Origin of the sequence: Rhizobium sp. BK379 (genome assembly GCF_014193955.1) — a bacterium.
Classification (GTDB): Bacteria; Pseudomonadota; Alphaproteobacteria; order Rhizobiales; family Rhizobiaceae; genus Rhizobium.
Window position 1 is genome coordinate 417,048 of sequence record NZ_JACIAD010000006.1, and the last position, 54,002, is coordinate 471,049.

Consider the following 54,002-nt stretch of genomic DNA (forward strand, 5'->3'; position numbering starts at 1 on the left):
CAGTACCGTTGCCAGCGAAACGAAGAGCGAGTTGATCATGTGCCGCCAGATGCCGGCGCCGAACGTATCGAGCAGCGCGTAGGCATCGAAGCTGACACCTGTCGTCGGCCATGGGGGCAGCGGCGGCAGGCTCGACTCCGTACCGTGTCGGAACGAGGCAAAGAGCGTGATGATGAAGGGCGCCAGGAAGAAGATCGAAATGGCGATCCCGGCGACATGATAGGCCGATTGCGACCTGAAGCGCTTGCGGGCGCGGCGTTCCCGTGAGGAGATCATCAGCGTTCCTCCCCGACACGCAGCAGCCAGAGCTGGACGATGGATATCGCAACCAGGATCGCCAGAAGAGCGATCGACAGGGCGGACCCGTAGCCCAGATTGAAGGATACGAAGGACTGGTTGAAGATGTAATAGACGACCGAGATCATCTTGTTCTGAGGTCCACCCGAGGTCATGATGTAGAACTGGTCGAAGGCAAGGATCGACCCGGTGACCGAGACGATCAGCGCTAGCGCAATCGTTTTGCGCATCAGCGGCAGGGTGAGATGCCGGAAGCGCTGCCAGCGCCCGGCGCCATCGATGCGGGCGGCCTCCGTCAGTTCGGACGGAATGGCCTGCAGCCCGGTCAGCAGGATGATCATCGTAAAACCTGCGATCTTCCAGACGACCATGACGATGATGGTCGCGAAGGCGGTATCGAAGCTTGCCATGATATTAGGGCTTCGCTCGACGAGGCCGAGTGCGCGAAGGGCAGGGCCGAAGAAGCCGCTATCGACATTGGCAAGCCAGACCCACAGAAGCGACGCCGTCGCCAGTCCCACCACGACGGGCAGGAAGATGATCGTCCGGTAGGTGCTGACGAAGCGGCGTTCCTTTTCGACGAAGATTGCCAGCGGGAAGGCGATCGCAAAGATCGCGATGGTCACGATGACGGTGTAGTAGGCGGTGAAATTCAGAGCTGCCATAAAGCGGCTGTCGTTCCACATGCGGGTATAGTTGGCAAAACCAATCCAGCGCGAGGCGCCCATCAGCGGCCAGTTGTGCAGGCTCATCCAGCCGGTGAACAGCACGGGCATGACGAAGAAGACGATGACGAGCGCCATGGCGGGCGCAATGTAGAGAAAGCCGCGCCATTGCGACCTTCGCCGTTTTCGGACAGCGCGCGTGCGCTGAGGACCGGAACCGGTCATCGAAACCTCCGCATTTTATAAGGTCTTCTAGCTTTGAATCGGCCGGGGAACTGCCACCGTCCCCCGGCCACGGCCGGGAGAGTTATTGGCCGCTGTCGATGATGGACTGCATCTCGGACTGGGCGTTCGAGAATGCGCCATCGACGTCGTCACCGAAGATTGCTGCGTTGGTGAAGGTCGCCCAAGGTCCGTTGGCGCTGTTGATCAGATCATTGAACTGCAGCGTGTAGGGTGTCTTGGCCACAGCGATTGCCTTCAGGCCCACCTGCATGCGGGGGTCGAGCCCGGCAAGCACCTGGTCGGCAATATCGCCGCGTGTCGGCAGGCTGCCGTATTTCGCCAGGACTTTCTGGCCGTCCATCGAATAGATGTATTCGAGGAATTCCTTGACCGCATCGATCTTCTTCGTGCCCTTGGTGATGACGAAATTGTCGCCGCCGGCAAAGGACGAAGTCTTGCCGTCGACGCTGGGGATCAATGTCACGCCGAAGTTGATATCCGGATACTTGGTGACCAGCGTACCGATGGCAAAGGCGCCGAGGCTCTGTTGGCCGATCTTGCCGTTGGTGAAGCTCAGGAAGCTCGTACCATTGTCGCTTGCTGCACTTGCCGGAACGAGATCCTTTTTCACCATATCGCGATAGAAGCCGACCGCCTTGCGCATCTGCGGAGTATCGAGCGTCGCGGTCTTGCTATCCTCCGAAAGGATATCGGCACCGGCACCCCAGACGAGTGGCGTGAACGTGAAGATCATGCAGCCGCCACAGCCACCGCCCGAGAAGTAGAAGCCATAGGTATCGTCGCCGAGCTTGCGGATCTTTTCAGCGTTCGCCTCGATTTCCTCCCAGGTCGCGGGCGCCTTTTCGGGGTCAAGACCGGCCTTCTTGTAGAGGTCCTTGTTCCAGGCGAAGACAGAGGTTTCGACTGAAAGCGGCAGGCCGTAGATCTTGTCCTGATAGGTGCCGAGCTTGACATGCGACGGCGACAGCGAATTGAAATAGGGCAGGCTCTTGGCCCAGTCCGTCAGGTCTTCGAGCTGACCTGCCGCGGCAAAGGCCGGTGTGTAGATCAGGTCCATCGACAGGGCATCAGGCGCCTGGCCGCCGGCGATTGCCGTTGCATATTTCTGCACCAGTTCGCCGAAGGGCACTTCGGTGGTGACGACCTTGTTTTCATGGCTCGCATTATAGGACTCGACGACCTTGTTGAAGGCATCGCCGATACCGGTGCGGACCCACATTTCGATCTTTTCGGCAGCCGAAGCTGTCGAAACCAGGCAGAGTGTGGCAAGGCTGGTTGCCACCAATAGACGCTTCATCATGGCTCTCCTCCCAATAAGGCGCGTCTCCTTCGCGCCGTTGCTATATTCCGAGGGTGTCTCCCCCGCATGACTGCCGCACGACGAGACGGCACGGCAGTTTCCTGATGCCAGGCTCCACCGGACGTCCCTCCGCAAGCGCCAGAACCGTCAATCCGGCCTGCCGCCCCAGTTCCTTCAATTCCATATCGACCGTCGTCAGCGGCGGGCGCGTCTGGCCGGCGACAATCTCCCAATTGTCGAAGCCGACCACCGAAACATCCTGCGGCACCCGAATACCGCGCTCGCGCAGCGCATCGATGACGCCGCGCGCAATCTGGTCGTTGCCGCAGAAGATGCCGTCGGGCTTTTCGCCGCTGCCGCTCCACAATCTTGCGACGGCTTCGTGGCCCCAGCTTTCCGACCAGGCTCCAAACAGAACCGGCCGCTCCTCTCCCGCAACCTTACGATAGGCATCGGCACGCTCACGTACCGAAAAGAAATTCTCCGGTCCGGTGACATGCACGATCCGCTTGCGCCCGAGCTTTGCCAGCCATTCGATGGCAAGCCGCGCGCCCTGCGCATCATCAGAACTGAACGTCACGGTTCCCGGCGCTCCCTCCGTGAAGGCGTAGACGACGGGCACGTTCAAATTCGACAGATCGATCGGCAGCCGTCTGTCCAGACGCTTTCCTGTGGCGATAATGCCGTCGACCTGTTTGTCGAGCATCGCCTCCACATGAATCTGACCGAGTGCCGGATCCTCCTCGATCGCGCACAGGAAAACCGAAACGCCGTGATCAACGAGAGCATCCGATATGCCGGCCATGACCGGCAGGGTAAAGCGACCATAGGTATCGTTGGTAAGAAGCCCGATCGTGAAGCTGCGCTTGCTGAGCAGCCCTCTCGCCAAAGCGTTCGGTCTGTATCCGATCTCTGCCGCTATGCGCTTGACCCGCTCGCGCGTTTCCAGTCCCATCCGGCCTGTATCGTTGAGCGCCTTCGATGCCGTCGAGATGCTGATTCCAGCTGCCGCCGCGACGTCATGAATGGTAATCCGGCCTCTTTTTTCTCCCGTTGTCTCCAGCAACCCCTCCCGTCGAGCTTGCGATGAGAAAAGCTTTTCTCAACAGAATTGTCAAGTGGGAAAAGGTTTGCGCAATTGCTTTGATCTTGAGCGGGCTGCAGAAGATGGACGTACGATGGCAGATGATGAGCCGGCTTTTGGTCGAAGCCTGGCGCTGCGGGCTTGTTAGTGTGCGAACGCAATCACTTAGAGATAGCCGACGTGGTCGCCGAACGGGACATCTTCATCCAGGTTGCCGCTGCCGATGCGCTCGCTCTCACCGGACAGACGTTCTTCGTCCGGATCAGGGGCCTCTACATGGAGGTGGGTGGAATGATGGTCCAGATGCCGGCCCGCTGCCGGATCATCATCCGCATCGATACGGTCTTCGTCGCTGTCAGCGGAATGACGCTCGTCTTTTTTTCCACTGCCGGCGGTGATCTTTGCCTGTCGCTCGGCGACCCAGGCATTGTCCGGTTCGGAGCCGATGGAGGTGCTGTGGTTTACGTGTGTGGCCGAGGAGGGTGCGGTGGGCGAGGTGGGCGCAATCTTTTCGACCATTGAAATTCCCTAGCTTATGGCCCGACTGGCAGGCTTGTCTATGATTTCTGTCGCCCAAGCGGGTGCGCATGGGGATCGATGCTGATCTGGTCGCGACCCCTCATCTTGGCCGCATAGAGCGCCAGGTCGGCCCTGCGATAGATATCATTGGCATAGTCTCCGCTCATGACACAGGCAATACCTGCGGAAAAACTGTAGCGGAAGCTGAGTTGGTCGGCCAGCGGACGGGACTGTCTGACGGCAACCAGCATGCGATTGACGATTTCTGCCGCTTCCTCGGGAGCCGTGTTCGGAAGAACCAGAACAAATTCCTCGCCGCCCACGCGGCCGAGAATATCGGTCTTGCGCACCATTTTCTGCAGCGTAGCGGCGAAATCCTTGAGAACGGCATCGCCTGCAGTATGGCCGAAACGATCATTGATATATTTGAAATTGTCGATGTCGAGAACTGCGAGGCAACCGACTTTCTCGGGCTGGTGGCCATAATTGCGCACCAGCTCCTCGAGTTTTGACATCACGAAACGTCTGCTCGGGATGCCTGTCAGCTCGTCGGTCTGGGCGGCCTTGATTGCGCTGTCGCGATCTTGCCGCAGCGTCCTCTGATCGGAGCGGATCGATGTTACGTCGCTCGCAATACAGAGCATCCAGCCATTGGCCTGCATGGTTTCGGTCATCCATAACCAACGGCCGTCATGAAGGTCGGTCTCAAAGGCGCGAAACCCGCTTTTCCCTCGGCGGGCAAGCGTCGACAACAGCCAGCTCTCAAAGTCGGTCGCGGCAATGATCGTTCCGCGGCGGGCGTGAAAGTTGCGCCGCATCAGCTCGGCCCATTGGGGCTGTTCCTCTTCTGCGACAAACCAGGCATCGCGAAACGCGCGATTGGCAAAACGCAGCCGGTCATCCTGGTCGTAGACCGCAACCATGACGCCCGCAACGTCCATCAGCTGCGCCATTTGCAACATTGCTTCCGTGTCAGCCAAGGTCATCATGCCCTCAGAACAGATCATCATCAGCTTGCACTATCCGCCCCGCGTGAAGAAACAGTTAGCCGGTCTGCATATGCGCAGACCGTTCTGACATCATCAACAGTTGCGGTGCAATTCCTGCCAGGCTGCAATTATTCCTCCAAGTGGAATAATACCTTCCGCATTCTGCAGATTAACGGATTCCGGTGAATGGCTATTGTTGGTCCCAGGCCAGCACGGGCTGTTGGCGAATTTGTCAAAACGGAGAACTGAGATGAACAGACTGATCCTTTCGCTGATGCTGGCAACTGTCAGCTTTGCTCCCCTTTCCCAAGCTGTCGCCGCTCCTGCCAAGCAGGCTGCGATCACCCAGCAGGTGCCGGTGACCGTGCACTATCGTTCGGCCAAGATCGATGGCGTCAACATGTTCTATCGTGAAGCCGGTCCGTCGGATGGTCCGATCGTCCTGCTTCTGCACGGCTTCCCGACATCCTCGCACATGTTCCGCAATCTCATTCCGCTGCTCGCGGATCGGTATCACGTCATCGCGCCGGACTATCCGGGCTTCGGTCAGAGCGATGCACCCGATCACACCAAGTTCGCTTACACTTTCGCCCATTACGCAGACATGGTCGATACGCTCATGAACCAGCTCGGCGCCAAGAAGTATGCCATGTATCTCATGGATTATGGCGCACCAGTCGGCTACCGCCTGGCTCTCAAGCATCCCGAACGGGTGAGCGGGCTGATCGTCCAGAACGGCAATGCCTATGAAGAAGGCCTGCGAGAGTTCTGGGATCCGATCAAGGCTTACTGGGCCGATGACTCCAAGGAAAAGCGCGAGGCCCTGTCCAATCTTGTGGTCCTCGAGACCACCAAGTTCCAGTACACGGACGGTGTCAAGGACCTCACCCGCATCAGCCCCGACAACTGGGTTCACGATCAGGCCCTGCTCGACCGTCCCGGCAACAAGGATATCCAGCTCGATCTCTTCCACGATTACGGCACGAATGTCCCGCTCTATCCGCAGTTTCAGGCCTTCTTCCGCGAACGCAAGCCGCCGACGCTGATCGTCTGGGGCAAGAACGACAAGATCTTCCCCGAAGACGGTGCACATCCTTACCTGCGTGATCTTCCGGACGCCGAAATGCACCTCCTCGATACCGGCCATTTTGCCCTCGAAGACAAGCTGGATGAAATGGCGCCGCTTATTCACGACTTCCTCGACCGCAAGGTCGCAAAGTAAAACTCGCTTATACGAGAGCCCGCGCATTCAGAGATGAATGCGCGGGCCTTTGCTAATTGAAGTGCCTGTTGGACCTCAGTTTTCCCACCGCAAAATCGATGAAGCTCCGTACTTTTGCCGAAGCATGCCGGCCTTCCGGATGAACGACGTGGATCGGCAGGGCTTCTTCCTCGTAATCGGACAGGATCGTGCGCAGTTCACCTGCCTCAAGCTGCGGTGCGATCTGATAGGACAGGACGCGCGTCAGGCCCCAGCCGGAGGCCGCCGCCGAGATGGCAGCTTCATTGGTGCTGCAGAAGAGGCGCGGATTGACCCGCACAGTCGACTTCTTCTGCACGCCGAAACGCCATTCTAGCGATGTCCATGCACTGGTCGATGCGATGATGCGATGGCGCGACAGATCGCTTGGGCTTATCGGGACACCGTGCTTTTCAAAATAGATGGGCGACCCGCATATGACACGCCTCACCTGGCCGACACGTGTTGCGGTGAGGCCCGAGTCCGGCAGATGGCCGATACGGATGGCCACATCGATGCCCTCATCCACCATGCTGACAACCCGGTCGACGAACAAGCCACGACCGATGACATCAGGGTAAAGATCGAGATATTCGGTCATCAGCGGCAGGACGAACATTGTCCCGAACATGGCCGAGGTCGTGACGGTGAGGGTGCCCGTCGGTTTGCCGTAGGTGCCGGCAGCGATGGCTTCCGCCTCCGAGAGATCGGCGAGAAGTCTTTGGCAGTCCGCAAAATACTGGGCACCGGCTTCCGTCAGCTTGACAGATCGGGTCGTGCGCGCCAGGAGGCGTGTCCCAATGACCTCTTCCAGGGTGGACACGATGCGTGTGACTGCCGGCGGGCTCATATGGAGTTGCCGTCCTGCATCTGCAAAGCTCTCAGCCTCCGCAACCTTCACGAAGACCCTCATTGCCTGCCATCGATCCATGCGCCCCACATTCTCGTGAAAATCTCGGTCCCGCACCAAGCTTTAAACGCTTTTATTCCGATCGCAATCTATCGGTCCCATAGCGCAAGCCGCTGAACGGCAATCTTTTATCTGGCGGGCGATGGGTCCAGTCTCCTGATGAGGGTGGGCAGTTCCGACGCGATGTCCGGAACGCCGAAAGCCATCAGTTGCCGACTCGCGACCATGCTTGCCTCGTCGTCACCGGCTTCGATCGCCAGTGCGCATTTCACGGCGATATCGACAAGCAGGTCGAAGCTGCCTCCGCGTTTTGCAGCATCGATCTCCGCGCCGCTCAACGCCAGATGTTTCGCCTCCGCCTCCAGCAATCGGACGGCGTGGGGATCATGTCTCGCGTTTGCGATGGCCAGTTCGATTTGTACGCGCATGATCGGGGTTATGAGATCTTTACTCACTTCATTCTCCATAGGCTGCGAATAGCGGTCGTCTCTTCGCTCGCGTTTCGAGCCTGTCGGCAAAGATGTCGGGTGACGCTTTGGCTGGTGGAGCGATCGCGAGCCGTTGGCCATTCGCAGACGGAACACCGTCGACGCATTGGTACACCTGGCCGCATTGGGCTTGAACAGGGGTTCTGTTGAAGACTTTCTTTCCAATAGCGAAACAATCGGACAAAGCCGCTCCGCTGAGGCTTTTTTGCAAAAGCGGACCCACACCAAAGAACAGTTCCTGACACGCGGAGGCTCTGCTAACCGTCTTAAAACGCCGACAGAGTGCTATAAACCGAGACAACTGCATTCAGCTTCGAGGAACGCCATGCCCCAACCCGTCCTGTTTTCTCCTTTCACCGTGCGCAGTCTTGAACTCGCCAACCGTATCGTGATCGCGCCCATGTGCCAGTACTCGGCCGTCGACGGCTGCATGACGGACTGGCATCTGATCCATCTCGGCCAGTTGGCGCTTTCCGGTGCCGCACTTCTGACCATTGAGGCAACCGCTGTCGTTCCCGAAGGACGCATCACCTTTGCCGATGTCGGCCTTTATGATGACGCCTCCGAAGCCGCGATGGCCCGTACGCTCGAAAGCATCAGGAAATGGTCGGATATGCCAATCGCCGTGCAGTTGGCGCATGCCGGCCGCAAAGCCTCGACCGAGGTTCCCTGGAGAGGCGGCGCTCAGTTCGCGCCGACCGATCCGAACGGATGGCAGACCGAGGCACCTTCCGCCGTTGCCTTCAACCCGAACTACGTGCCGCCAACTGCGCTCGATCGCGAAGGCATGAAGCGGGTCCGCGATGCCTTTGCCGCTGCCGCACGGCGGGCGGCGAAAATCGGCATTGATGCCGTTCAGATCCATGGCGCTCACGGCTATCTGCTGCACCAGTTCCTGTCGCCCTTGTCGAACCAGCGAACCGACGACTATGGCGGCTCGCTGGAAAACCGCGCCCGCTTTCCGCTGGAGGTTCTCGACGCCGTGAGGGATGCCTTTCCCTCCGATCGGCCGGTGACGATGCGCGTTTCTGCGACCGATTGGGTCCAAGGTGGTCTGGAGATTTCCGAGAGTGTGGAATTTGCCAGGATGCTCGAAGCAAGGGGCTGCAACGCCATCCACGTATCGAGCGGCGGCCTGCATCCCTCCCAGGCGATCCCGATCAGCCCGAGCTACCAGGTGCCGCTCGCACGAGCAATCAAAAGTGCCGTCAAAATGCCGGTCATCGCCGTCGGCCTGATCACAGAGCCGACGCAAGCCGAGGCAATCGTGGCGACCGGCGATGCGGACCTCATCGCACTTGCGCGAGCCATCCTCTACGATCCTCGCTGGCCCTGGCATGCAGCCGCCGAGCTCGGCGGGCAGGTCAAGGCAGCCAATCAATATCTCCGCTGCCAGCCGCCGCAGCTCAAAAGCCTGTTTGCGAAATAGGACCGAGCGCAAATATCCGCGCGCGGAAAACGCTGTCTGCGTGAGCGTTCAGGCGGCTGTTTGACACCATGATTATGATGTACCCTTCCGGCTGCGATAAATGGGCGGGAGGGGCTCATGACCGATACGGGCACAGTGATCGTCGGAGCAGGTCCCGCCGGTCTTGCCTGTGCGGCGGCGCTCAGAAAAAATGGCCGCTCCTCGTTAATTCTCGAGAGTGCAGACAATCTGGCTGCCTCGTGGCGAAGGCACTATGATCGGCTGCATCTGCATACCGCCAAGGCCCATTCAGGGCTGCCCGGAATGCCCATGCCGGGAGAGTTTCCAAGGTATCCCTCACGGCTGCAGGTGATCGACTATCTCGAAACCTATGCGCGCGCCAACGATGTCAGGATACGGTTTCGCAAATCGGTCACGCGTATCCGGCGGGAGCAAGGCTGGATCGTCGAGACGATCGATGGAGACGCCTTCGACGCCCGAACCGTGGTGATCGCGACCGGGCTTTCCAAAGCCCCGATAAGGCCGGTCTGGAAAGGCCAGGAGAGCTTCGCCGGGAAGATCCTGCATTCCTCGGAGTTCGCCAATGCAAAGGCACTTGGCGGGGGCCGGGTGCTCGTCGTCGGCTTTGGCAATTCAGCAGGCGAGATCGCGCTCGAATGCGCTGAGGAGGGTCTTGAGATCGGCATGTCCGTGCGCGGGCCGGTAAACATCGTCCCACTGGAAATGTTCGGAATTCCGACCGCGACAATCGCCATTGCGCAACGTTACTTTCCTTACCGCCTGGTCGATGCCGTCAACGCGCCGCTTCTGCGTCTGCGCTACCGCGACATGGAGAGATTGGGGCTGCAAAAATCCACGGATGGTCCTCTGACCAATATCGCCGAGAAAGATCGTACACCTTTGATCGATATTGGAACCATGGCAGAGATCAGGATCGGAAGGATCAGGATCTACCCGGGCATTAAAAGCTCGGATCGTCACCAAGTGCATTTCGCCGATGGCCGATCGGCGGATTTCGACACCATCGTCCTGGCGACTGGTTACCGTCCCTCGCTGGAAGCCGTATTGCCGGATTTCGTCGAGAGATTTGATGGCGCCGACAGGCCGAAAAGGGGAGACCTCCAGCCAAGGAGTGACGGTCTTTATTTCTGCGGGTTCAATCCGGCCTCAACGGGCCTTTTGCGTCAAATCGGCATCGAAGCTATCAGCATTGCCCGATCGATAGCGGAGCGATGAACGAAGCTCGGATCGAAATCCCATGAGCGCCAATGTCGGGAATGGCGGCTTCAGCAACGACGCCAAGAGCCAAGTCCCGTGGACATCGTGCGGAGATCCCGGATCAATCCGCCGGGACCGTTTTCGTTGGTGGGTTCGAGGCCGAGCTTCGTCAGCCAGCACCACATGCTGACCCGATGGAACAGCGTATAGAGCCAGAGCGCCCGCTCGATATCGGGATGATCGAGAGCACCGTAGCCCTCGAGGATGGGTTTCCGGCTGCGCGGATCTTCATGTGCCGAACAGAAGAGCGCCTTTGCAAGATCGAAGAGCTTGTCCGCTGCCCGCGCATTGCCGAAATCGACAAGCCCACTGAGCTGAAGTCCGCCTGGATCGGTGCGCAGGGCCAGCACATTGCCCTGATGAAAATCATCGTGGCAGAGGACGGCACCGCTGCTTTCCCGCAGGAGGTCGATGCTTCCTTCTGCCAGTTGCTGCAGACGACGCCCAAGATCGGCATCGCCGCCGAAGTCGCGGAACCGCCGGAACACATCCTCGAATGCTGATGTCATATAGTCGGCATTCGTCGGCATCGATTTGGCGATCCCGTGGCCGAGTACGTAGCCGTAGGCCGGCATCGGCATTGCATGGATATGTCTCAGCAATGCACCCATCTGGCGGTAGGCATTGTCGATATCCGGCTCCGCCACCCAGCCGCGCAGCGAGCGGCCGGGCAACAGCGGCAGCAAGGCATATCGCAGCGGCAAGAGGCTTCGCGACTCGTCGATCTCAAGCCACTTTGGCGCAAGCGGTGTCAGCTCCGTGAACCAGCCGGCCACAAGCTTCTCCTTGGCCGGTCCCCATTCAGGTTCGTCGGGATAAATTTTGAGCACCAGCGGTTCGCGGTCAGCGCCGGCGAAGTCGATCCTGTAGACCTCCGTGCTGCCGCCATGAAGGCGGGCAAAGCCGTCGGCGACAAGCCCAGGATCGAGATTTTGGACGATCCGCTGGATGGTTTCCCTATCGAGCTCCAAGGTCGTTCGTCTTTCCGGTGCCATCTGTAGTCCCTGGACGACGCGCGCAGCCATTTTCAAGATGCGAGGCCAGAAGTTGCGTACTGGAAAAAGCCACCCGGATGATCGGTCGGCGCGGAGTGGGCGCAGAATGCTGTGCCCAATACAGCTGGTCAATCTCGTTCCGTCGAAATATGCCTTGGCTTTGCGAGCTTCTGGAGGCCGGACGTCTCTTGATGAAGGTTTCGATGTCACTGTGGTGGACTGGCGATTATTGAGCCGAATACCCATATAGGCGTCAACGAAGCGCACCTGACGATTCCCGTCCAACTCGCGCATTGGAAAGGAAAGTTCTATGACAACAGAACGTGCAGTACTTGCTGGCGGCTGCTTCTGGGGAATGCAGGACCTTATTCGACGCCTTCCCGGCGTTATTTCAACGCGCGTCGGTTACACCGGTGGCGAAGTCCCCAATGCAACCTATCGCAATCACGGCAACCATGCCGAAGCGATCGAGATCATTTTCGATCCGCAAAAGACGAGCTATCGCGATATCCTGGAATTCTTCTTCCAGATCCATGATCCATCGACCCGCAATCGTCAGGGCAATGACATTGGCGCAAGCTATCGGTCCGCAATTTTCTATGCTGACGAGACCCAGCATCGCATTGCCGAGGACACGATCGCCGATGTGGATGCTTCGGGCCTCTGGCCCGGGAAGGTCGTGACGGAAGTCGTTCCCGTCAGCGATTTCTGGGAAGCCGAGCCGGAACACCAGGACTATCTCGAACGTATTCCGAATGGCTACACATGCCACTTCGCTCGTCCGGGCTGGAAATTGCCGAAGCGGCAGTCGAACGTCGCTTGAGCGTTGTCGACCGGGAAAATTGAACGGATTTGACGAGCGGCGGCCTTCCGGGCCGCCGTTTTGATTCACGAGATCATTTCAATCTGTCCGTATGGCCTCCGCATCATGATCAAACCCTTGTTTGATCATATCGCTTGGGTGCTGCCGCCATCGTGACATCCACCGCTTTCGGCGAGGGCGATGCGAGGAAATTGCACGCCCCGCTGGCGCTTTTTCCAGCGCCATTCCACGCTCCAGCGATCATGCATTTTGTCCGCCGACAATGCGGAAAACGTATGTTATCGTTTGCTTGAATAGAAGTGATTGTCGATGTTTTGAAGGCAGGAGCCGCGTATGACTCGCGACACGCCAATCGATAAACAGGGGCGGTCTGCAAGTATCACGACCGGCGATAGCCGCTCTTCTGAAATTCATGGCGAGCGGCGGGTCGTGACTGCGCTTTGCTATGATCTGGTCGGCTCTACAAATCTCTTCAATCTGATGGATCTCGAAGACTACCAGGATCTGCTGGCGGCCTTCCTGCAGGCGGCGCGCCAATCCATCACCGCGCATTCCGGCGTCATCCGGGTCGAAGCCGGGGACGGCGGAGTGGCGCTTTTCCCGATCGAACTCGGACCGAGAGATGCAGCATCGGCTGCGATCCGCGCCGGCCTTGGAATCGTTGAAGCGTGCCAGCGCCTTGCCCGCGATCTCAAACGCGACGACGTGCAAGTGCGTGTGGGGGTCGCCACTTCCGTTGCCCTCATCCGGGAAGCGCAGTTGCAGAACTGGATACACGAGCCCGTCACGGGTGCCGCACTCGCTCTTGCAACACGGCTCGAGGCCGCTGCCCAGCCAAACACCGTCCTGGTTTCGGACGAGACACGAAACCTCGCCGGTCGTTCCCACGCCTTCGTATCGGAGGGTACGCGCCTGTTGAAAGGCTTCTCGGAGCCCGAAAGCGTCTGGAGAGCGATCGGCCACAAACGGGAGGTCGACCGGTTTCACGCCTTCGGAAGGCTGGACGGTACTTTCATTGGCCGTGTCCACGAACTCGAACGGATCGGGCAAGCCTGGACCGCCGCCGCTGAAGGCAAGGGCAGGATCCTTGTCATCACCGGCGAGGCCGGTATCGGGAAGTCGCGGATGCTTCGGCAAGTCAGGCGAATGATCCATGCGGAGCCCGCAAGATCGCTGCTCTTCCAATGCCTGCCGGGAGGCGTTCGCTCGACGCTTCACCCGCTGCTTAACAGTTTCCCCCAGCGCCGATCCGAAACCGCTGACGGCGGACGCCTGACGGTCGATATGGTTGCCGCCCAATTCGCTCGACAGGGTATTCAGGATCCGGACGTCATCGACATTTTTTCTTATCTGCTCGGTGCCGATGGGCGCAATGAAGCTCTCGCAGGCAGTTCCCCCAAAGTGATACAACAGCGCGCACGACAGGCGCTGTCAAAGGCATTGAGCGTCATCTGCGAGGAAACGCCGCTGGTCATTGCCGTCGAGGACATTCACTGGATCGATCCGACTTCCGAGCATCTTCTTCACGAAGTGGCCCGGCTCGTGCCCACGCTGCCTGTGCTGCTGATCGTCACCTGCCGACCCGGTTCTGAGGCCGGCATGTTCGACGCGGACGCCGCGGAACATATTTCCCTCGGCCCGCTCGATCGCGATGAAACACGGCTGGCGATCGCGGCGCGCTGGCCGACGGATCGCCAGGATGCACTACCGCAACTGTTCGAAGTAACCGAGCGCATATCCGGCGGCGTGCCGCTTTTCATCGAGGAAATATGTCAATGGGCCTCTGAAATAACGTCCAAGGACGCCATGAGCGTGCCTCCAAACACATCCCGCAGCCATGTTTCCGCCTTCGAAGGAATATTGGACTTGCGGCTCGAACACCTGGGTCCGGCCAGAGACGTTGCCCGTGCCGGAGCCGTTGTGGGCGATCGTTTCACCATTCCGCTGCTTCGCGCATTGCTGCCGGACACGAGCAGGAAATCGCTCGTGCATGCGGCCGAAACGCTTTGCGAGACCGGATTCTTGACCCGCGTGCGTGCTCATGGCGATGTCGCATATGGCTTTCGCCATGCTCTGATCCAGGAGACCATCTATAACGGCCTGCTTAAAACGCAGCGTCAGCTTCTCCACCGGCGCCTGTTCACGGCAGCAAACAGTAATCGTCCGGTCGTAAATTGGCTGGATGCGGGCGCACTTGCCCAGCACGCAGAGTCCGCAGGCCTCCGGGAGCATGCGATTGCATTGTTCATAAAGGCCGGAAAGGAGCTCGCCAGACGTTCGGCGATGGTCGAAGCGCGCCACCATTTTGAACGCGCCCTGGCGCTGTGTGAGTCCATGCCCGGCGGTGCCGCCGATGGCTTGTACCTCTCGGTGCTGACCGAGCTCGGGCCGCTCCTGACGGCAACGGTCGGTCCCAACTCGGCACCGGCGCGGATCCTCTACGAAAAAGGCGTCGAGCTGGCACGACGCCAGGCCAAGGAGGATCAGCCCAAGTGGTTTCCGGTCTATTGGGGTTGGTGGCTGACCGGGCAGAACTTCATGGAGATGCGCAGCCGTGCCCGTGAAGTTCAGGTCATGCTGTCAGGAATTGCCGATCGCGAGATCGAACTCCAGGTCAATCATTCAATCTGGGCGATCGAGTTCAATGTCGGCAGGCAGGAGGACGCCCAGAAAGCGATAAGGGCGGGGCTTGCGCTTTACGACGATGAGGCGGCCAAGGCGAGCCGCAACGTGTTCGGCGGTCATGACGCGAAGGTCTGTGGTCTTGGACAGTTGGCGCTATCCCTCTGGCTGACCGGCCAGACCGAGGCTTCAAGCAAGGCGCTTGCCGATATGGTCGCCTTTGCGGACAGCATCGCCCATATGCCGAGCAAGGCGCACTCGCTGGATACCGAGGCAGTATCGGCATTCTACCGCAACGACCATGCTCGTCTGATCGAGATTTCCAGCAGGATGGGTGATTTCGCGAAGAAACACGAACTGCAATCCTTATCTGCCCTCGCAATGCTCTTTCGCGGATGGGCGACTGCGCATGTTGAAAATCTGTCCCGCGGTCATGAGATGTTCCGCACGGGTTTGGCGCTCCTGAAGGAGCTTGGGGCCGTCGCGGATCTGCCGATCTATCTCTATATGCATGCGACCATGCTCGGCCATGCGCGCAAGTATCAAGCTGCGATCGATGTCGCCACCGACGCGATCCGTGAGGCGAGGGCGACAGGCCATGGTTACTGGCTAGCCGAACTCCACCGGCGTCGCGCGCTGCTGCTGTCGAGCGCCAAGGCTGAAAAGACGGCGCTCCTGTCCGATCTGAGAATCGCCGTTGCCATCGCGGAAGAGCAGGGCGCGGTTGCCTTGCTGCACCGGACGCAACGGTCCTTGAAGGAGCTCGGCCTTGCTGGCGAGTTCTGACATTTGCCCCGCAGGCGTCAGCGAGATGCTCTCGGCATTCTATGCCGGGATCAGAGATGGAAGCATGTCTCCTACATCTGCAGGATCGGACCCCGAAGATGCAGAGGCTTATTTCCGCTCCCTGCTGCCTCTCTGTCGTCGCGCCCGGATCACACGCATCGCCGACCTGACCGGCCTCGACCGGATCGGGCTTCCAGTCATCCAGGCCATACGACCCGCGGCATTGTCCGAAGTCACCTCGCTCGGCCGCGGATTGTCCAAGGCGCCTGCTGCCATCGGTGCAATCATGGAGTCGCTTGAGCGCTATTACGCCGAGGCAATCCCTGCTTCTCGTGTCTTCGTGTCGACTGCAGAAAGACTGCAGGTTGGCGCCGGATTCTTCGATGGTTTCAGTCCCGCTGCTTCTCGGGAAAATTGGCGCGAGCGCGAGATTGACTGGATCATGGGCGTCGATATTGCGACCGGCGCTCTCACCCCCGTGCCGTTTGAGCTTGTGCATACGATCTACACCGATCCACCACCTCGGCGTGACGGCGTCTTTTTGCGCACCACGACCGGCCTTGCATGCCACCGGTCAGACCTTGCCGCCTTGCTGCATGGGCTACTGGAATGCATAGAGCGGGATGCGATGGCGCGTGCTTTCGAAACCCACGGCCTTATGGACCGGATGAGGCTGTCGTTGTCGGGACTGGGAGCAGCGGCTCAAGATCTTCTGTCACGCCTCGCCGAGCACGGAATATCGGCTGCCTTCTGGTATGCGCCATCGCCAGCAGGGATTCCGGTCGTCTGGTGCCAGACGATTGAAGCTGGCGAAGGCGAGCCCACGCTCGCGCTGCCGACGGAAGGTTATTGTGCCGGTCTTGATATTCATCAGGCGGCGTTCGGCGCGCTGCTTGAAGCGCTGGCGGCCCGTGCCGGCGCGATATCCGGTGCGCGTGACGATCAGACGCGGAGACATTATCTGAGGCCGAGCAAGGCAATGCTTGCCGACGCGCGCGATCTCATCCTAGGCAAAAACGCTCAATCGACCGACTTTCCCGGTGTTTTGCCGCCGGCTTTCGACCTCGTTGATCTTCTGGAGCGGGTCATCGCTGCTGGACTGGGGCCGGTTCTTGCCGTTCCGGTTGCTTTGCTGAACGATCCGAACATTCGTTGCGTGCGCACGATCCTTGCTGGCATGCGCCCTTTTTCCGTCGAGCGGTGAGGATCCGGAATGGATCAGAGCAAGGAAGGCCCAACACTCGTTTTTCTCGGTCCGACCCTGCGTTTGCCGGAAGCGCAGCACCTTCTCGACGCGATATACCTGCAGCCCGTTTCGCAGGGAGACATCATCCTTGCCGCCCACGCATTTCGTCCGAAAGCGATGGTCTTGATCGATGGTTTCTTCGAAGACAGACCCGCCGTGCGCCATAAGGAAATTCTCTGGGCGCTGTCGCAAGGCATCGTGGTGATCGGCGCGGCAAGCATGGGCGCGCTCCGGGCTGCAGAACTGCACCCGTTCGGAATGATCGGTGTCGGCCTCATCTATCGCTGGTACAGGCGGTGGCCGCTGACGGCGGAAGATGCCGTCGCAGTCCAATGCGGGCCTGCCGAACTCGGCTTCACGCCTCTCACGGAGGCCATGGTCGACCTTCAGCGCAGTTTTAAGGCGCTCTTTCGTCATGGCCTGATCTCCAAAGCCGAGATGGATGCCGGTACCGCTGCGGCCCAACGGCTTAATTTTCGGGAGCGCTCCCTCAGAAAGGTGGTGATTGCAGCGCAATGGCTGCCGGAGAAGGCAGCCTTGCTTCGCAGCCATCTCATTATGCAGAAGAAAGCCGATGCCAGACTGGCACTGCAACTCGCTCCCGCGCTCTTGAAGTTAAAACAGGAAAAGTTGCCCTGTACGATAACCAATACTTTCCTTCGCGATCTGGAAGCCGGATCTATTGACATCAAGTTAATTAGAAATTACTAATTTAATAAATTGCCATACAACTCATCTCACCGAGGAGTTGAGCTATGGAATTATATCCCGACATATCACTTGAAAAGTCCGCGCAGGCTCTTGGAACGCGATGCTGGATATTTCCCCAGCCGCCTTTTATCCTTGGCTATGAGCAACCGGACCGGGTCTTGCTGTCCATATTGCCCGATGAGATTGGCGATGGTCCAAGCGACATCTTGATGTATGTCGCCGATCCGCTCTTCGACAAGGAGCCCTACGGGTTCAGCGGTCTTCCCCCTTATGGCGGCCCTCGACGGCGCTCTGTCCGATCCGGCCCTGATGGTCATTTTGACAGCCTTGATCCGAGATCACGCGATTATCTCGGCGTTCATGCTTATGCATGCGTGCATTTCGTTCTGGACGTCTGGCGCAATTATCTCGCCCGGCCGATGCATTGGTTCTTCTCCGATTACTATTCAAGGCTCGAAATCATTCCCTTTGTCCGGTGGAACAATGCGCATGCGGGCTTCGGCTTCATCGAGCTCGGCTGCTCAGAGGCAGGTGGCGAAGAATCGCCCTATGCGTTGAATTTCGACACGATCGCTCACGAGATCGGCCATCTGGTCACGCTCTCGCAGATGGGGCTTCCAGATAGCCTTTCCCGCGACGCGGATTTCTTTCCGTTCTCCGAGGCCATCTCAGACAGCATATCGTTGATTTCTTTTCTGCATTTCGAATCCGCCATCGACCGGCTGCTGCGCCGGACGAAAGGAAATCTCCTGCTTTACAACGAGCTCAATCGCTTCGCCGAAACAAGCCCGGAGACGCAAATTCGCCTTGCGACCAACTTCCGGCGCATGTCGCAAGTCACGACCGAGGCCCATGATCGCTCGCTGCCTTTCCTCGGTGCGATCTTCGATACGATCGTCGAACTCTATCACCGTGAGCTGGTGGCCAGCGGCTGTGCCGATCATCGTCTGCTCTCTGTCAATCTTCGCGATCTGACGCAGGACGAGTTTGACTGGTTCCGGCAAACGACAGCGGAGGCTTTTCGCGACAAACCGCTTTTCTTCAAGCTCGCCTTGATCAAGGCGAGAGATTCAGTGGGAGGGGCAATCGGTGCTGCACTTCATAAGCTGGATCCGGGCGCGATGCGTCTTGGGGATGCCGCGCTGGCTATTGTCTCGGCTGCGGATATACGGGCCGCCGCGCAACTGGAGGAAAACTTTGTATGGCGTGAAATCATCGGCTCGAGGTGAGCCAGAACAGGAGGGGAAAATGAGCTGCTGTTCTGAAAATCCGTTCGTCGGAACAGGCAATCTGCCATTCAATCCAAGCGAGGTTCGTCTCTATGGACGAAACGAATATTGTCCGCCCGACGAAGCCCAGCAGCGATCCGAAGCTGCCCAGGCAAAACCTATCCGGGATGGTGGCGTTGAAGCTGGCAAGGACAAGATCAAGCTCAGGGTGGACAACTGCCACATTCTGATCGATCCCGGGAAGGTCGACATAGTCAGCATCGGCGTGATCTATGGCTATGCCTATGAGGGACACTGCTACAAACTCCCGAAACCGCGGATCATGTATCTCCCGGTCAAGGCCACGGAAATAGAGGGAGATGACTGCGGATGCGATTGCGGCTACTCGAACGCACTCGGCTATTCCGTCTGGTCGCTGGACAAACTCGAACGCGTGATTGCGCTCGATGTGCGCTCCGACGATATCAAGACGCTGATCCTTGACGAGAACCTTCCCGGTAACCGCTCGCCGCTCGCCTATGCGCAGACGCAATCGCTGGCGCCGCAGCGGCTTCGCGATTGAGAACCGGCAAGCGTCCGGATCAAGGCCTGCCTGCTCTCCGTTCGACGCCAGGACGGAGAGCAGGCGTCATCTGCTCGTCCCGGTCCGACACGACGCGACGGTCTGTCTTCGCGAGAGGCGTCCCGCATGCCCTGCAGGTGCTTCGGCATTGATGGTTCCTGCCGGCAAAGTTACTGGACTTTGCGGCATCGGAAGTTTAGTACGTGCCTCCGCTAACCGGTCGCAGCCCACCCGGTTCAACAAAACAAGGGATCCTAAAATGAAAGTACTTGTCGTCTGCTCAGGCGGACTCGACTCCATTTCGCTTGCATACAAGATCGCGGCGAGCCACCAGCTGATCGGGCTGATTTCCTTCAACTACGGTCAGCGGCATGTCAAAGAGCTGGAATTCGCGGCTCTCTGCGCACAGAAGCTCGACGTTCCGCACGACATCATAGACGTCTCGAACGTGGGCAAGCACCTGACCGGCTCCGCCCTCACGGACGATATTGAGGTGCCAGACGGCCACTATGCTGAGGAGACGATGAAGGCAACGGTCGTGCCGAACCGGAACGCCATCATGCTGGCGATTGCATTCGGGCTGGCCGCAGCACGTCGGGCAGACGCCGTGGCGATCGCGGTCCATGGCGGAGACCATTTCATCTACCCCGACTGCCGGCCGGGTTTCATTTCGTCGTTCGAGGTCATGCAACAGCATGCGCTCGAGGGCTATGCAAACGTCAGATTGCTCGCTCCCTATGTGAACGCTACGAAGGCCGACATTGTCATCGATGGCGCCAGGCACCGAACGCCATTTGCGGAGACCTGGTCTTGCTATAGGGGCGGTCGCCTGCATTGCGGAAGATGCGGCACTTGCGTCGAGCGTCGCGAAGCTTTCCATCTCGCCGATGTCGAGGATCCGACCGTCTATGACGATCCGGATTTCTGGATTGCTGCGACGGGTGGGTACAGAGCAGAAGAGGCGAAGTGATGTACCGGATCACCAAGGAGTTCCATTTTTCCGCCTCGCATCAGCTGTCCCATCTTCCCGACGACCATCAGTGCGCGCGTCTCCACGGGCACAATTATATCGTCGAGGTCGAGCTTGCCGCCTCCGAATTGAACGAGGACGGCTTTGTCCGCGACTATCACGAGCTTGCGCCTCTCAAACGGTACATCGACGAAGGCTTCGATCATCGACATCTCAACGATGCGCTGGGCCATGATCGGGTAACGTCAGAATGGCTCGCCAAGCATTTTTACGACTGGTGCAAGGAAAGGCTGCCGGAAACCTCGGCGGTCAGGGTAAGCGAGACGCCGAAGACATGGGCGGAATATCGCCCATGACAGTCAGGGAGCAAAAGATCCGCATCAGCGAAATATTCGGACCGACGATCCAGGGGGAAGGGCCGCTCATAGGCCTTCCGACTGTCTTCGTCAGAACGGGCGGATGCGACTATCGCTGCGAATGGTGCGATACCCTCCATGCCATCGACAGCGCATTCCGCGACGAGTGGACGCCGATGTCGGTCGACGACATCTGGTCGAAAGTGGAAGCGCTCTCTCAGGGCTGTCCGCTGACGATTTCCCTGTCTGGCGGAAACCCGGCAATTCAGCCACTTGGGCCGCTGATAACCAGGGGAAAGCGCGACGGTTATCAATTCGCTTTGGAAACACAGGGCTCGATCGCCCAGGTCTGGTTTGCAGAATTGGATCATTTGATCCTTAGCCCGAAACCACCGTCCAGCGGCATGGAATTCAAGGCGGGTGAACTAAGGGAGTGCGTGGCAGCTGCACGCAATGGTCCCAGGATCGCTATGAAGATCGTCATCTTCGATGAGCGTGACTACGCCTTTGCAAGATCGGTCGCCAGGCAGTTCGAAGAGCTTCCGATCTTTCTCCAGCCGGGCAATCACACGCCGCCGGTGGAAGATGGAGTGTTGATCGATCTCGACGGCATTCTCAACCGCATGCGGTGGCTGGTCGACCGGGTCGCCTCGGACCGGTGGTTCGACGCGCGCGTTCTCCCGCAGCTCCACGTTCTGCTCTGGGGAAACATGCGGGGCGTGTGATCGCCTCCAAGGAAAATCTCGGACCGTCGGGATTTGCGACCTTGTCGCCGGTCCCTGCGGCGTCGCCATCTATCTGTTGAGAGGAACGCAAAACTGCCTTGACGGCTTCCCATCTTTCAGAAATGCTAAGATGTCAGACCAATTTAATAGGTCGGCTGCCTTGAAAAAGAACCTGGGGAACCATGAAGGCAAATGCTAGCGACAGGCCGGTGATCCGGCCCCTTCCGGCGATGGATCGCGCGCGTCAGGTGACCGATGCGCTGGCGCATTATGTCGAGGACGCCCGGCTTCAGGCGGGTGACCGGCTGCCGGCGGAGCGTGAGCTGATGGCGGCCCTGGCCGTCGGGCGTTCCACCATTCGTGAAGCGATCCGGCATTTCCAGGCGCTCGGCGTCATCGAGACGCGCAAGGGCAGCGGAACTTATCTGCTGAAACCGGTTTCTCGCGATACCGTTCATATGCCGCTGTCACTCGATACGACGCATCTGCGCGATGTGCTGCTACAGACGCTGGAAGTTCGCCGCGGCATTGAATGCGAAGCCGGCATGGTGGCTGCACGGCGGCGCACCGCGAAGGATCTCTTGCTCATCGAGGAAAAGCTCTGCGAGATGGAGCGGGTGCATATAGCCCAGGGCGCATCGGGTCCGGAAGACCTGGCCTTCCATCTGGCGGTCTATGATGCCACCCATAATCCGCTGTTCCGCCAGCTTCTCGAGCAGATGCGCGAGACCTTCGAACGGTTCTGGACGCATCCTTTCGACCGGCAGGACTTTGCCCGCCGGTCCTTTCCCTTTCACCGCACCCTTTTCAACGCCATCGCCGCCCAGGACACCGAAGCGGCGCGGCGTGAGACACTGAAAATCCTCGACGTGGTCGAGGAAGACATCAAGGAAATGTCCCGATGACTGACGGCCTCGAACCGTTCGACCTTGCCTCGCTGATCACCGCCCATGACGAAGGCAACTTCGCCGAAGCGGTCGTGCCGCCGATCTTCCAGACGTCGCTTTTTACCTTCTCCGACTATGACGACATGATCGCCTCCTATCGCGGCGAAAAGGTGCGGCCGATCTATACGCGTGGCCTGAACCCGACCGTGCGCATGTTCGAGGAGATGCTCGCAAAGCTCGAAGGGGCTGAAGATGCGTTGGGCTTTGCAAGCGGCATGGCGGCGATCTCGTCTGCCGTTCTGAGCTTCGTGGAACCGGGCGACCGCATCGTCGCCGTCAAGCATGTCTATCCGGATGCCTTCCGGCTGTTCGGCACGATCCTGAAGCGAATGAAGGTCGAAGTGACCTATGTTGACGGTCGTGACGAAGAGGCGGTCGCCAAGGCACTGCCGGGTGCCAAGGTCTTCTACATGGAAAGCCCGACGAGCTGGGTCATGGAAGCCCATGATGTCGGCGCGCTGGCGGCACTCGCCAAAAAGCACGGCGTGGTCACAATGATCGACAATAGCTGGGCGAGCCCATTCTTCCAGCGGCCGATAACGCTCGGAGTCGACCTGGTCATTCATTCGGCCTCAAAATATCTCGGCGGCCACAGCGATGTCGTCGCCGGTATCGTCGCCGGCTCGAAGGAGATGATTGCGCGCATCAAGGCCGAATCCTATCCCTATCTCGGTGGCAAGCTGTCTCCCTTCGATGCCTGGCTGCTGATCCGGGGCCTCCGGACTTTGCCCTTGCGCATGCGGGCACATGAGGCAGCGGCCATGACGATCGCGCAGCGTCTGCAGGCGCTCGATGTAGTCGAGCAGGTCTGTCATCCGGGCCTTGCCAACCGCTTGCCCAACGGCCTCAACGGCACGTCGGGCCTCTTTTCCTTCATATTCCGCGAAGGCATCGATGTCAGAGCCTTCGCAGATCACCTCAAGCTTTTCAAACTGGGCGTAAGCTGGGGTGGACATGAAAGCCTGATCGTACCGGGCGAGGTGGTGCTGCAGCAAAAGGCACAGCCGAATTCCGCACAAACCTTCGGTATCAGCCCGCGATCTGTGCGCCTCCATATCGGCCTCGAAGGAACCGAGGCCCTGTGGAGGGATATCGAGGAGGCGATTGCTGTCGCCTCTTAACTGAAACCTCACAAACAACGACGGAGGGGAACCGAAAATGAAAAAGCTTATTCTTTCAACGCTCTTTGCAACCACGATGATGGCAGGCACGGCCTTTGCGGACACGACGCTGAAGCTCGTCGAAGTCATCACCAGCCCAGAGCGCACCGAAACGCTGAAGTCGATCGTCGGCAAGTTCGAAGCCGCCAATCCCGGCACCAAGGTCGATATCATCTCGCTGCCCTGGAACGAAGCCTTCCAGAAGTTCGCGACCATGGTTTCGGCCGGCGATGTGCCCGACGTGATGGAAATGCCCGATACCTGGCTGTCGCTCTATGCCAACAACGGCATGCTCGAGAGCCTCGAGCCCTATCTTGCGAAGTGGGAGCACACCAAGGAACTGACGCCGCGCGCGCTCGACCTCGGCCGTGACGTCAACAACACCGCCTATATGCTGCCCTACGGCTTCTATCTGCGCGCCATGTTCTACAACAAGAAGCTGCTCGCAGACGCCGGCGTCAAGGAACCACCGAAGACGATGGAAGACTTCACCAAGGCCTCCGAAGCCGTCTCCAAGCTGCCGGGCAAATATGGCTACTGCATGCGCGGCGGTCCGGGCGGCCTGAACGGCTGGATGATCTTTGCCGCCTCCATGGCCGGCAGCAACAAGTACTTCAACGAAGATGGCACCTCGACCATGAACAGCGAAGGCTGGGCAAAGGGCATCGAGTGGATGGTCGATCTCTACAAGAAGGGCTATGCACCGAAGGATAGCGTCAACTGGGGCTTCAACGAAGTCGTCGCCGGCTTCTATTCCGGTACCTGCGCCTTCCTCGACCAGGATCCGGATGCGCTGATCGCCATTGCCGAGCGCATGAAGAAGGAAGACTTCGGCGTCATGCCGTTGCCGAAGGGGCCGGCCGGCAAGTCCTATCCGACTATCGGTTACGGCGGCTGGTCGATGTTCACGACGAGCCAGAACAAGGACCTCTCCTGGAAGCTGATCGCCACGCTCGAAGGGCCTGAAGGCAATATCGAGTGGAACAAGAAGATCGGCGCTCTGCCGGCCTATACGGCTGCCGAGAAGGATCCCTTCTACGCCGGTGACCAGTTCAAGGGCTGGTTCGAGGAACTCGCCGACAAGGACACCGTCCCGACGGTCATGCCGACCTACCTCGAGGAATTCGCCTTCTTCAAGGATTCCATGGCGATCAAGACCTCGCAGCAGGCGCTGCTCGGTGACATCTCGGCCAAGGATCTCGCCGATCAGTGGGCCGATTACCTCACCAAGGCGCAGCAGAAGTTCCTGGCCAAGAAGTAAGGCCAAAATCGCAAACGGCGGCGGATATCTTCCGCCGCCGCTCATGCAACGACAGACGGCGCGCCGAAGTGCCGCAAGGGGAAGTATCGGGTAAATGACTATCACCGCTGACACGCTCGAGATGCGCCACGACCGCCGGCCATGGCTGCGGCGCCTGGCCGATGCCTCGGAGCCTTATCTCTATAGCGCGCCCTCGTTGATCCTGATCATTGCGGTCATGCTGGTCCCGCTGGTGGTCGGCGTTTCCTATGCCTTCCGCGATATCCAGCTTCTCAATCCTTTTTCAGGTGGCTTCGTCGGGATCGAGCATTTCCGCGAGCTTGCACAGGACAAGGCCTTCTACGGCGCGCTCAAGAATACGCTCTGGTGGACCGGCGCTTCCGTCATCCTGCAATTCATCTTCGGTCTCATCCTCGCCCTCCTGCTCGACAAGCCGTTCTGGGGCAGGGGCGTCATTCAGGCGTTGGTCTTCCTGCCCTGGGCGGTACCGTCATTCCTTGCCGGCCTGAACTGGGCCTGGCTTTTCAATCCGGTTATCGGGCCGATCCCGCACTGGCTGTTCGGGCTCGGGCTGATGAGTGAGCCGGGCAATATTCTCTCCGATCCGCAATATGCGATGTGGGGGCCGATCATCGCCAATGTCTGGTGGGGGATTCCCTTCTTTGCCATCACGCTGCTCGCAGCCCTTCAGGCGATCCCGCGCGATCTTTATGAAGCGGCCTCGATCGACGGTGCCGGCTGGTTCCAGCGTTTCTGGTCGATCACCTTGCCGTTTCTGGCGCCGACGATTGCCATCACTGTCATGCTGCGCACCGTCTGGATTTCGAATTTCGCCGATCTCATCGTCGTCATGACTGGCGGCGGCCCGGCGGACAGGACGCAGATTGTCGCAAGCTACATCTTCACCCAGGCCTTCAAGCGGCTCGATTTCGGCTATGCCTCGGCGATTGCGCTGGTGCTGCTGGTCCTGCTTCTTGCCTATTCCATGCTGATCATCCTGCTGCGGCAGAGCCTGCTGGCCAAGGATTGAGCCATGAGACGATCCATTCTCCCCATCATCGCGCACCGTCTGGCGATCCTCGTCTATGTCGTCTTCGCGCTTTTCCCGCTCTTCTGGCTTTTGAAGGTCTCGGTAACGCCGAATGACCTGCTTTACACCGAAGGCGTGCGCATGTGGCCGTCGCGGACCACTTGGGAACACTATAGTTTCGTGCTGCAGCACAGCGCCTTCCCAACCTTCTTCAAGAACAGCGTTATCGTCTCGGCTTCGACGGCGATCACGGTGACGATCTGTGCCTCGCTGTCCGGCTATGCTTTGTCGCGCTTCACCTTCCGGGCGAAATACTGGATCGTGGCGCTGATGCTGCTGACACAGATGTTCCCGCTCGTCATGCTGGTGGCGCCGATCTTCAAGATTCTGTCGCCCTTGCACCTGACGAACAGCCTCACCGGTCTCGTCATCGTCTACACCGCCTTCAATGTGCCCTTTGCGACCTTCCTGATGCAGTCCTTTTTCGATGGCATTCCGAAGGACCTCGAAGAGGCGGCGATGATCGATGGGGCCACCCAGTTCATGGCCTTCCGTCAGATCATCCTGCCGCTGACGCTGCCCGGCATTGCGGCAACTCTCGGCTTCGTCTTCACGGCGGCGTGGAGCGAGCTGCTCTTTGCATTGATGCTGATCAACGGCAATGACGCGGCGACCTTCCCGGTTGGCCTTCTTACCTTCGTTTCGAAATTCTCCGTGGATTTCGGGCAGATGATGGCGGCAGGCGTCATGGCGCTTATCCCGGCCGGCCTCTTCTTCCTGCTCATCCAGCGTTATCTCGTCCAGGGCCTGACGGCCGGCGCGGTCAAGGGTTAGTCACATGGCATCGATCGACATCAAGAATATCAAGAAATCCTACGGCCATTTCCCGGTGCTGCATGGCGTCGATCTGGAAATCAAGGATGGGGAATTCGTCGTCCTCGTCGGCCCGTCCGGCTGCGGCAAGTCAACACTGCTGCGCATGATCGCCGGCCTCGAAGAGGTGACTGATGGTGAAATCCGCATTGCCGGCAATCGTGTCAACGAGCTGCACCCAAAAGACCGCGACATCGCCATGGTGTTCCAGTCCTACGCGCTCTATCCGCACATGAATGTTGCCGGCAACATGAGCTACAGCCTGAAGCTCAGGAAGACGGCGAAGGAGAAGATCGCGAGTGCCGTTGCCGGTGCGGCTTCCAAGCTCGGCCTCGACCCGCTGCTCGAACGGCGCCCGAAGGCGCTCTCCGGCGGCCAGCGCCAGCGTGTCGCCATGGGCCGCGCCATCGTGCGCCAGCCGAAGGCATTTCTCTTCGACGAGCCGCTATCGAACCTCGATGCGCGCCTGCGCGAACAGATGCGCGCCGAAATCAAGAAATTGCATGGCGACCTCAAGGCAACCTCGATCTACGTGACCCACGACCAGATCGAGGCGATGACGCTGGCGGACCGGATCGTCGCCATGCATGGCGGGGTCGTGCAGCAGGTCGGCAGCCCCTTGGAGCTTTACGACCGCCCCGCCAATCTCTTCGTCGCGGGCTTCATCGGTTCGCCGGGCATGAATTTCCTCGATGCGAGTTATGAGGCAGGCGGAGCGAAGCTGAGGGACGGTACGATCGTACCGCTCAACACGTCGCTTGGCCTGCCGAACGGCGAAAAGGTGACGATCGGCATTCGGCCGGAACACGTCACCATGACGAATGACGGGTCCGGAATTAGCGCCGACGTCGAGCTCGTCGAGCCGACCGGCTTCGGCATCATCCTGCATCTTTCGCTGCACGGCCTGCCATTCAAGATCTTCACGCTTGATCGTGATGCGCTGAGTGCGGGACCGAAGGTCAATGTCACTTTCCCGGCCAAGCATCTGCATGTGTTCAACGGTGAGGGCAACCGGGTCGATTGAACCGAGAGAGGGCAATTGCCTGTCTTCAGGCAATGGAAGGAGCGGTGATGCGACCTTGCCGGCAGCGGAAAAGAACTTTCATCACAGGCCCTTCGATGGCTATATGACCGGGTGATGATCATGCTGGACTGGATATTATGACAGACACTGTTCTCGACCGTTTTCTTCGCTATGTCGTCATCGACACGCAATCTGATCCCGCCTCGTCCGCGCAGCCGACGACCGAAAAACAGAAGGATCTCGGCCGGGTTCTTGTCCAGGAACTCCTGGAGATCGGCCTTTCGGATGCACATCTCGATGAGTACGGCTATGTCTATGCGACTATTCCGGCCAATACGGACAAGAGCGTGCCAGTCATCTGCTTCTGCTCGCATATGGACACTGCGCCTGACTTCACCGGCAAGAATGTGAAGCCGCAGATGGTGAAGGCCTATGCCGGTGGGGATATTCAGCTTCCCGGTGATCCAAACCGGGTGATCCGAGTTTTAGAACATCCCGAGCTGAAAAACCAGATCGGCAACGATATCATCACGACCGATGGAACGACTTTGCTCGGCGCAGACGACAAGGCGGGCCTGGCGGAAATCATGGCTGCGGCTCAAGTCCTCGTCGACAATCCGGGGATCAAGCATGGCACGATCAAGATCCTCTTCACGCCGGATGAAGAGGTTGGTCGCGGCGTTAACAAGGTCGATCTGAAGAAGCTCGGCGCGGAATTTGCCTATACGATGGATGGCGAGACCGCCGGCCATATCGAGGATGAAACCTTTTCGGCAGATAGCGTCGATATTGTTATCGCCGGCGTGGCAATCCATCCGGGTTTTGCCAAGGACCGGATGGAAAATGCCATCAAGATCGCAGGCGCGATTATCGACCGGCTGCCGAAAGAGATCGCCCCGGAAACGACCGAGGGAAAGCAGGGCTTCATCCATCCGACAGGGGTGGCGGGCTCGATGGAAAAGGCTGCAATCAGCCTCATCATTCGCGATTTCACCGATGCGGGTCTGGCCGAAAAGGAGACCATGCTCGAAGCGATCGTCAAGGATGTGATGAAGGCTTACCCGGGGTCGACCTATCGTTTCGACGTGAAGGAACAGTATCGCAACATGAAGACGGTGCTCGACCGCCATCCCGAGATCGTTGCGAATGCTGTCGAAGCGGTTCGCCGGGCCGACATGACGCCGGTGCGCGGCAGCATCCGCGGCGGCACTGACGGTTCGCGTCTTTCCTTCATGGGCCTGCCGTGCCCCAACATCTTCGCTGGCGGCCACGCCTTCCACTCGCCGCTCGAATGGATCAGCCGCCAGGATATGGAAAAGGCTGTCAGGACGATCGTGGAGCTTGCCAGGGTTTGGGAAGAGCGCGCCTAGCGCTCTTCATCCTTCTGAATTCAGGTGCCGTTCGCCGAAATGCTTGGACGCAGCATCACGCTGTCATAAGCGGGGCGGGGTGTTGGGATGGCGATGGGCGTACCGGGTTGGGGCTCGATCGCAGTCGCTGCTGCGGGCATCGGCAAAGGAGTGACGCTTGCCGTCGCTGCGGGATCGGGAGACGGGATCGGGACGGGAACGTCCGACGGGATCAGTATCTCGAACTGCGGCGGCAGCATGCTCTCGCCCGGGACGTAGTTCATCGCGACTTCATAGGAAGGCAGCGGTGGCGGCGTTTCAAGCGTGCCGTCTTCGTCACGCTTCTCGTAGAAGGCATTGCCGCCTGCGACCGTCACATAATGCATGTTGTTGTAGGGGAATTTCAACCCTGCCGTGTGGAAGAACATCGCGTCCTTCACCGCCGGATGGCGCTCGCCGCTGAGGATCGCGTCAGCCGCGGTCGTAAGCTCCGGCTCCGCCTGAGATTTGACCTCGCGCGTCATGACACCGGGCGCAAACTGCTTCTTCTGGGCGACGACGCCGCAGATGGAGCCGGCATAGGCGCCGGAAGTGAGTCGGTTCATGACGACACTGCCGACGGCCATATAACCAGCCTCATCCGAATGCTGCGATTCGAAGTACATCGCGCGCTTCAAGCAGTCGCGATCCTTGGTGGTGTAATTGAAAGTGACTTTTGCCGATTGAGCCTGTTTTGTTTTGGCTTTCGCCGGCGCCGCCGGTTTCGGTGTTGTCGTGCAGCTCGCAGCCGCAAGTCCTACGAATAAAATCCCAACCAGGGATTTTCCAAAGGAAATCTCCGCCCTCAACGCTAGGTGCCTCCTATTGGAATTAGTCCAGCCCTTTTCGATCTTAGCGAAAACGTTTTACCCGGCATGTGACAAAAATACAAACAACCGCAGATAACAAAAATAACAAGGGGTTCCCGCCAAAATACGATTCTGGCGGGAGTCGGTATTGCAACGGTGTCAGCTTCGGAAAAGCTTCCAGCGCGTGGGCTTGAAGGCGACGCGTGACCGGTCGAGCCTGTCGGCCTCGCTCGGCGGAAGCTCGATCTCGATATGCGGGCGGTCCTTGCCGATGTCGAGTTCGATGTGGCGGGTACCGGCGACGCGCCGACTTGCAACCGGTTGGCCGGCAATACAGTTTTCGGCCGATTCGCAGAGCCGGACATCGTGCGGGCGGAAATAGAGCTGCGCAGCGCCATCAGCTTCACCATCGGCGTTGAGACCCAGCGAGCGCCCTTCGAAGCGGATATCGCCGCCGGCAACTTCCACCTGCAGGCAGTTCGACTGGCCGACGAAGCCGAAGACGAAGGGCGAATTGGGGCTGTCATAGACCTGGTCCGGCGTGCCGACCTGTTCGATCGCACCCTGGCTCATGACGACGACTCGGTCTGCAAGCTCCATCGCTTCGTCCTGGTCGTGGGTGACGAAGACGGTGGTGTGGCCGGTGCGGTCATGGATTTCGCGCAGCCATTTGCGCAGGTCCTTGCGCACCTGCGCATCGAGCGCCCCGAAGGGTTCGTCAAGCAGCAGGACGTTCGGCTCGACCGCCATGGCGCGGGCAAGGGCTACGCGCTGGCGCTGGCCGCCGGAAAGCTGTGCCGGATAGCGCTTTTCAAGACCTGAAAGCTGTACGAGATCGAGCAGTTCCAGCGCCCGCTTGCGAATCTCTGCCTTCGGCGGACGGCGCGATGAATTGCGGACCTTCAGGCCGAAGGAGACGTTGTCGAGCACCGTCATATGGCGGAAAAGCGCATAGTGCTGGAACACGAAGCCGATATTGCGTTGCTGGACCGTCTTTCTCGATGCATCTTCGTCGCCGAAAAATATCAGGCCATCGGTCGGGCTTTCGAGGCCGGCGATGAGGCGCAGCAGCGTGGTCTTGCCGGAACCCGACGGGCCGAGCAGTGCGATCAGTTCTCCTGAGCGGATATCGAGCGAGACATCGTGCAGCGCCGGAAAGCGATCGAATTCCTTGCGTAGGTTTTGGACGCGTACTTCCATTCTAATTCCTTCAGTGCCGCCGGCTGGCGGCGATTTCCGCGCTATAGCGCATTTCCAGCAGCGTCTTCAAAACAAGCGTGACGAGGGCAAGCAAGGCCAGAAGCGAAGCGACCGCAAAGGCTCCGGTGAAGTTATATTCGTTGTAGAGGATTTCTACCTGCAACGGCATCGTGTTGGTTTGCCCGCGAATATGGCCTGACACGACCGAAACGGCGCCGAACTCACCCATGGCGCGGGCATTGCAGAGAAGGACGCCGTAGAGCAGGCCCCATTTGATGTTCGGCAAGGTGACGTGCCAGAAGGCCTGCCAGCCGCTCGCGCCGAGCGAAAGAGCTGCCTCCTCGTCCTGCGTTCCCTGTTCCTGCATGAGCGGGATAAGCTCGCGCGCAACGAAGGGGAAGGTGACGAACATGGTGGCGAGGATCAGCCCCGGCGCCGCGAACAGGATCTTGATGTCATTGGCGCTCAGCCACTGGCCGAGCCAGGTGTTGGCGCCGAAGAGCAGCACGAAGACAAGACCCGAAATAACAGGCGAGACCGAAAAGGGCAGATCGATCAGTGTCGTCAGGAACGCCTTGCCCTTGAATTCGAATTTGGCGATCGCCCAGGCAGCGGCGATGCCGAAGACGAGGTTGAGCGGCACGCTGACGCCGGCAACGATCAGCGTCAGGCGGATCGCCGAGAACGTTTCGGCATCCTGGAGTGCTGTGAAGAAAGCGCCGGCACCCTTGCGAAAGGCTTCGACGAAGACGGCTGCAAGCGGCAGGAACAGGATCAAGAGCAGAAAGACGAGCGCAATGACGACCAGCGTGATACGGGCGACCTTGCTCTCTGTGACAGCCGAATGAACCTTGTGCGGCTCTGCGGTTGAAACGGTTGAGGTAGCATTAGACGCCATAACCGTACCTCCGCCTGCTCCAGCTCTGGATGAGATTGATGACAAGCAGCATCGTGAAGGAGATGATCAGCATGATCGCCGCGATGCCGGTCGCTGCTGCATAGTTATATTCTTCAAGCTTGATGACGATCAGCAGTGGGGCGATTTCCGATTTGAAAGGCAGGTTGCCGGCAATGAAGATGACCGAGCCGTATTCGCCGACCGCGCGGGCGAAGGCGAGGGCGAAACCCGTCAGGACCGCGGGCGCAAGGCCAGGCAGCAGCACGCGTGCGATTGTCTGGAAGCGATTGGCGCCGAGCGTGGCGGCAGCCTCCTCCACTTCCTTGTCGATCTCTTCCATGACCGGCTGGACCGTCCGCACGATGAAGGGCAGGCCGACGAAGATGAGGGCGACGACAATACCGGCCGGCGTGAAGGCGATCTTGATGCCGAGTGGCGTCAGGAACTGCCCGACCCAGCCGTTCGGAGCATAGAGGGTGGTCAGCGCGATGCCGGCGACGGCCGTCGGCAGGGCAAAGGGCAGGTCTACCATGGCGTCGATAATGCGCTTTCCGGGAAACCGGTAGCGTACCAGCACCCAGGCAAGGATGACGCCGAAGACGACATTGAGGCAGGCGGCAATGAAGGCGCTGCCGAAGCTGATCCGCAGGGCGCTCAGCGTTCGCTGGTCGAATGCAATGCCGAAGAACTTCTCCCAGCCGAGTACGCTCGACCGCCAGGCGAGGCCAGACAGCGGGATAAGGACGATGAGGGTAAGCCAGATCAAGGTAAGGCCGAGCGCCAGTCCGAAACCCGGAATGACGCTCGGCCGCTTGAACCGCCACCGTGTGGGGTTATGTGCGCTCATAAGACCTATTATTGGGCCGGCTTGTAGATCTGGTCAAATACGCCGCCATCGCCGAAGAATTTCGGCTGTGCATCCTTCCAGCCGCCGAAGTCGTCAATCGTGGCGAGCGTCAGCTTCGGGAAGCGGGCAATATCAGCCGCATCGGCTGCTTCCGGCTTGATCGGCCGGTAATAGTGCTTTGCAGCGATCTTCTGGCCTTCGTCCGAATAAAGGTAGTTCAGGTAAGCTTCCGCGACCTTGCGGGTGCCCTTCTTATCGACGTTGCCGTCAACGATTGCGACCGGCGGGTCGGCGCGGATCGAGAAGGTTGGGGTCACGATCTCGAACTGGTCGGGACCGAGTTCCTCAAGCGAGAGATAGGCTTCGTTTTCCCAGGCAAGCAGAACATCGCCGAGGCCGCGCTGGACGAATGTGGTCGTCGCGCCACGTGCGCCGCTGTCGAGAACCGGAACGTGCTGGAGGAGCTTGGTCACATAATCCTGCGCCTTGGCTTCGTCACCGCCGTTCGCCTGCTTTGCCCATGCCCAGGCGGCAAGGAAATTCCAGCGGGCGCCGCCGGAAGTCTTCGGGTTCGGCGTGATGACCTGCACATCGTCCTTGATCAGATCGCTCCAATCCTTGATGCCCTTCGGGTTGCCCTTGCGGACGAGGAAGACGATCGTCGATGTATAGGGGGTCGAATTGTTCGGGAATTTGGTCTTCCAGTCGGCCGGGATCTTGCCCGTGGCCTTTGCGATCGCGTTGATGTCGCCTTCGAGGGCGAGGGTTACCACGTCGGCATCAAGGCCGTCGATGACCGACCGCGCCTGTGCGCCGGAACCACCATGAGAGGCTTGGATCGTCACGGCTTCACCGGTGTCAGCCTTCCACTTCGCAGCAAAGGCGGCGTTGAAATCCTTATACAATTCGCGTGTCGGGTCATAGGACACGTTCAGAAGCGTCTGGTCGGCGAATGCCGGTGCGACACTGCCGATGGCAACGCTACCTGCCATGACCGCGGCCGCGACGAGCCGGGTGAACCTTAAAGTCTGCATGGGAACCCTCCGTGGTTATACGCTAAACTCTATCAACTAGGTCGTATAATGAAACGAAGATTGTTCCGGTTCCGGGGACCAACCTTAGAAAGCCATCCCATTTTCAGTGCGAGATTGCGAATGGGACGTGCTGCCAAGTTGGCCGCGGCCAATTAAGGCACCGTGCCACAGTCGTGATTTTTCTGCCACAGTTCGAGCCGGAAAGTGACATTCGTGTGTCGATTTTTAGTCTTGTTTTGCAGCGGTGACGCTTTCGAGTGCCTACATGGCCTTCCGGTCGTTGGGATTCGGCGACCGATGGTGGGGGTGTCCTTGAAACACTGCTTGCCTCTTTCAAACCGTAAAAGGTCTTTCTGATGTCTATTAAAACTATCCTTCTTGGCTCTGTTGCCGCCCTTGCAGCGGTTTCCGGAGCACATGCAGCCGACGCTATCGTCGCCGCCGAGCCGGAGCCCGTAGAATATGTTCGCGTTTGCGACGCCTACGGGACTGGCTACTTCTACATCCCGGGCACCGAAACCTGCCTTCAGATCAGCGGTTACATCCGTACTGAAGTTCGTTTTGGCCAGAACGTCTCGGGTGATTCCGATGTGAACTTCTGGACTCGCGGTCAGGTTACCTTCCAGACCAAGAACGACACCGAGTACGGCACGCTCACGGGCGTTATCACGCTGCGTACCAACGCTGACAACGCCACCGATCAGGAAACCCTGCTCGATGAAGGCTATATCGACATCGCCGGCTTCCGCGCTGGTAAGCTGTACAGCTGGTGGGACGACGATCTGAGCGGCGAGACGGACACGCTCTCGAGCAACGAGACGACCCACAACTCGATCCGTTATCAGTACGAGACCGACAGCTTCGCAGCCGGTGTCTCGGTCGACGAACTTGAAGAAGACTATGTCGAGAAGCCGGGTGAAGGCCCGAACAACTTCGGCGTTGCAGCCCAGGTCTCGTTCAAGAGTGGCGCATTCAGCGGCTACCTGCTTGGTGGTTACGATACGGATAACGAAGAAGGCGCCATCCGCGCTATCGTTTATGCCGATATCGGTCCAGGCACTCTCGGCCTCGCTGGCATCTGGGCCAGTGGCGCTAACTACTACTACGAAGCGTCCGAATGGACGGTCGCAGCCGAGTACAAGATCAAGCTGACCGACAAGTGGGCCGTCACCCCGGCCTTCCAGTACTTCGACAAGATCGATATCGATGCTGACGGCGACTTCAGCGGCGGCAGCGCTTATACGACCGGCGTCACCATCGACTACCGGATTGCTGACAATCTGCGCAGCAAGCTCAGCGTCCAGTATCACGACGAAGAAGACGGCGACGACGAAACCTTCGGTTTCCTCCGTTTCCAGCGCGACTTCTAATAAAAAGGGGCCGGAGCGGCCCCTTGTCCTCGATTTGCCTTCCCCCCGCCATGGCGGGGAGAAGGTCGGAAGCGCGAAGCGAATTTCTCTTCAGACGCGTGAATCCGCGATGAAATCCGAATAGAATTCATCTGTGCTTTTCGCCTTGCGCATGGCCGCCAGGACGCCATCCGACTGAAGCCTGCGGGCGATGGCGGCGAGCACGTTCAGATATTCCCCACGATTGTTTTCCCCGAAGAGCAGCACGAAGGCGATGTCCGTCGGGATATCGTCGATCGCATCGAAGTCCAGCGGCTGGGCGAAGCGGATCAAGAGACCGCGCGGGCTCGTCATGCCGTCGATGGCTGCATGAGGAACAGCGATGCCGTTGCCGATGCCGGTGGAGCCGAGCTTCTCCCGGGATTCGAGCGCTTTCAGCACGCTCTGGCCGTCAATGCCGAAGGCCTTGCCGGCTTTTTCGGAAATCGTCTGCAGCGCGCGCCACTTGGTCGTCACCGACAGGCCAATGAAGGTGTGCTCCGGCCGGATGATATTGGAGAGGTTCATTACATTCTCGATGCTGTTTTCGGCAGGTATCAGTCAGGCTCACGGAGCCGGTAGCCGACGCCGGTCTCTGTGGTGATATAGTGTGGCTGGTCGGGAATCTGCTCGACCTTTTGCCGCAGCTGGCGCACATAGACGCGCAAATACTGCACGTCCGCGGCCGGCCCCCATACCTGCTTCAGAAGAAATTGATGTGTCAGCACCTTGCCGGCGTGCTGGGCGAGCACGCGCAGGATGTCGTATTCCTTCGGCGACAGCTTGATTTCCCTGCCGTCGACCTTGACGATGCGCTTGACGAGATCGATCGACAGCCCGCCGGTCTGAAAGATCGCCTTCTCACCCTGCTGCTGCAGCCGGTGGCGAAGCGCCACGCGGATACGGGCACCGAGTTCGTTGACGCCGAAGGGCTTCGTCACATAGTCGTCGGCACCACTTTCCAGCGCCTTCACGATGCCGGCCTCGTCGGTACGGCTCGAGAGAATGACGACAGGCATGGTGAGCCCGTCTTCGCGCCATTCCTGCAAAAGGTCGTGGCCAGATATGTCGGGAAGGCCAAGATCGAGCACTATGAGATCGGGCTGATCATCCTTGACGGACTGGCGGGCGGCACCGGCATTCGGGGCCTCCTGGACTTCGTAGCCTTGTGCGGTGAGGCCGACGCGCAGAAGCTTGCGGATTGGCGGCTCGTCATCGACGACGAGAATCTTGACGGCTGAACCGGTCATTTGAGTTCATCCAATTTTGGAATGTCGTTCGGTTTTGGAAGGCGGATGGTGAAGACGGCGCCGGACCTGTCTGTCCGGTTGCCGGCTGTGATCGTCCCACCCATCGCCTCGATGAAGCCGCGGCATATGGAGAGGCCGAGGCCGGTGCCGGCGCGCACCTGATCGCCCTTGCGCACGCGGTAGAACGTGTCGAAGACACGGTTGAGGTCTGCAGGAGGAATGCCCGGGCCTTGGTCGGAGACCTGTACGACGACATTATCGGCATCCGCCCAACCTTCGATGCGGATGACAGAGCCTTCGGGCGCGTATTTGGCGGCATTGTCGAGAAGGTTGAAGAGGACCTGCTCGAAGAGAACGGGATCGACGCGGACCATGGGCAGGTCGGCAGGGATTGTCATTTCCGTCCTGTGATGATCGAGAATTTTTGCAGCCCGGCGCAACGCGCTGCCTGCGATATCTCCTGCATAGTGCAGCGCATAGTTCGGCTCCATGGCGCCGGACTCGATCTTCGTCATGTCAAGCAGATTGGCGATGAAGCGGTTGAGACGTTCGGATTCATCGACGACCGTCGACAGAAGATCTGTCCGATCCTCCGCCGACATCGAATCAAAGTAATCGCGCAGTGTGCCGGACGCGCCGAGGATCGCCGCAAGTGGCGTCTTGAGATCGTGGGAGATCGATGTCAGCAGAGCAGAGCGCAGGCGGTCTGCTTCGGCCGCAAGCTTGGCCCGATCGACGTCAGCAACGAGTTGCACGCGTTCGATGGCGAGTGCCGCCTGATCGGCAAGCGCATCGAGAAGCCGCTGCTGTTCCGGCGTCAGCAGCGGTCCGTCCCGACGGTCACTGTCGAGGCCGATGACGCCAACGGCCGTTCGACCGGTACGCAATGGTACATAGAGGCGCTTGGCCCCGGGCAGGGTATCAGCGCCGCGACCGGCGGCGTGATTATGTTCCCAGGCCCAGCGGGCGGCGGCAATATCGGCATCGTCGAGCGTATCGTCAGGTGGATAACCGGCCTTGACGGCAATGGAATTATCTTCCGGCAGGAGGAGAACGACGCGCACCTTGAGCATTGAGGCGATCTGGAAGGCAGTCGCCCAGAGGACGTCATCGAGCGTGCCGGTGCCGGCAAGCTTCTTGGAAAAGAGATAGAGGTCTTCCGTCGTGCGCGCTCTTTGCCGGGCCGCGGCCGCCTGCCGCTGGACGGTTGCCGTCAGGTTGGAGGCGATGACGGCGACACCAAGGAAGAAGAAGAGCGCGAGCACGCTTTCCGGATCGCTGATCGTCAACGTATAGCGCGGCGGCAGGAAGAAGAAGTTGAAGGAGAGGGCACTGACGATACAGGTATAGAGCGCCGGTCTGAGGCCATGGATGACGGCCGATGTCAGCACCGCCATCAGGAAGACGAGCGCCAGATTGCGAACGTCGAGCACCTGATCGAGCACCACGCCGGCAACAAGCGCAATGGCGACGTAGAGCGTTGAAAGTGCGTAAGCCCGGAAGTCCAACGCAGCCGTGCTCGGCGCCGCCTTTACGCCACGCTGCGCGGCCGGATCTTTCTCGTTGCCGGAAATCACATGGACGCTGATATCGCCCGCGCACCGTATCAGCTCGTCGGTGATGGAGGGGTTCCACCACCATTCGCGCCATGTTGGCTTTTTCGGCGCACCGATGACGATGTGGGTGACGTTGTTCGCGGTGGCGTGACGCACCAGCTCCTCAGTCACCTCGCGGCCGGGAATGGTGATCGCTTCGCCGCCAAGCTGCTCGGCAAGCCGGAGCGTGGCGGCAATCGTATCACGCTGCGTTTCCGAGAGATTGATGGAGCGGTTGGTCTCGATATAGACGGCCGCCCAGGGGGCACGCAGACGCGCAGCCATGCGTGAGGCGTAGCGGACCAGAGAAGCAGAGCGTGGGTGATCGTCGATCGACACCAGCACACGGTCGCCGGCAGCCCAGGGGCCGGAAATAGCATGCGCCTGCATATGGCTCAGCAGCTGGTCATCGACGCGCTGGGCGGTCTTGCGCAGTGCGAGTTCGCGGAGCGCCGTCAGGTTGCCGGGCGTGAAATAATTGGTCAGCGCGCGTTCGGCGGTCTTTGCCACATAGACCTTGCCATCGTGAAGGCGCTTGATGAGGTCGTCGGGTGTGAGGTCGATGATCTCGATGTCGTCAGCCACGTCGATCACGGAGTCCGGCACTGTCTCACGCACCCGAATGCGGGTGATCTGCGAAACGACGTCGTTCAGGCTCTCCACATGCTGGATGTTCAGCGTCGAATAGACATCGATGCCACGGTCGAGCAATTCCTTGACGTCGAGATAGCGCTTCGGATGGCGACTGCCCTCGGCATTGGTATGCGCAAGTTCGTCGACGAGAACAAGATCGGGCTTGCGGGCGAGAATGGCATCGAGATCCATTTCTTCGAGCGACTGGCCGCGATAGGCGATCTCCACACGCGGAATGATTTCGAAACCGGCAAGCAGCGCCTCGGTTTCTTTGCGGCCATGGGTTTCGACGACGCCGATCACGACGTCGAGGCCATCGGCGATCTTGGCGTGGCCGGAGACCAGCATTTCATAGGTCTTGCCGACGCCGGGTGCCGCGCCCAGGAAGATTTTCAGGCGTCCGCGCGACTCCGCCCGGGCCTTTTCGAGAAGCGCATCGGGCGAGGGCCTGCCGGCCTGGTCGCGGTTGTCGTCTGGCATGCGTTCGGTCTTTCTTCACGAGCAAGCCCCGGCGCGCATTGCAGCGTTCCGGGGCTCTCAACCTTCACTGAGTCATAGAAGCATCAAGGCTCTGGTTCAACGCCAGAACATTGACGGTCGGTTCGCCGAGCAGGCCGAGTTCGCGGCCCGTAACGGCTGCATCGACCAGCGCCTTGACCTTGGCTTCATCGATACCGCGGGCCTTGGCGACGCGCGGTACCTGGAAGTATGCGGCATCGGGCGAAATATGCGGGTCGAGGCCGCTACCCGAAGCGGTGACGAGGTCGACGGGAACCTCGGCATTCGGGTTGCTCGCCTTGGCAGCCTCATAGTCACCCTTCACGCGGTCGATCAGCTTCTGGCTGGTCGGGCCGAGGTTGGAGCCCGAGGACGCCGCTGCATTGTAGCCATCGCCAGCAGCGGACGGACGGCCATGGAAATACTTGTCGCTGGTAAAGGCCTGGCCGATCAGCGTGGAGCCAATAACCTGCCCGTTCTTTTCAACGAGGCTCCCATTAGCCTGGTAGGGGAAGATGGCCTGTGCGGCACCTGTCATGGCTAGCGGGTAGAGGAGGCCGGTGATGGCCGTGGTGGCAACGATCATGACGATTGCCGGACGAAGTTCTCTAAGCATTGTTGTAACTCCTTAGGCGAGGCCGAGGGATGCGACGACCATGTCGATCGCCTTGATGCCGATGAAGGGGACGATGATGCCGCCGAGACCGTAGATCAGCAGGTTGCGGGAAAGCAGCGCACCGGCGCCGATCGGGCGGTAGCGCACACCCTTCAGGGACAGCGGGATCAGGGCGATGATGATGAGCGCATTGAAGATGATCGCCGACAGGATGGCGCTCTGCGGCGTGGCGAGACCCATGATATTGAGTACGCCGAGCTGCGGGTAGAAAGTCAGGAACATCGCCGGGATGATGGCGAAGTACTTGGCGATGTCGTTGGCGATCGAGAAAGTCGTCAGCGCGCCGCGGGTCATCAGGAGCTGCTTGCCGATTTCGACGATCTCGATGAGTTTTGTCGGGTCGCTGTCGAGGTCGACCATGTTGCCGGCTTCGCGGGCTGCGACCGTGCCGGTGTTCATCGCCACACCAACGTCGGCCTGAGCCAGAGCGGGAGCGTCGTTGGTGCCGTCGCCGCACATGGCGACAAGCTTGCCCTTGGCCTGTTCCTCGCGGATCAGTTGCAGCTTGTTTTCAGGCGTTGCCTGGGCGAGGAAGTCGTCGACACCGGCTTCGGCAGCGATGGCGGCGGCTGTCATCGGGTTGTCACCCGTAATCATGACGGTGCGGATGCCCATGCGGCGCAGCTCGTTGAAGCGCTCGCGGATGCCGCCCTTGACGATATCCTTGAGCTGAATGACGCCGAGCAGCTTGCCGTCGCGGGCAACGGCGAGCGGCGTGCCGCCGGCCTTGGCGATCTCGTCCGATATCGACTGCAGTTCACGCACGATTTCGGCTCCGTTCTTCGAGGAAGCATCGCCGTTGACGTAGTTGAGAACAGCATCGACGGCACCCTTGCGGATCGCCGAGCCTTCGAGATCGACACCGCTCATGCGGGTCTGGGCTGTGAAGGGTACGAATGTGGCCTTCAGGCTTGCCATGTCGCGGCCGCGGATCGCGTATTTTTCCTTGGCGAGCACGACGATGGAGCGGCCCTCGGGCGTCTCATCGGCGAGCGAGGCAAGCTGCGCCGCATCGGCGAGATCCTGTTCGGCGACACCGCGTACCGGCCGGAAGCTGGTGGCCTGGCGGTTGCCCAGCGTGATCGTGCCGGTCTTGTCAAGCAGCAGCGTGTCGACGTCACCGGCAGCTTCTACGGCGCGGCCGGACATGGCGAGCACGTTGAAGCGGACGAGACGGTCCATGCCGGCAATACCGATCGCCGAAAGCAGGGCGCCGATCGTGGTCGGGATCAGCGTGACGAAGAGGGCAACGAGCACGATGATCGGGATCGAGCCGCCAGCATAGGCCGCAAAGCTCGGGATCGTCGCCGTGGCGAGAACGAAGATCAGCGTCATGCCGGCAAGCAGGATGTTGAGCGCGATTTCGTTCGGCGTCTTCTGACGTTCGGCGCCCTCGACAAGCGAGATCATGCGATCGAGGAAGGTCGAACCTGCCGCCGCCGTGATGCGCACGCGGATCCAGTCGGAGAGAACCTGCGTGCCGCCGGTTACGGCCGAGCGGTCGCCGCCGGATTCACGGATGACAGGGGCGGATTCGCCGGTGATGGCCGCTTCATTGACGGAGGCAACACCCTCGACGACTTCGCCGTCAGAGGGAATGATATCACCGGCTTCGACGAGAACGAGATCGCCGACCTTCAGGCTGGTGCCAGGCACCATGCGGTAGCCGGTGCCGTTGTTGGCGGTCAGGAGCTTCGCCTGGGTCTCGGTGCGCGCCTTGCGCAGCGAGTCTGCCTGCGCCTTGCCCCGGCCTTCGGCGACGGCTTCGGCGAAGTTGGCAAAGAGCACCGTGAACCAGAGCCAGAGGTTGATCTGGAAGGAAAAGGCGAGATTGCCGTTGCCTGAAACGAGATCGCGCAGGAACAGGACTGTGGTCAGCGCCGAGACCGTGGCCACGACGAACATGACCGGGTTCTTGGAAAGGGTGCGCGGGTTGAGCTTGGTGAAAGCAGCGCCCACGGCCGGAATGAGGATGCGAGAATCGAGGATGCTCGCGGATTTTGCCTGGCTCATAAGAGACTCCAGCTTTGAAACGAGGATGGCGAACCGGATTGCCGGTCAGCCCTGTAAAATTCTGAGAACGCAGACGACGACGAGCAGGCCTGCCATCATCACCAGGATGATGTCGGAGGCGCGCGGCATCCGCTGGGCTCCACGCCCCGGCAGACCGGGACGTGGATGGAAGGCTTTTCGGAGCCTGTGACGGATAATCATCGGCAAACCTCAGAAGGTCTGGCCGGCGATCATGACCAGGTGCTCGACAACAGGGCCAAGGGCCAATGCCGGGAAGAAGGTAAGACCACCGACGATCAGGATCGTGCCGATAAGCAGGCCGACGAAGAGCGGTCCGTCAGTCGGGAAGGTACCAGCAGAGGCAGGAACCGTCTTCTTCGTCACCAGCGAGCCGGCAATGGCGAGCGCCGGGACGATGACGAGGAAACGGCCCATCAGCATGCCGAGACCAAGCGTGATGTTGTACCAGGGCGTATTGCCTGTCAGGCCGCCGAAAGCCGAGCCGTTGTTGGCCGCAGCCGACGTATAGGCATAGAGGATTTCGGAGAAACCGTGCGGGCCGGCCGTGCCGACCGAAGCGACTGCCGAAGGCAGGACGCTGGCGATCGCGGTGAAGACCAGCATGGCGAGCGGCAGGCAAAGGATGGCAAGAACGGCCATCTTCATTTCCTTCGCCTCGATCTTCTTGCCGAGATATTCCGGCGTGCGGCCGACCATCAGGCCTGCGACGAAGACAGCGACGATGATGAAGAGAACGATGCCGTAGAAACCCGCACCAACGCCGCCGACGATGACTTCGCCGAGCTGCATGTTGATCAGCGGGATCAGGCCGCCGAGCGCGGTGAAGGAACCATGCATGGCATTGACCGCACCGCAGGAGGCAGCCGTGGTAACGACCGCAAACAGCGAGGACATGGCGACGCCGAAGCGGACTTCCTTGCCTTCCATGTTGCCGCCAGCCAAGCCGAATGCGTGCATTAGCGGATTGCCGGCAGCTTCAGCCCAATAGGTGATGCCGACGCCGACGATGAAGAGGACGCCCATCGCCGTCAGGATCGCCCAGCCCTGGCGCTGGTTACCGACCATGCGGCCGAAAACGTTGGTGAAGGCTGCGCCAATCGCAAAGATCGAGACCATCTGAATGAGGTTTGAGATTGCGTCCGGGTTTTCGAAGGGATGGGCCGAGTTGGCGTTGAAGAAGCCGCCGCCATTCGTCCCGAGCATCTTGATGGCGAGCTGCGAGGCAACGGGGCCGAGGGCGATCGTCTGCTTGGCGCCTTCGAGCGTGGTCGCATCGACATAAGGACCAAGCGTCTGCGGTACGCCGAGCCAGACATAGGCGAGCGTCAGCACGATGCAGATCGGCAGCAGGATATAGAGTGTGGCGCGGGTCATATCGACCCAGAAATTGCCGATCGCCTTGCCCGAGGCACGCGAGAAGGCGCGGATCAGGCCGATGGCGATGGCCATGCCGGTCGCAGCCGACACGAAGTTCTGAACCGTCAGGCCCATCATCTGCGTCAGGTACGACATGGTGCTTTCGCCGCCATAATTCTGCCAGTTGGTATTGGAGACGAAACTGGTGGCGGTGTTGAAGGCGAGTTCCGGCCCGACCGCGGCCATGCCGGCCGGGTTATAGGGCAGTACGTTCTGGAACCGCATCAGAAGGTAGAGAACGATGACGCCCATCAGGTTGAACATCAGCATGGCGAAGGCATAGGAGGTCCAGTGCTGGTCTTCGCGCTCGCTGGTGCCGGCGACGGCGTAAAGCCCTCGTTCGATCGGAACGAGGACCGGTGAAAGGAATGTGCGCTCGCCGCTGAAGACACGCGTCATGTAACCGCCGAGCGGTTTGACGAGCACAAGGACGATCCCGCAGTAAAGCAGGATCTGAAGCCATCCGTTGAGGGTCATGGGAGGAAACTTTCAGTACCCGGCTGCTTCTGGATGAGAAGCGCCGGCGCTTTCAGAAACGTTCTGGGCGGATGAGAGCGTAGGTGAGGTAGACGGTGAGAAACACGGTCACGGCACCGCTCAAGATGTAATCGAGGGTCATCTGTTCTCTCCTGTCAAAGCCTGTCGCAGGCGCGTGTATAGGCAAAGCAAAGTCCGAAAAATACGATTGCAGTGCCGAGTAGAATTATATCCATCATCGATCTTGACTCCGGTTGTTATTCTTGGAGTCAGACAAGACAAAGGGCGCCGGCTCGCAGAGGCGGCACCTTTTATGCTTTCTGGCGTGGAGTGATCTTTGCGATCTCTCGGACATTAATATGCGACCGAAGGGCATAAAGGTTCGAGATTGGGCGAAGGGTATCTATATAAAAATCTTATAAATGCCTTTATGCCGGCGGAGGGGCCAGTGAGACCGCTTCAACAGACAAAAACGCCGTGTCCAATGACACGGCGTAATATCGGATGGCGAAATATCGCAGCGTTCAGGGCTCAACCCTAAACTGGTAGTGGCCTTCGGCGCTGTGGCCATCCATCGAGAGTACGCGCCAGTTGAGTGTATAAACACCGGGCGCCATGGACGGATCGAGCGGAACCTTGAAGACCGAACCTTCCGGTCCTGACAGAAACGGCTTGCCGGTCGGCAATGTCAGGCCCTGGGCATCGAGAAGGGTGGCGGTCGAACGAGCGAGATCGACAGGGCCAGTGAAGGTGAGCTCCAGATTGGCCGGCACCAGCCTTTCTTCCTGCTGCGGTGGCGGAAGGGATGCTTCCTCGATCGCCGCAGACGCCTCGGTTGCGGCAAAGAGTAGAGATGCGAACAGGCAGAATGACACAATCGATTTCATGACGGTCTTCCTTGTATTGCCGATCCGCATGGTGTCGGAAGCATCATGCCCCCGCCACGCCATGCCGGCGCATGCCTAATAACGCTGCGGAGGGCGATTTCGATCCCGCGCCCGTGCAACAACCCTTACCGGCTGAAGCAATGCCTGCGGCTCGCGATCCTGATTGATTGCAGCAACAGCCTCATCCACCAGGTTGCGCCAGAATTCGCGGAGCTGCCGCGTGATCTGAGAGTTGGAAACCAAGTTTCGGCCGACATTGTCGTTGTCGTGCTTCATCGCTTTTCTCCTTCCCACTATGTTGTGGTCGTTGAACATAAATGTAGTCCTCGCCGGCCTTTTCCGGAATCATACGGACGTCTAGGAAGAGCTTATCTTTCGGGTGATAATTACGTGAGCATTTCGTCACATGGCGAGCAAAAGCCTGACAGGGATGATTGAATTGCTGGGCCTTGCAGTCTTATAGTCGCCAGAACGGCGCCCCACGACCGCGGGAGCCATAGGGAAGGAAACCGATCATGACAAAAGTCCGTGCGCTGGTTCTGGAGCGCCAGCATGAGCTTGCGCTTCGCGATATCGATCTGCCTCTGGAGACAGGTCCGGGGCAGGTGAAGATCAAGATCCATACCGTTGGTGTCTGCGGCTCCGACGTGCATTATTATACGCACGGCAAGATCGGTCCATTTATTGTCAACGAGCCGATGGTGCTCGGCCACGAAGCGGCGGGCACTGTGGTCGAGGTCGGCTCCGGCGTCACTCATCTGAAGGTTGGCGATCGCGTTTGCATGGAGCCTGGCATTCCTGATCCCAATTCCAAGGCAAGCCGGCTCGGCATGTACAATGTCGATCCGGCCGTCACCTTCTGGGCGACGCCGCCGATCCACGGCGTGTTGACCCCCGAGGTCGTGCACCCGGCCAATTATACCTTCAAGCTGCCGGACAATGTCAGCTTCGCCGAAGGCGCAATGGTCGAGCCTTTCGCGGTCGGCATGCAGGCAGCCACCAAGGCGAAGATCGCACCCGGCGACACGGCCGTTGTCCTTGGCGCCGGCCCGATCGGCACCATGGTTGCGATCGCCGCTCTCGCTGGCGGTTGCGCCCGTGCGATCGTTGCTGATCTTGCCCAGCCGAAGCTCGATATAGCTGCGCAGTATCAAGGTGTCATTCCGGTCAACATTCGCGAAAAGAACCTTGCTGAGGAAGTCGGCCGGCTGACTGATGGCTGGGGTGCGGATGTCGTCTTCGAATGCTCAGGTTCACCGAAGGCCTGGGAGACGATCATGTCTCTGCCACGTCCGGGCGGCGCTATCGTCGTCGTCGGCCTGCCGGTCAATCCTGTCGGTTTCGACGTCTCGACGGCTTCGACGAAGGAAATTCGCATCGAGACGGTGTTCCGCTACGCGCATCAGTATGAGCGCTCGATCGCGCTTCTCGGATCGGGGCGTGTCGACCTGAAGCCGCTGATATCAGAGACGTTCACCTTCGAAGATTCGATCAAGGCCTTCGATCGTGCGGTCGAGGCACGTCCTGATGATGTCAAACTGCAGATCGTCATGGACTAGGACCCTTTACGGGTACTTGATCCCAAATTTCCTTTTGCGAAGCACCAGCGCCGCGCCCGCGATCAGGGCCGCGGCGCCAAGTGCTATCAGCAGATGATGATGCAGTGGCAGGCGGCCGAATATCTGGTGAATTCCGTGGCCGAAGGCATAACCAAGCGCGGTGAAGAGCTGTCCCCAGACGAGCGCCGCCAGGAGGTTGAGCACGAGAAACCTCTGCGTCGAGATGTGTGTCGTGCCAATGACGATCGGGCTGATCGTCCGCAATCCCACCAGAAAGCGGAACGCGAAGATGAACCCGGTCGGATATTTTTCGAGAAGCCGCGTGACGCGTGCAAGCGCCGGTGTCTCCATCACGCGGCGAACGAAGTTCCATTGGGCGGCATAGCGGCCGGCAAAGAACCATATCTGATCTCCGGCGAATGATCCCGCCGAAGCTGCCATCGAGGCAGCCCAATAGGTTAGGAGCTCGCGATGCGCGATGACGCCGCCGAGAAAGGCAGCGGTTTCGCCCTCGAAGGCGGTGCCGAGAAAGATTGCCGGCAGGCCATAATTTTCGATCAGCAGTTCGATATTCAATGGCCGGTCTCCGGCTGATTGCGATCCATCAGATCGCCTTCAAATCACCCAGAAGCGTCGGGATCAATTCCGAAACGGTGGGATGGATCGGTACGGACCATTGCAGCACCGGATAGGTCGTCCCGGCATTCATCGCATCGATGATGCCGTGAATCACCTCGTCGCCCTCGATCCCGAGGATCGCCGCACCCAGGATTTCCTTGCTCTCCGCATCCGCGACCACCTTCATGAAGCCCTTGGTTTCGCCGCGCTCATTGGCGCGGCCGACCTTGCTCATCGGGCGGGTCGACACCATGATCTTGCGGCCCGAGGCGCGTGCCTGCTTTTCCGTCATGCCGACGCGGCCAAGCGGCGGATCGATATAGAGGGCGTAGGCGAGAATGCGGCTCGACAGTTTCCTGTCGCCACCGTCCAGCAGATTGGCTGCGGCGATCTCGAAGTCATTGTAGGACGTATGGGTGAAGGCACCGTGGCCGTTGCAATCTCCGAGTGCCCATATACCTTCGACATTGGTTGCCAGCCGGTCATCGACGGTAATGAAGCCGTGCTTGTCAGTGGCCACGCCAGCCGCATCGAGACCGAGGTCGTCGGTATTCGGCGTCCGGCCGGTCGCAACGAGCACATGGCTCGCCTCGATTGTTTCGGTATCGACCGTGACCGTCGCGCCATTGGTGGTCCTGGCGAATCTAATATCCTTGACGTCTGTATGGATCTTGATGCCTTCGGATCTGAGGATATCGGTGATCGCATCGGAAATATCCTCGTCCTCGCGGGAGGCGAGTTTCGGGCCGCGCTCGATCACCGTTACCTCGGCGCCGAAACGCCGGTACATCTGTGCAAATTCCAGGCCGATATAGCTTCCGCCGATAATGGCAAGATGCTTCGGCAGGCTGTCGAGATGGATGATGCCGGTGCTTGTGAGATACTCGATATCAGCAATGCCCGGCATGTCGGGGACGACAGGGCGAGCGCCGACATTGAGGAAGATCTTCGGCGCCGTCAGCGTCTCGCCGTTGACGACGACTTCCTTCGGGCTCGTGAAGCGGGCGTGGCCGTAAATGACGGTCATGGTTTTCATGCCGCCGAACCAGCTGCTCAAGCCGTTGCGGGCATTCATGATGATTGTCTCTGCTCGACCCCGCACGGTCTTCATGTCGATAGCGATTTCGCCCGGTATCCGCACACCGTATTCGGCGCCGTGCCGCGCCACGTAGGCGGCGCGCGCGCTTGCGACCAGCGTCTTTGTCGGCATGCAGCCTGCGTTGACGCAGGTGCCGCCGAGGAACTTGCGTTCGATCAGCGCCACCTTCATACCCTTTTCCGCCATGCGGGCAGCGAGGAATGGGCCGGCCTGGCCGGCGCCGATGAAGATTGCGTCGAAGCTCTTCATCAGACTGCCCACGCGATAATAATGGCGCCGATGACGGCCACGGTATCCTCTATCAGGGCTGCCGGGCGATCCTGGCCGAAAGAGGCCGCGAGCTTGCTGCGCACCGCAGCCCCGCCAAGCGTGCCGATGACAGCGCCGATGACGCCGGCGAGAAGGCCTCCGAAGAGCAGGCTGCTGGCCGCGCCGATGACTGCGCCGGAAAGTGCGCCCATAACAATGCGTGCGCCGAACTGGACGGGCACCTTGCGCGAGGGGGTGGTCGGCAGCTGGTCAGTGATGAGCTCGACGACAGCCAGCACCGTGAAAATCCACGGTGTCCACTGGTAGCCCATGAAGGCGAGCGGTGTCTGGGAGACATCGAACCAGCCGAGCGCCGCGCCCCAGGCGACGGCGGCAGGTGCGGTCATGGCGCGAAGACCGGCAATGACGCCGATCAGAAGTGCGAGCAGCAGAAACATATGCAAATCCCCCTTGCACCGTCGGCCTGTCTGCCGCGGTGAGGGGAGGTTTGCACATTGTTATCCAGCTTGCAATTCGCCTCGTGCGCGACTGAATCAGTTGGAGAAGGCTGCAATGCCTGTGATCGCGCGACCGAGAATAAGCGCATGAATGTCATGCGTTCCTTCATAGGTATTGACCACCTCGAGATTGACGAGGTGGCGGGCGACGCCGAATTCGTCGGAAATGCCGTTGCCGCCCAGCATGTCGCGGGCTGCTCGCGCAATCTCCAGCGCCTTGCCACAGGAATTGCGCTTGAGGATCGATGTCAGTTCGACGGGTGGATGGCCCTCTTCCTTCATGCGGCCGAGACGTAGACATCCCTGAAGCCCGAGCGAGATTTCGGTTGCCATATCGGCAAGCTTCTTCTGAATGAGCTGGTTGGCGGCGAGCGGCCTGCCGAATTGCTGGCGGTCCAGCGTATATTGCCGAGCCGTTGCATAGCAGGCTTCGGCCGCGCCCAGCGCACCCCAGGCAATGCCGAAGCGAGCGGAGTTGAGGCAGGTGAACGGTCCCTTGAGACCGCTGACATGGGGCAGCAGGTTCTCTTCCGGTACGAGGACATTGTCCATGACGACTTCGCCTGTGATCGAGGCGCGAAGTCCGACCTTGCCCTGGATCTTTGGAGCCGACAGGCCCTTCGAGCCTTTTTCCAGGATGAAGCCGCGGATAAGTCCATCCTCGGTCTTTGCCCAGATGACAAAGACATCGGCAATCGGCGCGTTCGAGATCCAGGTCTTGGAGCCCGTCAGGCTATAACCGCCATCGACCTTCTTTGCCCGTGTCGCCATGGAGCCCGGATCAGAGCCGTGATTGGGCTCGGTCAGGCCGAAACACCCGATCCATTCGCCGGTCGCAAGCTTTGGCAGATATTTCTTCTTCTGCTCTTCGGAACCAAAGGCGTCGATCGGCACCATGACAAGCGAGGACTGTACGCTCATCATCGAACGGTAGCCGCTGTCGATCCGCTCTACTTCGCGGGCAATCAGCCCGTAGGCGACGTATCCGAGGCCAGCGCCGCCATATTCCTGATCGATCGTCGGGCCGAGAAGGCCGAGTTGGCCCATCTCCCGGAATATTTCCGGATCGGTCTTTTCGTTGCGAAAGGCTTCGAGGACACGGGGGGCGAGCTTTTCCTGCGCGTAAGCATGGGCGGTGTCCTGCACCATGCGCTCCTCGTCGGTCAGCTGTTCCACGAGCCGAAACGGATCAGCCCAGTCGAAAACCTCGCGCGTATGCCGCATGTCCAGTCTCCTCACCTGTAATCACGCATGCCTGACTTAAGGTCGCATAGACCTGCCTGTTTGCGGCGTCAACAAGGCGACCATCCCGACAAAGATCAGGGCCTATCTTTTCAAATGCCGGCTGGTGCGCCAGTTTGCGCGCAATGGATTCGGATGTGAGGAGCAGACATGTCATCGAGCGATCTCTTCGTATCGGCGGAAGGTGCCGAATGGGTAAACCCCGAACCGGGCGTGACTCGCCGTATCATGGCCTATCTGCCCGAGATGATGATGGTGGAGGTCGCTTTCGAGGCCGGCGCCGTGGGTGCGGCTCATTTCCACCCGCATATCCAGGCAAGCTATGTCGCCGAAGGAAGCTTCGAGGTAACGATCGATGGTCGCACCGAAGTCTTGAAACAGGGCGGCAGCTTCATTGTGCCACCCAATCTGGTCCATGGTGTCAAGGCATTGGAAAAGGGGCGCCTCATCGACACCTTTACTCCGCATCGCGCCGAATTCCTGAAGTAGTCACATTTCTGCCTTTCCCTTTCGAGCTGCGGCGGAGCCAATATAGGGCGGTATGAAACAGGCGTCTTCGCTGCGCACGGCTTCGCGCAGGAAGTCGATGACGGCGCGCACGCGCGGCGCCTGCTTCAGATCCCGATGGCAGGTGATCCAGTAATGCCGCTTGAGATCGATCTCGTCAGGCAGCACGCGCACCAGTTCGGGATAACGGCAGGCAAAGAAATAGGGCAGGATGCCGAGGCCTAGACCGTTTCTCGTGGCCGTCAACTGCGCGAAGATGCTGGAACTCTGGAATTGCGGCTTGATGCGCGGATGCACGTCGCCGAGATAATCGAGCCCCGGTGCGAAGATCATTTCCTCGATATAGCTGATGAAGGGATGGTTCAGCAGGTCGTCACGCGTGTTGATGGGTGCTGCTCGGGCGAGATAGTCGCGCGAGGCGTAGACCTGCAGATGATAGTCCGTCAGCTTTTCCGCAAAGTAGGGGCCACCTTTGGGCTCGTCGAGGACGACCGAGATATCCGCCTCCTTACGGGATAGCGACATGATCTGCTGGATGGTGACGAGTTCCAGTGCCAGATGCGGATGGCGGGCGGCAAATTGCGGCAGGACGGTCGCAAAGAAGAAATTCGCAAAACCTTCCGGTGCGCTGAGGCGCACGAGGCCGCGCTGGCTGAGCGAGCCATCGGCGAGATCGGCGCGCAGCCGTTCCGTTTCCTGTTCCATCTTCTCGGCGGTTTCTACAAAACGTGTGCCCATGGCAGTCAGCACGTAACCGCGCGGATTGCGCTCGAAGAGCTTGACCTTCAATGCGAATTCCAGCCGATCGATACGCCGTGAGACGGTCGCATGGCTTGAGCGCAACTGCCGGGCCGCCGTCGAAAGCTGGCCGGTGCGGGCGACAGCTAGAAAAAACTGCAGGTCGTCCCAAGTAAACTGCGAAGCATGGCTCATCGGCGTCGCCCATCCGTCTACGTCTTTGGTCTAATGCCGCCCGGCAACGAGAGCGCTGCGACTGTTGGCGGAGCACCATTATGACGGGTTCTGTTCAAAAACAGTTATTGAATTACATAATTTTCCGCAACCTATTAATGCGTTGTTTTCACAGCAAAAATCCGAACCCGAAAGATTTCTCAGGCTGAGCAGTCTTCGCTCGCTTATCAGGACATTGGAATAAAGTGCTCGCTTTGGTTGAAACATGGAGCATTCTAATGCAGACAGAAGTAGCAATGAAGCAGGCTTTTCGAGTATGGGGAACGATGGCAGCGGAGGTATTCGACAAGCTGTTTCCCAGTGTCGAGTGCTGGCGCGCATGGCGTCGTCTGAATGAACGCCGGTACCCGATTGAGGTCTTTGGCATGAAGTCGGAGGCCGCATAATGTTGCTGGTCACACTCGAACAACGCGAACTGCTTTTCGCGAACAACAAGCGGCGTGATGACGATCATTTCCCTGTCATCAAATTGTTCACGCCATGGGCAAATGCGACATGGCTAATCTCGGATATGGACGCTCATGACGAAGACCTAATGTTTGGCCTTTGCGACATGGGACACGGCACGCCGGAACTCGGATACGTGCTGCTCTCGGACCTAGAGGAACTGAAAGGGCCGGGTGGACTACAGGTGGAACGCGATCTGCATTTCACCGCGAAATTCCCGCTGTCTGTCTACACTCGGGCGGCTCGCGCTCACCAACGTATCATTACGAGTGAGGGTGTCGTCGGTGGTTTCGCGAAATGAAAAACCCTTCCCACGATGACAAACACGGGAAGGGTCCAAAGGTCCACACATGAGCCGCCGTAAAGCGAACCACATGTGTATTTAGCAATTAAATACGGATAGCGCCGGTTATGGCGTTGGCTGCTCAAGCGGGCGTGATATTAGGTCTCGCCCGTAGTCGTGAATATCGACGGTTCTCACCCTAAGGCAGCATAATAGGGAAAAAGGAGCCAGCATGGACTACCAACAGACCATCCATTTCACGACCTCGTTCAAGAAATACAAGAAAATCTACGGCGAGGATTTCCACTTCACCTTGGACACATTTCTGGCGTTCTGGCGGAAGCAACCGTTGATGTTCGAACATTCCATCTAGGCACCGGCACAAGCTGCCGGTGTTTCCATGTTTAAAATCCCACCTATTTTCTCAACACCTTAACCCACGAAAATCGTTGCTGGTTTGGGTCGATATGGTACAAACGGCGGTCCTATGTGACTGCTCTTTGATATCGACATTTTCGCGGATGCTCTGCTGCCAGACTCAGCGCTTCGATGCGCGCGTTTACCAGCGTGTTGGTGGTTCCTGCTTTGGTCCGACCGGAGGTCTGCTCCGGGCGTCAAGACCCTACGAGGGCTTGATAACAACCGAGAGCAAAGGCGAACGCAATGTCACTATCTTTGACAATCACTCATAATCCCCTCAGCCCACTCGGCGATCAGTACGACGTGTCGCTGGTCGGCCACAAACTGTTTTCGTTTGCGGTCGAGGACAAGACTAAGCCCAAAGGCGATTACTACTGCTTCAGTTTCAGCGGTCCCGGTCGGACAGAAATGCTCTGCCCCTCTGGATGGGTTCCGGTGCCAAATGGGCCAATCAATGCGCCTTATTTGCTCTTCCCACTCCATTCGATCAATGCGGCTGCGCAGCAGATTGCCTTTAGCCTGTTTCCCGACATGCCTCATACGCAGATCGTGGCTGACGCCAGTGGCTTTGCGGTTGAAGTAGCTGGAAAAACGCAGTTGCGGTTTATCCAGGCGGGTACGGGACAGGTAGTCCGTCTGCTTCATCGGTTGCGGGTAGGGGGCGAATAGCCCCCCCTGCTGCTGCTGGAAAAAAACTCTATACTTGCTCGACCATTTGATAACGAATTAAGAAATTTCAAGCAAAAGGCTTTTTGGAGCGAAACCTCTACGCGAAAGTAGTGCGGATTTTATAGGAACGATCATGGTCGCCAAAGAATCGCAAACAATGACGCTTTATTACTTCACGAAAAGGCAATACGCGCTTGAAAGTCTCCGCGATAAGCGCGTCAAGATCGCTCGATTTAATGAGTTAAATGACCCCTTTGATTTTGTGGGTATCGCGACAATCAACGCTACCGATCTTGAGACAGTCAGAGATGTAAGGGCAAAACTCGATAAAGAAAAAGGCCTACTTTGCATGAGTACCACTTGGCAGCAGCCGCTCCTGTGGGGCCACTACGCAGACAGTCACAAGGGAATGTGTCTGGGTTTCGAGGTGCCGACAAAACTTTGGAAAGCGTTGACATATAGGAAGTCACGGCCGACCTTGAAGGAATACGGGAAAAAACGCGTGTCTCAACTGTCCGCGACAGAACTTAGAGGTGGCTCGGTTTGTCTGAACAGTTTCGGGCGTTTCGCTAAGTGGATTTCCGCCTCGATTATGCCGCCACCATCATTGGTGCCAGCGCGTTG

53 protein-coding genes and 1 pseudogene (1 of these 54 only partly in view) are annotated in these 54,002 nt (G+C 59.3%); 26 read left to right on the forward strand and 28 right to left on the reverse strand.

Going from position 1 to position 54,002, the window contains the following annotated elements; genetic code table 11:
* The 6 genes from FHT93_RS25885 to FHT93_RS25910 all read right to left on the reverse strand — a co-directional run.
* Positions 1-276, reverse strand: the 5' end (the start) of a protein-coding gene (locus FHT93_RS25885; protein ID WP_112546198.1) for a carbohydrate ABC transporter permease. 588 nt of this gene lie to the left of the window's left edge; only the first 276 of its 864 coding nucleotides appear in the window; it begins with the start codon at positions 274-276; the stop codon falls past the left edge of the window.
* Positions 276-1,187: a sugar ABC transporter permease gene (locus tag FHT93_RS25890; protein WP_112969037.1), complete on the reverse strand. Its 912-nt coding sequence runs from the start codon at positions 1,185-1,187 to the stop codon at positions 276-278. Before FHT93_RS25890 ends, FHT93_RS25885 begins: the two co-directional genes overlap by 1 nt.
* 82 nt (positions 1,188-1,269) lie before the next feature.
* On the reverse strand, positions 1,270-2,508 hold the full coding sequence (locus FHT93_RS25895) for a sugar ABC transporter substrate-binding protein (protein WP_112546200.1): 1,239 nt from the start codon (positions 2,506-2,508) through the stop codon (positions 1,270-1,272).
* Between the two features lie 40 nt (positions 2,509-2,548).
* Positions 2,549-3,574, reverse strand: coding sequence for a LacI family DNA-binding transcriptional regulator (locus tag FHT93_RS25900; protein ID WP_112546201.1), 1,026 nt, complete (start codon positions 3,572-3,574; stop codon positions 2,549-2,551).
* Between the two features lie 183 nt (positions 3,575-3,757).
* Positions 3,758-4,111 carry a hypothetical protein gene (locus tag FHT93_RS25905; protein WP_113208335.1) on the reverse strand — a complete coding sequence of 118 codons (354 nt, stop codon included), beginning with the start codon at positions 4,109-4,111 and terminating at the stop codon, positions 3,758-3,760.
* Positions 4,112-4,149: 38 nt separating this feature from the next.
* A complete protein-coding gene (locus FHT93_RS25910; RefSeq protein WP_183850177.1) occupies positions 4,150-5,064 on the reverse strand; it encodes a sensor domain-containing diguanylate cyclase in 915 nt (304 codons plus the stop codon).
* 286 nt (positions 5,065-5,350) lie between these two features.
* Here FHT93_RS25910 and FHT93_RS25915 point away from each other — a divergent pair, with 286 nt between their 5' ends.
* Positions 5,351-6,322: an alpha/beta hydrolase gene (locus FHT93_RS25915; protein ID WP_183850114.1), complete on the forward strand. Its 972-nt coding sequence runs from the start codon at positions 5,351-5,353 to the stop codon at positions 6,320-6,322.
* Between the two features lie 52 nt (positions 6,323-6,374).
* Here the strand turns inward: FHT93_RS25915 and FHT93_RS25920 are convergent, their stop codons facing one another.
* A complete protein-coding gene (locus tag FHT93_RS25920; RefSeq protein ID WP_183850116.1) occupies positions 6,375-7,271 on the reverse strand; it encodes a LysR family transcriptional regulator in 897 nt (298 codons plus the stop codon).
* A gap of 107 nt (positions 7,272-7,378) precedes the next feature.
* Positions 7,379-7,966, reverse strand: coding sequence for a hypothetical protein (locus tag FHT93_RS35700; RefSeq protein ID WP_246781725.1), 588 nt, complete (start codon positions 7,964-7,966; stop codon positions 7,379-7,381).
* 97 nt (positions 7,967-8,063) lie between these two features.
* Between FHT93_RS35700 and FHT93_RS25930 the strand changes: the two genes are divergently transcribed.
* Positions 8,064-9,167 carry an NADH:flavin oxidoreductase/NADH oxidase gene (locus FHT93_RS25930; protein WP_183850118.1) on the forward strand — a complete coding sequence of 368 codons (1,104 nt, stop codon included), beginning with the start codon at positions 8,064-8,066 and terminating at the stop codon, positions 9,165-9,167.
* Between the two features lie 117 nt (positions 9,168-9,284).
* Entirely contained in the window at positions 9,285-10,403 is a 1,119-nt protein-coding gene (locus tag FHT93_RS25935) for an NAD(P)/FAD-dependent oxidoreductase (RefSeq protein WP_113014462.1), read from the forward strand.
* A gap of 50 nt (positions 10,404-10,453) precedes the next feature.
* Here the strand turns inward: FHT93_RS25935 and FHT93_RS25940 are convergent, their stop codons facing one another.
* Positions 10,454-11,440 carry an aminoglycoside phosphotransferase family protein gene (locus tag FHT93_RS25940; RefSeq protein WP_183850120.1) on the reverse strand — a complete coding sequence of 329 codons (987 nt, stop codon included), beginning with the start codon at positions 11,438-11,440 and terminating at the stop codon, positions 10,454-10,456.
* A gap of 310 nt (positions 11,441-11,750) precedes the next feature.
* On the opposite strand from FHT93_RS25940, the gene msrA reads away from it, so the two are divergent.
* The 16 genes from msrA to pepT all read left to right on the forward strand — a co-directional run bounded on the left by msrA (position 11,751) and on the right by pepT (position 29,135).
* Entirely contained in the window at positions 11,751-12,263 is a 513-nt protein-coding gene (gene msrA, locus FHT93_RS25945; RefSeq protein WP_029868850.1) for a peptide-methionine (S)-S-oxide reductase MsrA, read from the forward strand.
* Positions 12,264-12,596: 333 nt separating this feature from the next.
* Positions 12,597-15,671: an AAA family ATPase gene (locus tag FHT93_RS25950; protein ID WP_183850122.1), complete on the forward strand. Its 3,075-nt coding sequence runs from the start codon at positions 12,597-12,599 to the stop codon at positions 15,669-15,671.
* A 64-nt stretch (positions 15,672-15,735) separates the two neighbouring features.
* Positions 15,736-16,875, forward strand: coding sequence for a YcaO-like family protein (locus FHT93_RS25955; RefSeq protein ID WP_246781726.1), 1,140 nt, complete (start codon positions 15,736-15,738; stop codon positions 16,873-16,875).
* A gap of 9 nt (positions 16,876-16,884) precedes the next feature.
* On the forward strand, positions 16,885-17,628 hold the full coding sequence (locus tag FHT93_RS25960) for a TfuA-like protein (protein ID WP_183850124.1): 744 nt from the start codon (positions 16,885-16,887) through the stop codon (positions 17,626-17,628).
* A gap of 44 nt (positions 17,629-17,672) precedes the next feature.
* On the forward strand, positions 17,673-18,857 hold the full coding sequence (locus FHT93_RS25965; protein WP_113210150.1) for a hypothetical protein: 1,185 nt from the start codon (positions 17,673-17,675) through the stop codon (positions 18,855-18,857).
* Positions 18,858-18,876: 19 nt separating this feature from the next.
* Positions 18,877-19,419 carry a hypothetical protein gene (locus FHT93_RS35705; protein ID WP_246715546.1) on the forward strand — a complete coding sequence of 181 codons (543 nt, stop codon included), beginning with the start codon at positions 18,877-18,879 and terminating at the stop codon, positions 19,417-19,419.
* A 259-nt stretch (positions 19,420-19,678) separates the two neighbouring features.
* Positions 19,679-20,389: a 7-cyano-7-deazaguanine synthase QueC gene (gene queC, locus FHT93_RS25975; protein WP_183850126.1), complete on the forward strand. Its 711-nt coding sequence runs from the start codon at positions 19,679-19,681 to the stop codon at positions 20,387-20,389.
* Positions 20,389-20,745, forward strand: a complete 357-nt coding sequence (queD, locus tag FHT93_RS25980) for a 6-carboxytetrahydropterin synthase QueD (RefSeq protein ID WP_183850128.1) — start codon at positions 20,389-20,391, stop codon at positions 20,743-20,745. The genes queC and queD overlap by 1 nt, the downstream gene beginning before the upstream one ends.
* Complete coding sequence (gene queE, locus FHT93_RS25985) at positions 20,742-21,470, forward strand: 7-carboxy-7-deazaguanine synthase QueE (RefSeq protein WP_246781727.1); 729 nt, start codon at positions 20,742-20,744, stop codon at positions 21,468-21,470. Before queD ends, queE begins: the two co-directional genes overlap by 4 nt.
* 182 nt (positions 21,471-21,652) lie before the next feature.
* Positions 21,653-22,375 carry a FadR/GntR family transcriptional regulator gene (locus FHT93_RS25990; RefSeq protein ID WP_112546215.1) on the forward strand — a complete coding sequence of 241 codons (723 nt, stop codon included), beginning with the start codon at positions 21,653-21,655 and terminating at the stop codon, positions 22,373-22,375.
* The gene (locus FHT93_RS25995; protein WP_112546216.1) at positions 22,372-23,538 is read left to right on the forward strand and encodes a PLP-dependent transferase; all 1,167 of its coding nucleotides are present in this window, start codon (positions 22,372-22,374) and stop codon (positions 23,536-23,538) included. The genes FHT93_RS25990 and FHT93_RS25995 overlap by 4 nt, the downstream gene beginning before the upstream one ends.
* 37 nt (positions 23,539-23,575) lie before the next feature.
* Positions 23,576-24,838 (forward strand): sugar ABC transporter substrate-binding protein, encoded by a 1,263-nt coding sequence (locus FHT93_RS26000; RefSeq protein WP_112546217.1) that lies wholly within the window; start codon positions 23,576-23,578, stop codon positions 24,836-24,838.
* A 94-nt stretch (positions 24,839-24,932) separates the two neighbouring features.
* Positions 24,933-25,868, forward strand: coding sequence for a sugar ABC transporter permease (locus FHT93_RS26005; RefSeq protein WP_113014450.1), 936 nt, complete (start codon positions 24,933-24,935; stop codon positions 25,866-25,868).
* Between the two features lie 3 nt (positions 25,869-25,871).
* Positions 25,872-26,702, forward strand: coding sequence for a carbohydrate ABC transporter permease (locus FHT93_RS26010; RefSeq protein ID WP_112969050.1), 831 nt, complete (start codon positions 25,872-25,874; stop codon positions 26,700-26,702).
* Positions 26,703-26,706: 4 nt separating this feature from the next.
* Positions 26,707-27,765, forward strand: coding sequence for a sn-glycerol-3-phosphate ABC transporter ATP-binding protein UgpC (gene ugpC / locus FHT93_RS26015; protein WP_183850132.1), 1,059 nt, complete (start codon positions 26,707-26,709; stop codon positions 27,763-27,765).
* Between the two features lie 137 nt (positions 27,766-27,902).
* Positions 27,903-29,135, forward strand: coding sequence for a peptidase T (gene pepT / locus FHT93_RS26020; RefSeq protein WP_183850134.1), 1,233 nt, complete (start codon positions 27,903-27,905; stop codon positions 29,133-29,135).
* A 20-nt stretch (positions 29,136-29,155) separates the two neighbouring features.
* On the opposite strand, the gene FHT93_RS26025 is transcribed toward pepT, so the two are convergent.
* The 5 genes from FHT93_RS26025 to FHT93_RS26045 all read right to left on the reverse strand — a co-directional run bounded on the left by FHT93_RS26025 (position 29,156) and on the right by FHT93_RS26045 (position 33,941).
* Positions 29,156-29,962 carry a cell wall hydrolase gene (locus FHT93_RS26025; protein ID WP_112546222.1) on the reverse strand — a complete coding sequence of 269 codons (807 nt, stop codon included), beginning with the start codon at positions 29,960-29,962 and terminating at the stop codon, positions 29,156-29,158.
* Between the two features lie 159 nt (positions 29,963-30,121).
* The gene (locus tag FHT93_RS26030) at positions 30,122-31,162 is read right to left on the reverse strand and encodes a sulfate/molybdate ABC transporter ATP-binding protein (RefSeq protein ID WP_112546223.1); all 1,041 of its coding nucleotides are present in this window, start codon (positions 31,160-31,162) and stop codon (positions 30,122-30,124) included.
* 10 nt (positions 31,163-31,172) lie between these two features.
* Positions 31,173-32,060 (reverse strand): sulfate ABC transporter permease subunit CysW, encoded by an 888-nt coding sequence (gene cysW, locus FHT93_RS26035; protein ID WP_112969055.1) that lies wholly within the window; start codon positions 32,058-32,060, stop codon positions 31,173-31,175.
* The gene (cysT, locus tag FHT93_RS26040; RefSeq protein WP_183850136.1) at positions 32,050-32,907 is read right to left on the reverse strand and encodes a sulfate ABC transporter permease subunit CysT; all 858 of its coding nucleotides are present in this window, start codon (positions 32,905-32,907) and stop codon (positions 32,050-32,052) included. Before cysT ends, cysW begins: the two co-directional genes overlap by 11 nt.
* An 8-nt stretch (positions 32,908-32,915) precedes the next feature.
* Complete coding sequence (locus tag FHT93_RS26045; RefSeq protein ID WP_183850138.1) at positions 32,916-33,941, reverse strand: sulfate ABC transporter substrate-binding protein; 1,026 nt, start codon at positions 33,939-33,941, stop codon at positions 32,916-32,918.
* Between the two features lie 356 nt (positions 33,942-34,297).
* Between FHT93_RS26045 and FHT93_RS26050 the strand changes: the two genes are divergently transcribed.
* Positions 34,298-35,311: a porin gene (locus FHT93_RS26050; RefSeq protein WP_112546227.1), complete on the forward strand. Its 1,014-nt coding sequence runs from the start codon at positions 34,298-34,300 to the stop codon at positions 35,309-35,311.
* Between the two features lie 90 nt (positions 35,312-35,401).
* Here FHT93_RS26050 and FHT93_RS26055 read toward each other — a convergent pair whose 3' ends face one another.
* The 9 genes from FHT93_RS26055 to FHT93_RS26095 form a co-directional block, all read right to left on the reverse strand.
* Entirely contained in the window at positions 35,402-35,857 is a 456-nt protein-coding gene (locus FHT93_RS26055; protein WP_112969056.1) for a PTS sugar transporter subunit IIA, read from the reverse strand.
* Positions 35,858-35,886: 29 nt separating this feature from the next.
* Positions 35,887-36,579 (reverse strand): response regulator transcription factor, encoded by a 693-nt coding sequence (locus FHT93_RS26060; protein ID WP_112969057.1) that lies wholly within the window; start codon positions 36,577-36,579, stop codon positions 35,887-35,889.
* Positions 36,576-39,287, reverse strand: a complete 2,712-nt coding sequence (locus tag FHT93_RS26065; RefSeq protein WP_183850140.1) for a sensor histidine kinase KdpD — start codon at positions 39,285-39,287, stop codon at positions 36,576-36,578. The genes FHT93_RS26060 and FHT93_RS26065 overlap by 4 nt, the downstream gene beginning before the upstream one ends.
* 64 nt (positions 39,288-39,351) lie before the next feature.
* Positions 39,352-39,921 (reverse strand): potassium-transporting ATPase subunit KdpC, encoded by a 570-nt coding sequence (kdpC, locus tag FHT93_RS26070; RefSeq protein ID WP_112969059.1) that lies wholly within the window; start codon positions 39,919-39,921, stop codon positions 39,352-39,354.
* Positions 39,922-39,933: 12 nt separating this feature from the next.
* On the reverse strand, positions 39,934-41,994 hold the full coding sequence (kdpB, locus tag FHT93_RS26075) for a potassium-transporting ATPase subunit KdpB (protein ID WP_112969060.1): 2,061 nt from the start codon (positions 41,992-41,994) through the stop codon (positions 39,934-39,936).
* A gap of 210 nt (positions 41,995-42,204) precedes the next feature.
* A complete protein-coding gene (kdpA, locus tag FHT93_RS26080) occupies positions 42,205-43,908 on the reverse strand; it encodes a potassium-transporting ATPase subunit KdpA (protein ID WP_183850142.1) in 1,704 nt (567 codons plus the stop codon).
* A 52-nt stretch (positions 43,909-43,960) separates the two neighbouring features.
* The gene (locus FHT93_RS26085; RefSeq protein ID WP_016556800.1) at positions 43,961-44,050 is read right to left on the reverse strand and encodes a K(+)-transporting ATPase subunit F; all 90 of its coding nucleotides are present in this window, start codon (positions 44,048-44,050) and stop codon (positions 43,961-43,963) included.
* A 382-nt stretch (positions 44,051-44,432) separates the two neighbouring features.
* The gene (locus tag FHT93_RS26090; protein WP_029868888.1) at positions 44,433-44,795 is read right to left on the reverse strand and encodes a copper resistance protein CopC; all 363 of its coding nucleotides are present in this window, start codon (positions 44,793-44,795) and stop codon (positions 44,433-44,435) included.
* A 75-nt stretch (positions 44,796-44,870) separates the two neighbouring features.
* Positions 44,871-45,110, reverse strand: a complete 240-nt coding sequence (locus FHT93_RS26095; RefSeq protein ID WP_246781728.1) for a hypothetical protein — start codon at positions 45,108-45,110, stop codon at positions 44,871-44,873.
* Positions 45,111-45,310: 200 nt separating this feature from the next.
* Here FHT93_RS26095 and FHT93_RS26100 point away from each other — a divergent pair, with 200 nt between their 5' ends.
* Positions 45,311-46,354, forward strand: coding sequence for an NAD(P)-dependent alcohol dehydrogenase (locus FHT93_RS26100; protein ID WP_029868890.1), 1,044 nt, complete (start codon positions 45,311-45,313; stop codon positions 46,352-46,354).
* A gap of 6 nt (positions 46,355-46,360) precedes the next feature.
* On the opposite strand, the gene FHT93_RS26105 is transcribed toward FHT93_RS26100, so the two are convergent.
* The 4 genes from FHT93_RS26105 to FHT93_RS26120 form a co-directional block, all read right to left on the reverse strand.
* On the reverse strand, positions 46,361-46,930 hold the full coding sequence (locus FHT93_RS26105) for a VTT domain-containing protein (RefSeq protein WP_113208355.1): 570 nt from the start codon (positions 46,928-46,930) through the stop codon (positions 46,361-46,363).
* Between the two features lie 28 nt (positions 46,931-46,958).
* Positions 46,959-48,320, reverse strand: a complete 1,362-nt coding sequence (locus FHT93_RS26110; RefSeq protein ID WP_183850144.1) for an FAD-containing oxidoreductase — start codon at positions 48,318-48,320, stop codon at positions 46,959-46,961.
* Entirely contained in the window at positions 48,320-48,778 is a 459-nt protein-coding gene (locus FHT93_RS26115; protein WP_183850146.1) for a DUF4126 family protein, read from the reverse strand. Before FHT93_RS26115 ends, FHT93_RS26110 begins: the two co-directional genes overlap by 1 nt.
* Before the next feature lie 96 nt (positions 48,779-48,874).
* Complete coding sequence (locus FHT93_RS26120) at positions 48,875-50,062, reverse strand: acyl-CoA dehydrogenase (protein WP_183850148.1); 1,188 nt, start codon at positions 50,060-50,062, stop codon at positions 48,875-48,877.
* A 168-nt stretch (positions 50,063-50,230) separates the two neighbouring features.
* On the opposite strand from FHT93_RS26120, the gene FHT93_RS26125 reads away from it, so the two are divergent.
* Positions 50,231-50,569, forward strand: coding sequence for a cupin domain-containing protein (locus tag FHT93_RS26125; protein WP_113208356.1), 339 nt, complete (start codon positions 50,231-50,233; stop codon positions 50,567-50,569).
* Here the strand turns inward: FHT93_RS26125 and FHT93_RS26130 are convergent, their stop codons facing one another.
* Entirely contained in the window at positions 50,570-51,520 is a 951-nt protein-coding gene (locus FHT93_RS26130) for a LysR family transcriptional regulator (protein ID WP_183850150.1), read from the reverse strand.
* A 424-nt stretch (positions 51,521-51,944) separates the two neighbouring features.
* On the opposite strand from FHT93_RS26130, the gene FHT93_RS26135 reads away from it, so the two are divergent.
* The 4 genes and pseudogenes from FHT93_RS26135 to FHT93_RS26150 form a co-directional block, all read left to right on the forward strand.
* The gene (locus FHT93_RS26135; protein ID WP_183850152.1) at positions 51,945-52,307 is read left to right on the forward strand and encodes a DUF2958 domain-containing protein; all 363 of its coding nucleotides are present in this window, start codon (positions 51,945-51,947) and stop codon (positions 52,305-52,307) included.
* 214 nt (positions 52,308-52,521) lie between these two features.
* On the forward strand, positions 52,522-52,662 hold the full coding sequence (locus tag FHT93_RS26140; protein WP_183850154.1) for a hypothetical protein: 141 nt from the start codon (positions 52,522-52,524) through the stop codon (positions 52,660-52,662).
* A 290-nt stretch (positions 52,663-52,952) separates the two neighbouring features.
* Positions 52,953-53,378, forward strand: a complete 426-nt coding sequence (locus tag FHT93_RS26145; RefSeq protein ID WP_183850156.1) for a hypothetical protein — start codon at positions 52,953-52,955, stop codon at positions 53,376-53,378.
* Positions 53,379-53,511: 133 nt separating this feature from the next.
* Positions 53,512-54,002 (forward strand): annotated as a pseudogene (locus tag FHT93_RS26150) (DUF2971 domain-containing protein); the annotation flags it as partial.

What these genes read in the sequence shown, in the direction of transcription:
- queE (WP_246781727.1), top strand. Translation starts at nt 20,742, where the DNA reads ATGACAGTCAGGGAGCAAAAGATCCGCATCAGCGAAATATTCGGACCG.
- ugpC (WP_183850132.1), top strand. Translation starts at nt 26,707, where the DNA reads ATGGCATCGATCGACATCAAGAATATCAAGAAATCCTACGGCCATTTC.
- queD (WP_183850128.1), top strand. Translation starts at nt 20,389, where the DNA reads ATGTACCGGATCACCAAGGAGTTCCATTTTTCCGCCTCGCATCAGCTG.
- cysW (WP_112969055.1), bottom strand. Translation starts at nt 32,060, where the DNA reads ATGGCGTCTAATGCTACCTCAACCGTTTCAACCGCAGAGCCGCACAAG.
- FHT93_RS26120 (WP_183850148.1), bottom strand. Translation starts at nt 50,062, where the DNA reads ATGCGGCATACGCGCGAGGTTTTCGACTGGGCTGATCCGTTTCGGCTC.
- FHT93_RS26090 (WP_029868888.1), bottom strand. Translation starts at nt 44,795, where the DNA reads ATGAAATCGATTGTGTCATTCTGCCTGTTCGCATCTCTACTCTTTGCC.
- FHT93_RS25910 (WP_183850177.1), bottom strand. Translation starts at nt 5,064, where the DNA reads ATGGCGCAGCTGATGGACGTTGCGGGCGTCATGGTTGCGGTCTACGAC.
- FHT93_RS26000 (WP_112546217.1), top strand. Translation starts at nt 23,576, where the DNA reads ATGAAAAAGCTTATTCTTTCAACGCTCTTTGCAACCACGATGATGGCA.
- FHT93_RS25960 (WP_183850124.1), top strand. Translation starts at nt 16,885, where the DNA reads ATGGATCAGAGCAAGGAAGGCCCAACACTCGTTTTTCTCGGTCCGACC.
- FHT93_RS25930 (WP_183850118.1), top strand. Translation starts at nt 8,064, where the DNA reads ATGCCCCAACCCGTCCTGTTTTCTCCTTTCACCGTGCGCAGTCTTGAA.
- FHT93_RS26145 (WP_183850156.1), top strand. Translation starts at nt 52,953, where the DNA reads ATGTCACTATCTTTGACAATCACTCATAATCCCCTCAGCCCACTCGGC.
- FHT93_RS25940 (WP_183850120.1), bottom strand. Translation starts at nt 11,440, where the DNA reads ATGGCACCGGAAAGACGAACGACCTTGGAGCTCGATAGGGAAACCATC.
- FHT93_RS25995 (WP_112546216.1), top strand. Translation starts at nt 22,372, where the DNA reads ATGACTGACGGCCTCGAACCGTTCGACCTTGCCTCGCTGATCACCGCC.
- FHT93_RS26110 (WP_183850144.1), bottom strand. Translation starts at nt 48,320, where the DNA reads ATGAAGAGCTTCGACGCAATCTTCATCGGCGCCGGCCAGGCCGGCCCA.
- FHT93_RS26115 (WP_183850146.1), bottom strand. Translation starts at nt 48,778, where the DNA reads ATGTTTCTGCTGCTCGCACTTCTGATCGGCGTCATTGCCGGTCTTCGC.
- msrA (WP_029868850.1), top strand. Translation starts at nt 11,751, where the DNA reads ATGACAACAGAACGTGCAGTACTTGCTGGCGGCTGCTTCTGGGGAATG.
- FHT93_RS26085 (WP_016556800.1), bottom strand. Translation starts at nt 44,050, where the DNA reads ATGACCCTCGATTACATCTTGAGCGGTGCCGTGACCGTGTTTCTCACC.
- kdpB (WP_112969060.1), bottom strand. Translation starts at nt 41,994, where the DNA reads ATGAGCCAGGCAAAATCCGCGAGCATCCTCGATTCTCGCATCCTCATT.
- FHT93_RS26130 (WP_183850150.1), bottom strand. Translation starts at nt 51,520, where the DNA reads ATGAGCCATGCTTCGCAGTTTACTTGGGACGACCTGCAGTTTTTTCTA.
- FHT93_RS25890 (WP_112969037.1), bottom strand. Translation starts at nt 1,187, where the DNA reads ATGACCGGTTCCGGTCCTCAGCGCACGCGCGCTGTCCGAAAACGGCGA.
- queC (WP_183850126.1), top strand. Translation starts at nt 19,679, where the DNA reads ATGAAAGTACTTGTCGTCTGCTCAGGCGGACTCGACTCCATTTCGCTT.
- FHT93_RS26125 (WP_113208356.1), top strand. Translation starts at nt 50,231, where the DNA reads ATGTCATCGAGCGATCTCTTCGTATCGGCGGAAGGTGCCGAATGGGTA.
- FHT93_RS26135 (WP_183850152.1), top strand. Translation starts at nt 51,945, where the DNA reads ATGTTGCTGGTCACACTCGAACAACGCGAACTGCTTTTCGCGAACAAC.
- FHT93_RS26055 (WP_112969056.1), bottom strand. Translation starts at nt 35,857, where the DNA reads ATGAACCTCTCCAATATCATCCGGCCGGAGCACACCTTCATTGGCCTG.
- FHT93_RS26140 (WP_183850154.1), top strand. Translation starts at nt 52,522, where the DNA reads ATGGACTACCAACAGACCATCCATTTCACGACCTCGTTCAAGAAATAC.
- FHT93_RS26095 (WP_246781728.1), bottom strand. Translation starts at nt 45,110, where the DNA reads ATGTTCAACGACCACAACATAGTGGGAAGGAGAAAAGCGATGAAGCAC.
- FHT93_RS26065 (WP_183850140.1), bottom strand. Translation starts at nt 39,287, where the DNA reads ATGCCAGACGACAACCGCGACCAGGCCGGCAGGCCCTCGCCCGATGCG.
- FHT93_RS25905 (WP_113208335.1), bottom strand. Translation starts at nt 4,111, where the DNA reads ATGGTCGAAAAGATTGCGCCCACCTCGCCCACCGCACCCTCCTCGGCC.
- FHT93_RS25955 (WP_246781726.1), top strand. Translation starts at nt 15,736, where the DNA reads ATGTCTCCTACATCTGCAGGATCGGACCCCGAAGATGCAGAGGCTTAT.
- FHT93_RS26050 (WP_112546227.1), top strand. Translation starts at nt 34,298, where the DNA reads ATGTCTATTAAAACTATCCTTCTTGGCTCTGTTGCCGCCCTTGCAGCG.
- FHT93_RS25950 (WP_183850122.1), top strand. Translation starts at nt 12,597, where the DNA reads ATGACTCGCGACACGCCAATCGATAAACAGGGGCGGTCTGCAAGTATC.
- FHT93_RS26100 (WP_029868890.1), top strand. Translation starts at nt 45,311, where the DNA reads ATGACAAAAGTCCGTGCGCTGGTTCTGGAGCGCCAGCATGAGCTTGCG.
- FHT93_RS25965 (WP_113210150.1), top strand. Translation starts at nt 17,673, where the DNA reads ATGGAATTATATCCCGACATATCACTTGAAAAGTCCGCGCAGGCTCTT.
- cysT (WP_183850136.1), bottom strand. Translation starts at nt 32,907, where the DNA reads ATGAGCGCACATAACCCCACACGGTGGCGGTTCAAGCGGCCGAGCGTC.
- FHT93_RS25895 (WP_112546200.1), bottom strand. Translation starts at nt 2,508, where the DNA reads ATGATGAAGCGTCTATTGGTGGCAACCAGCCTTGCCACACTCTGCCTG.
- FHT93_RS35705 (WP_246715546.1), top strand. Translation starts at nt 18,877, where the DNA reads ATGAGCTGCTGTTCTGAAAATCCGTTCGTCGGAACAGGCAATCTGCCA.
- FHT93_RS25915 (WP_183850114.1), top strand. Translation starts at nt 5,351, where the DNA reads ATGAACAGACTGATCCTTTCGCTGATGCTGGCAACTGTCAGCTTTGCT.
- FHT93_RS26005 (WP_113014450.1), top strand. Translation starts at nt 24,933, where the DNA reads ATGACTATCACCGCTGACACGCTCGAGATGCGCCACGACCGCCGGCCA.
- FHT93_RS25935 (WP_113014462.1), top strand. Translation starts at nt 9,285, where the DNA reads ATGACCGATACGGGCACAGTGATCGTCGGAGCAGGTCCCGCCGGTCTT.
- FHT93_RS25990 (WP_112546215.1), top strand. Translation starts at nt 21,653, where the DNA reads ATGAAGGCAAATGCTAGCGACAGGCCGGTGATCCGGCCCCTTCCGGCG.
- FHT93_RS26030 (WP_112546223.1), bottom strand. Translation starts at nt 31,162, where the DNA reads ATGGAAGTACGCGTCCAAAACCTACGCAAGGAATTCGATCGCTTTCCG.
- pepT (WP_183850134.1), top strand. Translation starts at nt 27,903, where the DNA reads ATGACAGACACTGTTCTCGACCGTTTTCTTCGCTATGTCGTCATCGAC.
- kdpA (WP_183850142.1), bottom strand. Translation starts at nt 43,908, where the DNA reads ATGACCCTCAACGGATGGCTTCAGATCCTGCTTTACTGCGGGATCGTC.
- FHT93_RS26045 (WP_183850138.1), bottom strand. Translation starts at nt 33,941, where the DNA reads ATGCAGACTTTAAGGTTCACCCGGCTCGTCGCGGCCGCGGTCATGGCA.
- FHT93_RS25920 (WP_183850116.1), bottom strand. Translation starts at nt 7,271, where the DNA reads ATGGATCGATGGCAGGCAATGAGGGTCTTCGTGAAGGTTGCGGAGGCT.
- kdpC (WP_112969059.1), bottom strand. Translation starts at nt 39,921, where the DNA reads ATGCTTAGAGAACTTCGTCCGGCAATCGTCATGATCGTTGCCACCACG.
- FHT93_RS26060 (WP_112969057.1), bottom strand. Translation starts at nt 36,579, where the DNA reads ATGACCGGTTCAGCCGTCAAGATTCTCGTCGTCGATGACGAGCCGCCA.
- FHT93_RS26010 (WP_112969050.1), top strand. Translation starts at nt 25,872, where the DNA reads ATGAGACGATCCATTCTCCCCATCATCGCGCACCGTCTGGCGATCCTC.